The 57,113-nt window shown below is 70.1% G+C and carries 48 protein-coding genes, 4 pseudogenes and 1 riboswitch (2 of these 53 cut by a window edge); of the genes and pseudogenes, 30 read left to right on the top strand and 22 right to left on the bottom strand.

From position 1 onward, the window contains the following. The 6 genes and pseudogenes from ACIQMV_RS21495 to ACIQMV_RS21470 all read left to right on the top strand — a co-directional run. Positions 1-842: pseudogene (locus ACIQMV_RS21495) on the top strand (NADP-dependent malic enzyme); its annotated part reaches 304 nt to the left of the window's first position; the annotation flags it as partial. A gap of 255 nt (positions 843-1,097) precedes the next feature. Then, positions 1,098-2,513 carry an MFS transporter gene (locus tag ACIQMV_RS21490; protein ID WP_402594704.1) on the top strand — a complete coding sequence of 472 codons (1,416 nt, stop codon included), beginning with the start codon at positions 1,098-1,100 and terminating at the stop codon, positions 2,511-2,513. 56 nt (positions 2,514-2,569) lie between these two features. Further along, positions 2,570-3,985 carry a M24 family metallopeptidase gene (locus ACIQMV_RS21485; RefSeq protein WP_402594702.1) on the top strand — a complete coding sequence of 472 codons (1,416 nt, stop codon included), beginning with the start codon at positions 2,570-2,572 and terminating at the stop codon, positions 3,983-3,985. 48 nt (positions 3,986-4,033) lie between these two features. After that, positions 4,034-4,933, top strand: coding sequence for an ABC transporter substrate-binding protein (locus ACIQMV_RS21480; protein ID WP_402594700.1), 900 nt, complete (start codon positions 4,034-4,036; stop codon positions 4,931-4,933). A 362-nt stretch (positions 4,934-5,295) separates the two neighbouring features. Continuing rightward, positions 5,296-6,396: a helix-turn-helix domain-containing protein gene (locus tag ACIQMV_RS21475; protein ID WP_402594698.1), complete on the top strand. Its 1,101-nt coding sequence runs from the start codon at positions 5,296-5,298 to the stop codon at positions 6,394-6,396. A 161-nt stretch (positions 6,397-6,557) separates the two neighbouring features. Then, entirely contained in the window at positions 6,558-9,257 is a 2,700-nt protein-coding gene (locus ACIQMV_RS21470) for a M4 family metallopeptidase (protein ID WP_402594696.1), read from the top strand. Here the strand turns inward: ACIQMV_RS21470 and ACIQMV_RS21465 are convergent. Then, the gene (locus ACIQMV_RS21465) at positions 9,254-10,210 is read right to left on the bottom strand and encodes an EamA family transporter (protein ID WP_402594694.1); all 957 of its coding nucleotides are present in this window, start codon (positions 10,208-10,210) and stop codon (positions 9,254-9,256) included. The two genes, ACIQMV_RS21470 and ACIQMV_RS21465, sit on opposite strands and share 4 nt — an antisense overlap. 40 nt (positions 10,211-10,250) lie before the next feature. On the opposite strand from ACIQMV_RS21465, the gene ACIQMV_RS21460 reads away from it, so the two are divergent. The 4 genes from ACIQMV_RS21460 (at position 10,251) to ACIQMV_RS21445 (ending at position 16,603) form a co-directional block, all read left to right on the top strand. Next, complete coding sequence (locus ACIQMV_RS21460) at positions 10,251-10,778, top strand: MarR family winged helix-turn-helix transcriptional regulator (protein WP_402594692.1); 528 nt, start codon at positions 10,251-10,253, stop codon at positions 10,776-10,778. 154 nt (positions 10,779-10,932) lie between these two features. Then, positions 10,933-11,391, top strand: coding sequence for a DUF6174 domain-containing protein (locus tag ACIQMV_RS21455; protein WP_402594690.1), 459 nt, complete (start codon positions 10,933-10,935; stop codon positions 11,389-11,391). A gap of 674 nt (positions 11,392-12,065) precedes the next feature. Beyond that, on the top strand, positions 12,066-15,521 hold the full coding sequence (locus ACIQMV_RS21450) for a ThuA domain-containing protein (RefSeq protein WP_402594688.1): 3,456 nt from the start codon (positions 12,066-12,068) through the stop codon (positions 15,519-15,521). A gap of 353 nt (positions 15,522-15,874) precedes the next feature. After that, positions 15,875-16,603, top strand: a complete 729-nt coding sequence (locus ACIQMV_RS21445) for a sugar phosphate isomerase/epimerase family protein (RefSeq protein WP_401781370.1) — start codon at positions 15,875-15,877, stop codon at positions 16,601-16,603. Positions 16,604-17,220: 617 nt separating this feature from the next. Here the strand turns inward: ACIQMV_RS21445 and ACIQMV_RS21440 are convergent. Genes ACIQMV_RS21440 through ACIQMV_RS21430 form a run of 3 tightly spaced genes read right to left on the bottom strand, consistent with a single transcriptional unit; the run spans position 17,221 to position 19,980 of the window. Beyond that, the gene (locus tag ACIQMV_RS21440) at positions 17,221-18,063 is read right to left on the bottom strand and encodes an ABC transporter ATP-binding protein (RefSeq protein WP_402594686.1); all 843 of its coding nucleotides are present in this window, start codon (positions 18,061-18,063) and stop codon (positions 17,221-17,223) included. Next, positions 18,060-19,079 carry an ABC transporter substrate-binding protein gene (locus ACIQMV_RS21435; RefSeq protein ID WP_141365065.1) on the bottom strand — a complete coding sequence of 340 codons (1,020 nt, stop codon included), beginning with the start codon at positions 19,077-19,079 and terminating at the stop codon, positions 18,060-18,062. The genes ACIQMV_RS21440 and ACIQMV_RS21435 overlap by 4 nt, the downstream gene beginning before the upstream one ends. A 37-nt stretch (positions 19,080-19,116) precedes the next feature. Beyond that, positions 19,117-19,980: an ABC transporter permease gene (locus tag ACIQMV_RS21430; RefSeq protein ID WP_402594684.1), complete on the bottom strand. Its 864-nt coding sequence runs from the start codon at positions 19,978-19,980 to the stop codon at positions 19,117-19,119. A 270-nt stretch (positions 19,981-20,250) separates the two neighbouring features. Between ACIQMV_RS21430 and ACIQMV_RS21425 the strand changes: the two genes are divergently transcribed. From ACIQMV_RS21425 to ACIQMV_RS21415, 3 genes are all read left to right on the top strand, one after another. Beyond that, positions 20,251-21,291, top strand: a complete 1,041-nt coding sequence (locus ACIQMV_RS21425; RefSeq protein WP_401781302.1) for a LacI family DNA-binding transcriptional regulator — start codon at positions 20,251-20,253, stop codon at positions 21,289-21,291. Between the two features lie 173 nt (positions 21,292-21,464). Further along, positions 21,465-22,637, top strand: a complete 1,173-nt coding sequence (locus ACIQMV_RS21420; RefSeq protein ID WP_402594681.1) for a mandelate racemase/muconate lactonizing enzyme family protein — start codon at positions 21,465-21,467, stop codon at positions 22,635-22,637. Between the two features lie 120 nt (positions 22,638-22,757). Continuing rightward, positions 22,758-22,913 (top strand): hypothetical protein, encoded by a 156-nt coding sequence (locus ACIQMV_RS21415; protein WP_402594680.1) that lies wholly within the window; start codon positions 22,758-22,760, stop codon positions 22,911-22,913. A 190-nt stretch (positions 22,914-23,103) separates the two neighbouring features. Here ACIQMV_RS21415 and ACIQMV_RS21410 read toward each other — a convergent pair whose 3' ends face one another. Further along, a complete protein-coding gene (locus tag ACIQMV_RS21410) occupies positions 23,104-23,775 on the bottom strand; it encodes a response regulator (RefSeq protein ID WP_402594678.1) in 672 nt (223 codons plus the stop codon). After that, on the bottom strand, positions 23,772-25,001 hold the full coding sequence (locus tag ACIQMV_RS21405) for a sensor histidine kinase (protein WP_402594855.1): 1,230 nt from the start codon (positions 24,999-25,001) through the stop codon (positions 23,772-23,774). Before ACIQMV_RS21405 ends, ACIQMV_RS21410 begins: the two co-directional genes overlap by 4 nt. A 180-nt stretch (positions 25,002-25,181) precedes the next feature. Here ACIQMV_RS21405 and ACIQMV_RS21400 point away from each other — a divergent pair, with 180 nt between their 5' ends. Next, on the top strand, positions 25,182-25,805 hold the full coding sequence (locus ACIQMV_RS21400) for a hypothetical protein (protein ID WP_402594677.1): 624 nt from the start codon (positions 25,182-25,184) through the stop codon (positions 25,803-25,805). A gap of 66 nt (positions 25,806-25,871) precedes the next feature. Here the strand turns inward: ACIQMV_RS21400 and ACIQMV_RS21395 are convergent. After that, a pseudogene (locus tag ACIQMV_RS21395) lies at positions 25,872-26,033 on the bottom strand (UTRA domain-containing protein); the annotation flags it as partial. A 235-nt stretch (positions 26,034-26,268) separates the two neighbouring features. After that, positions 26,269-26,520, bottom strand: a pseudogene (locus ACIQMV_RS21390) (MarR family transcriptional regulator); the annotation flags it as partial. Between the two features lie 112 nt (positions 26,521-26,632). On the opposite strand from ACIQMV_RS21390, the gene ACIQMV_RS21385 reads away from it, so the two are divergent. The 7 genes from ACIQMV_RS21385 (at position 26,633) to ACIQMV_RS21355 (ending at position 32,488) form a co-directional block, all read left to right on the top strand. Continuing rightward, on the top strand, positions 26,633-27,886 hold the full coding sequence (locus tag ACIQMV_RS21385; protein WP_402594676.1) for an MFS transporter: 1,254 nt from the start codon (positions 26,633-26,635) through the stop codon (positions 27,884-27,886). A gap of 37 nt (positions 27,887-27,923) precedes the next feature. Continuing rightward, positions 27,924-28,748, top strand: coding sequence for an aldo/keto reductase (locus ACIQMV_RS21380; RefSeq protein ID WP_402594674.1), 825 nt, complete (start codon positions 27,924-27,926; stop codon positions 28,746-28,748). Between the two features lie 106 nt (positions 28,749-28,854). Further along, entirely contained in the window at positions 28,855-29,649 is a 795-nt protein-coding gene (locus ACIQMV_RS21375) for an SDR family NAD(P)-dependent oxidoreductase (protein WP_402594672.1), read from the top strand. Positions 29,650-29,864: 215 nt separating this feature from the next. Further along, positions 29,865-30,272: a YciI family protein gene (locus ACIQMV_RS21370; protein WP_402594671.1), complete on the top strand. Its 408-nt coding sequence runs from the start codon at positions 29,865-29,867 to the stop codon at positions 30,270-30,272. 8 nt (positions 30,273-30,280) lie between these two features. After that, positions 30,281-31,420: an RNA polymerase sigma factor gene (locus tag ACIQMV_RS21365; RefSeq protein ID WP_402594853.1), complete on the top strand. Its 1,140-nt coding sequence runs from the start codon at positions 30,281-30,283 to the stop codon at positions 31,418-31,420. A gap of 160 nt (positions 31,421-31,580) precedes the next feature. Beyond that, positions 31,581-31,976 (top strand): helix-turn-helix transcriptional regulator, encoded by a 396-nt coding sequence (locus tag ACIQMV_RS21360; protein WP_402594851.1) that lies wholly within the window; start codon positions 31,581-31,583, stop codon positions 31,974-31,976. Positions 31,977-32,044: 68 nt separating this feature from the next. Continuing rightward, positions 32,045-32,488, top strand: coding sequence for a VOC family protein (locus ACIQMV_RS21355; protein WP_141365084.1), 444 nt, complete (start codon positions 32,045-32,047; stop codon positions 32,486-32,488). A 154-nt stretch (positions 32,489-32,642) separates the two neighbouring features. On the opposite strand, the gene ACIQMV_RS21350 is transcribed toward ACIQMV_RS21355, so the two are convergent. Continuing rightward, on the bottom strand, positions 32,643-33,197 hold the full coding sequence (locus ACIQMV_RS21350) for a hypothetical protein (RefSeq protein ID WP_402594669.1): 555 nt from the start codon (positions 33,195-33,197) through the stop codon (positions 32,643-32,645). 414 nt (positions 33,198-33,611) lie between these two features. Between ACIQMV_RS21350 and ACIQMV_RS21345 the strand changes: the two genes are divergently transcribed. From ACIQMV_RS21345 to ACIQMV_RS21330, 4 genes are all read left to right on the top strand, one after another. Further along, positions 33,612-34,508, top strand: a complete 897-nt coding sequence (locus ACIQMV_RS21345) for a methylenetetrahydrofolate reductase (RefSeq protein ID WP_402594667.1) — start codon at positions 33,612-33,614, stop codon at positions 34,506-34,508. A gap of 431 nt (positions 34,509-34,939) precedes the next feature. Further along, entirely contained in the window at positions 34,940-35,965 is a 1,026-nt protein-coding gene (locus ACIQMV_RS21340) for a metallophosphoesterase family protein (protein ID WP_402594665.1), read from the top strand. A 198-nt stretch (positions 35,966-36,163) separates the two neighbouring features. Beyond that, complete coding sequence (locus ACIQMV_RS21335) at positions 36,164-36,364, top strand: hypothetical protein (protein ID WP_402594663.1); 201 nt, start codon at positions 36,164-36,166, stop codon at positions 36,362-36,364. A 361-nt stretch (positions 36,365-36,725) separates the two neighbouring features. Then, a complete protein-coding gene (locus tag ACIQMV_RS21330) occupies positions 36,726-37,484 on the top strand; it encodes a sugar phosphate isomerase/epimerase family protein (protein WP_402594662.1) in 759 nt (252 codons plus the stop codon). Between the two features lie 241 nt (positions 37,485-37,725). Here the strand turns inward: ACIQMV_RS21330 and ACIQMV_RS21325 are convergent, their stop codons facing one another. From ACIQMV_RS21325 to ACIQMV_RS21300, 6 genes and pseudogenes are all read right to left on the bottom strand, one after another. Beyond that, the gene (locus tag ACIQMV_RS21325; protein ID WP_402594660.1) at positions 37,726-38,124 is read right to left on the bottom strand and encodes a hypothetical protein; all 399 of its coding nucleotides are present in this window, start codon (positions 38,122-38,124) and stop codon (positions 37,726-37,728) included. Between the two features lie 26 nt (positions 38,125-38,150). Further along, complete coding sequence (gene ettA / locus ACIQMV_RS21320) at positions 38,151-39,818, bottom strand: energy-dependent translational throttle protein EttA (RefSeq protein WP_402594658.1); 1,668 nt, start codon at positions 39,816-39,818, stop codon at positions 38,151-38,153. Positions 39,819-39,857: 39 nt separating this feature from the next. Continuing rightward, positions 39,858-39,921, bottom strand: a riboswitch (Fluoride riboswitch). A gap of 18 nt (positions 39,922-39,939) precedes the next feature. Beyond that, positions 39,940-42,862 (bottom strand): annotated as a pseudogene (gene uvrA / locus ACIQMV_RS21315) (excinuclease ABC subunit UvrA). A 461-nt stretch (positions 42,863-43,323) separates the two neighbouring features. Beyond that, positions 43,324-44,109: a Fe-S cluster assembly ATPase SufC gene (gene sufC, locus ACIQMV_RS21310; RefSeq protein WP_402594656.1), complete on the bottom strand. Its 786-nt coding sequence runs from the start codon at positions 44,107-44,109 to the stop codon at positions 43,324-43,326. A 266-nt stretch (positions 44,110-44,375) separates the two neighbouring features. Continuing rightward, positions 44,376-44,927 (bottom strand): EF-hand domain-containing protein, encoded by a 552-nt coding sequence (locus ACIQMV_RS21305; RefSeq protein WP_141365101.1) that lies wholly within the window; start codon positions 44,925-44,927, stop codon positions 44,376-44,378. Between the two features lie 101 nt (positions 44,928-45,028). Next, on the bottom strand, positions 45,029-45,322 hold the full coding sequence (locus tag ACIQMV_RS21300) for a hypothetical protein (RefSeq protein ID WP_402594653.1): 294 nt from the start codon (positions 45,320-45,322) through the stop codon (positions 45,029-45,031). 369 nt (positions 45,323-45,691) lie between these two features. Between ACIQMV_RS21300 and ACIQMV_RS21295 the strand changes: the two genes are divergently transcribed. After that, entirely contained in the window at positions 45,692-46,180 is a 489-nt protein-coding gene (locus ACIQMV_RS21295) for an inorganic diphosphatase (RefSeq protein ID WP_402594652.1), read from the top strand. 127 nt (positions 46,181-46,307) lie between these two features. Here ACIQMV_RS21295 and ACIQMV_RS21290 read toward each other — a convergent pair whose 3' ends face one another. After that, a complete protein-coding gene (locus tag ACIQMV_RS21290; protein WP_402594650.1) occupies positions 46,308-50,069 on the bottom strand; it encodes a S8 family peptidase in 3,762 nt (1,253 codons plus the stop codon). 210 nt (positions 50,070-50,279) lie between these two features. Here ACIQMV_RS21290 and ACIQMV_RS21285 point away from each other — a divergent pair, with 210 nt between their 5' ends. From ACIQMV_RS21285 to ACIQMV_RS21270, 4 genes are all read left to right on the top strand, one after another. Beyond that, positions 50,280-51,272, top strand: coding sequence for a helix-turn-helix domain-containing protein (locus tag ACIQMV_RS21285; protein WP_402594648.1), 993 nt, complete (start codon positions 50,280-50,282; stop codon positions 51,270-51,272). Between the two features lie 267 nt (positions 51,273-51,539). After that, entirely contained in the window at positions 51,540-51,761 is a 222-nt protein-coding gene (locus ACIQMV_RS21280; protein ID WP_402594646.1) for a hypothetical protein, read from the top strand. A 471-nt stretch (positions 51,762-52,232) separates the two neighbouring features. Continuing rightward, positions 52,233-52,586: a hypothetical protein gene (locus ACIQMV_RS21275; RefSeq protein ID WP_402594644.1), complete on the top strand. Its 354-nt coding sequence runs from the start codon at positions 52,233-52,235 to the stop codon at positions 52,584-52,586. 17 nt (positions 52,587-52,603) lie between these two features. Then, entirely contained in the window at positions 52,604-52,771 is a 168-nt protein-coding gene (locus ACIQMV_RS21270; RefSeq protein WP_401781341.1) for a hypothetical protein, read from the top strand. 233 nt (positions 52,772-53,004) lie between these two features. On the opposite strand, the gene ACIQMV_RS21265 is transcribed toward ACIQMV_RS21270, so the two are convergent. The 6 genes from ACIQMV_RS21265 to ACIQMV_RS21240 all read right to left on the bottom strand — a co-directional run. Next, positions 53,005-54,228 (bottom strand): acyl-CoA dehydrogenase family protein, encoded by a 1,224-nt coding sequence (locus ACIQMV_RS21265; RefSeq protein WP_402594642.1) that lies wholly within the window; start codon positions 54,226-54,228, stop codon positions 53,005-53,007. 6 nt (positions 54,229-54,234) lie between these two features. Continuing rightward, entirely contained in the window at positions 54,235-55,257 is a 1,023-nt protein-coding gene (locus ACIQMV_RS21260; RefSeq protein WP_402594640.1) for a phosphotransferase family protein, read from the bottom strand. A 186-nt stretch (positions 55,258-55,443) separates the two neighbouring features. Beyond that, positions 55,444-56,061 (bottom strand): ATP/GTP-binding protein, encoded by a 618-nt coding sequence (locus tag ACIQMV_RS21255; protein WP_141365117.1) that lies wholly within the window; start codon positions 56,059-56,061, stop codon positions 55,444-55,446. After that, positions 56,048-56,404, bottom strand: a complete 357-nt coding sequence (locus ACIQMV_RS21250) for a DUF742 domain-containing protein (RefSeq protein WP_402594638.1) — start codon at positions 56,402-56,404, stop codon at positions 56,048-56,050. The genes ACIQMV_RS21255 and ACIQMV_RS21250 overlap by 14 nt, the downstream gene beginning before the upstream one ends. Position 56,405: 1 nt before the next feature. Then, positions 56,406-56,834 (bottom strand): roadblock/LC7 domain-containing protein, encoded by a 429-nt coding sequence (locus ACIQMV_RS21245; protein WP_141365120.1) that lies wholly within the window; start codon positions 56,832-56,834, stop codon positions 56,406-56,408. Positions 56,835-56,845: 11 nt separating this feature from the next. Next, positions 56,846-57,113, bottom strand: partial view of a nitrate- and nitrite sensing domain-containing protein gene (locus ACIQMV_RS21240; RefSeq protein WP_402594637.1) — the end only. Its footprint extends 2,219 nt past the window's final position; only the last 268 of its 2,487 coding nucleotides appear in the window; its start codon lies beyond the right edge, outside the window — the gene reads right to left on this strand; the stop codon is at positions 56,846-56,848.

Genomic DNA, 57,113 nt, shown 5'->3' with positions numbered 1-57,113 from the left:
TGGACTGCCGGGAGGTCGACGAGATCGTCGAGACCGTCGCCCGGCTCGCGCCGTCCTTCGGCGGGGTGAACCTGGAGGACATCTCCGCCCCCCGCTGCTTCGAGGTCGAGCGCAGGCTTCAGGAGCGCCTGGACATTCCGATCTTCCACGACGACCAGCACGGCACGGCGGTCGTCACGCTCGCCGCACTCCGCAACGCGGCGAAGCTGACGGGGCGTTCGCTCGGCGAGCTGCGAGCCGTGATCTCCGGTGCGGGCGCGGCAGGAGTCGCCATCGCCAGGATCCTGGTCGAGGCCGGCATCGGCGATGTCGCGGTGTGCGACCGCAAGGGCATCATCGGCCACGACCGCGAGGACCTGACCGACGTCAAGCGCGAGATGGCGGGTCTCACCAACAAGGCGGGACTGTCCGGCCCCCTGGCGAACGCACTCAAGGGCGCCGATGTCTTCATCGGCGTCTCGGGCGGCACCGTGCCCGAGCCCGCGGTCGCGTCGATGGCGAAGGACTGCCTGATCTTCGCCATGGCCAACCCGGACCCGGAGATCCACCCGGCTGTGGCGCACCGGTACGCCGCCGTGGTGGCCACCGGCCGCAGCGACTTCCCGAACCAGATCAACAACGTGCTGGCCTTCCCGGGCATCTTCGCGGGCGCCCTTCAGGTGCGCGCCTCGCGGATCACCGAGGGGATGAAGCTGGCGGCAGCCGAGGCGCTGGCCGCGGTCGTGGCCGACGAACTGAGCGCGGACAAGGTGATCCCGTCGCCGTTCGACGAGCGGGTCGCGCCGGCGGTCACCGCGGCGGTCGCCGAGGCGGCCCGCGCGGAGGGCGTCGCCAGGAGGTAGGCCTCCGGCCCGACGAACCACCACTTCGGCTCCACCCCACCAGCCCCACCACATCGGTTTCACACAAACGCACAGGCAGGACAACTGTCCTGGCGTCCGGACGCTACGGCACCTCAGGGCGGTCACGCCGACCGCGGACCACCCGCCGAAGCCCCTCATCGCGAACACGTCGATCAGAACGCTGCTAGCCCTCATCATCCCGACGCCGTGATCCACACCGCGCCGGGGTTTGGCCCGACCTTCACGGAGCCTCACATGAGCATGGAAAGCTACGACACCACGGCACCCTCGCAGGGGGGCCTCTCCGCGGTGATGGAGCGCATCGGCTGGACCCGCGCCCACTGGGCAGTGGTGATCATGGTCCTCGCCGGGATGTTCTTCGACGCGCTGGAGCAGGACACCACCGGAGCGATCACCGAAGGCCTCAAGGCCAGTTTCGGGATGGACACATCCGATCTGGCGTTCCTGAACACCATCATGATCATCGGCGGTCTCGTCGGCCGGCTCGGCACCGGATACCTTGCCGACCGCAAGGGCCGGCGGTACGCGCTCTCGTTCAACCTGTTGCTGTACACCCTCGGCGGACTCCTCAGCGCCGCGGCGCCGAACCAGTTCCTGCTCGAGGTGTCACGGTTCATCGTGGGGATCGGACTCGGTGGCGAGTTCACCGTCGGCCTGGCGCTCGTGGCCGAGATGGTCTCCACGAAGTACCGGGGCACGGTGGCCGCGTCGCTGAACATCGGCTCCGGCGGCGTGGGCAACTTCGTCGCCTTCGGCCTCTTCCTGGTCGTCCTCGGCCCCCTCAACGACACGCTCGGCGGCACCTCGATGAGCTGGCGCTGGCTCTACGTGCTCCTCGCCGTGCCCGCGCTGCTGGTCGTCTTCATCCGCAGATACATGCCCGAGTCCCCGCGGTTCCTGCTGTCGAAGGGCCGAGTGGACGAGGCCAACGCGGCCCTGACCGTCATGGCCTCGGGCCGGCTGACCCGCACGCCGCAGGGCCCTCCGACGCCGTACCTCACCGAGGCGGACGTCCCGGACGTCGTCGGCGAGTCGGTGCCGCTCAAGTCGTTGCTCTCCAGCACCTCGCTGAAGCGCACCGCCGCGATCGGGGCCGCGTCCTGGATGTCCTTCGGCGGCCAGATCACCCTGCTCGTGCTGATGCCCACGATCCTGGTCTCCCAGGGCTACAGCATCAGCGACAGCCTGGCGTTCACGATGACGATGAACTTCGGCAGCCTGCTCGGTGCCTGTGCCGCGGCCTACTGCGCGCAGCGGCTCGGCCGGCGGACCACGGTCATCGGGGCCGCCGTACTCGGCTGCGCGGCAGCCGTGGCGTTCGCGCTCTTCGCGAAGGGCGTCGCGCTGATCCTGATCCTCGGGGCCACCTTCCAGTTCTTCGCGCTGCTGCTCAACAGCACGCTCGCGGCCTGGTCGCCCGAGGTCTACCCGACCGAGGTCCGCGCACTGGGCACCTCGATCGTCAACGGCATCGGCAACGTCTCCGGCGCGGTGATGCCCCTGATCGCGGTTCCGGTCCTTCACGCCTACGGCATGTCCGGCGTCTTCCTGATGCTCGCCTCGATGTACGTCGTGCTGGCGATCTCGGCCCGGTTCGCACCGGAGACGTACCGGCTGTCGCTGGAGCAGATCAACCGCAGCCAGGTCTGACCCATGTGAGCCCACCGCGCTCGACGCCGCTGGAGCCACAACAAGGAAGGAAAGAGATGAGACAGTACAGCGTCCCGGTCGACTACCGTCGCATGGAGTCGCTCCTGCGCGACTTCGAACCCAGCTTCGAGTTCGAACCGGCCGAGCAGATCACCGAAGGCGAGTACGCCGACCGCATCGAACGGATCCGGCGGGACGCCACTGTCGCCGGATACGACGCGACTCTGGTGCACAGCAGTCTGGTGGGCTGGTACCACACGTCCAACCCGTTCCTGCGCTACATCTGCGACTGGATGCGCGAGGGAGTGCTGGTCATACCGACCGACGCCGACCAGCCGCTCGAACTGCTGTCGTTCTGGACCGAGTCGGCCGTCGTACCGCCGGGTGGCGAACCGCTGCTGGTGGGTGAGATCTGGCAGATCTCACCGTTCGGCCGCGAGAGCGTCAACCGGCCCGGTTCGCCCCTCGGCAAGACGGTGGAGGCCTGCGCCGCGGTCCTCCGCCGTCTCGGAGCCGAGGGCGGCCGGATCGGCACCGTGGGCGACGACACCGCACGGACCTTCTGGACCGCGCTCGGCGAGGCCATGCCGACGACCGGCTTCCAGGACGCGACCGACATCGTGCTCAGGATGCAGCGCGTCCGCTCGGCTGCCGAGATCGCGATCATCAGGTCGGCCGGCCAGCTGATCGACATCGGTTACGAGGCCGCCTGCCACGTCACCCGCCCGGGCGTCACCGACTACGAGGTCTACGCGGCCTTCTCCTACGCGCAGATGGCCAGAGGCGGGGAGACCGGCGACGGCTACCAGATCGGCGTCAACCGGTACGGGACGCACTGCGGAAAGCCCTACGGCCACGTCGTACAGAACGGAGACCTGCTCAACCTCTACATCTCCAACGTCACCTATCTCGGCTACTGCGCCCAGGCCGCCCGGATGATGGTGATCGGCTCCGCCACGGCGAAGCAGGAGGAAGTGCTCGAGATGACGGTCGACGCCGTTCGCCGTGCCGAGCAACTCATCAAGCCGGGCGTCAAGTTCAGCGACCTCCACGACGCGGCGTTCGACGCCTACGTCGAGCGCGGCTACCTGGCCTCCAAGGAGACCAGGACGATGCCGTTCAACTGGGAGGCCATGCCGGACGGTTCCCCCCGGCGCGTGCGGCGCGAATACGTGCCGGACGCGGACTGGGAGGCCCAGGGCCGCCGGCTGATGCACGTCTATCCCGCGGCTCCGGGGCCGCACAACCCGAACCTCGGTCACGCCATCGGGATGCCGAAGCTGCCGCAGTACAACGTGGCGTCCCACAACACCGACCGGATGGAACCGGGGATGGTCTTCGTCCTCCACGCGCAGTGGGTCGACCCGCTCGTCGCTGGCTCCAACCTCGGTGACCTCTACGTCGTGACGAACGATGGCTTCGAGAACCTCACCTGCCGCACCAGTGTCGAACCGTACCGGGTCACCGCGTAGTTCGGCCCGCCACTCCCCGCACACCAACAACCAACACGGAGCGAATCAGTGGAAATCCTGAACGTCAGCGCGACCGCCCACGGCTCCAACTACCTGCCCGAGTACGTCGCCCGCGAGCACGGCATCTTCGCCGACCACGGGCTGAAGGTTCCCTCCCAGCCGCGCAGCCCGTGGGACGGTGTCATGCACGACCTCGCGGACGGCACCGCGGACGTCGCGCTCGGCGGCCTGTGGGTGCCGGCGATGTACGCGGGCAACGGCCGTGACTTCGTGGCGGTCTGCCAGCTGAACGACCGCTTCCCGATGAGCATCGTGACCCGGGAACCGATCGCGGGCTTCGAGCTGTCCTGGTTCACCGGCAAGACCGTTCTCGCGCCGGGGCAGGGAGGCACCGCGCCGGCGGAGTTCACCCGAGGACTGATGCGTGAGGCCGGGCTCGATCCGTGGCGGACGCGCTTCGCGCACGACCTGTCCACGCAGATGCTGCGTGAGCTGTTCCTCGGCGGGCTGGGCGACGCGTTCATCGCCGACCTCGGCACCGCCACCGAACTGGAGCACGCCGGTCAGGGCCACATCGTCTACCGGCACGCGGAGCGCGGCGGGCGGATGCCGAACAGCGTCTACTACGTCCTGCGGGAACGTCTGGAGGAACTCACCCCGAAGCTCATCCCGTTCGTCCGGTCGATCGACCGGGCCATGGGTCTGCTGCGTACCGGGGAAGCCGGCGACCTGGGTTCGCTGTTCAGCAGCGAGTGGCCCGGAGCGGACCCCAAGGTCCTCGCCGAGGTCACCGCGGAACTGGTGGAGAACGGGACCTGGGCCACGGTCCGGGTGGACCGTGACGCCTGCGACCGGTGGACAGGGATCCTGCACGACGCCGGACTGACGTCGGCGCCGGTCGCCTACGAGTCGATCGTGGACACCCGGGCGATGGACGCGGTCGCGTAAGAAGCAGCCGGATCCGGGGGCGGGGGGCTGTGCCGGGCCGGCCGCGGCCGGGACGGCGGACGGCACCGCCGGGTGCGGAACGGACGTTCCGCACCCGGCGGTCGTCGGTGCGTTCTCTGTGTGGTGTCGGCCGTTTCACGGTCCTGCTCCTGTGCGACCCAGCCGGGCGGCGGGCTGCCCGGTCCGGGTGGATACCCTGACCACCGTCAACGACGAAGCAGGACAACAGGGGTGGGGCGGGACACTGTGGTGACGGGCAAGGAACCAGGCAGGGCGTTCGCTGGAATCGCCGGCGGGACGCCGGCCGGAGCGGATCGCCCTGGTGCGGCGAGTTCCGGGAACGCCCCGACAAGGGCCGGGCGGTGAGAACCGACGGCGAACATCCGCCGGGCGGCGCCTTTGCCGGACCGGACCCCACGGACGCGTCCCTGCTCACCCAACTCGGCCTGAGCCCCCGGGAGAGCGCCGTCTACCGGCTCCTTGTCGACCGGCCCGACAGTGATCCCGACGCGCTGGCAGACCTGTCGACGGGGCGGCCCGCCGAGGTGGCGCGCGCCCTCGACATCCTGGTCGAGCGCGGCCTGGCCAACGCCGACCGCACCGACGAGAGCCCCCCGCGCTACCGCGCCGCCTCGCCGGTGCTCGCCCTCGGCCCGCTCCTCGAATCCCGCCGCACCGCCCTGCACCGCGTCGAATCCCTCGTCGCCGACCTCGCCGAGCGGCACCGCTCCGCCCAGGCCCATGCCACGGGCGCGCCCATCGAGGTGCTGTCGGGTGCCGCGGCGATCCGGCGCAGACTCCTGCTGATGCAGGGCCAGGCCGTCGGCGAGGTGTGCACCATGCTGCCGCTGCGACGGGTGCCCGCGGTCCTCACCTTCGAGGACAACCACAACGAGGTCGAGCACGAGATGGCCCGGCGCGGGGTCGTCATGCGCAGCGTCATCGAGCGTGACTGGCTCGAAAGTCCCGAAACCGCTTCCGCGTTGGCCTCCTACGTGGCCGAGGGCCAGCACATCGTCGTCGCCGACAAGGTGCCCGTCAAGCTGATCATCGTCGACAGGCGCATCGCCCTGCTGCCCCTCGACCCGGAGCGCGAGGGCGAACCCGTGGCGCTCGTCGTGCACCGCACCGGGCTGCTCACCGCGCTCGGTTCGCTCTTCGACGAGTACTTCGAGAAGGGCTGGCGGCTGCGCGCCTCCGGCACCGGCACCGGCCCGGAGGGTCCCGGCAAGTCCCCGCTCGACGCCGTCGACCGGCAGATCGTCGCCCTGCTGCACGTCGGCCTCACCGACGCGGCCATCGCCCGCCAGCTCGGCATGGGCCACCGTACCGTCCAACGCCGCCTGCACGCCCTCATGGTGGAGGTCGGCGCCGCCACCCGCTTCCAACTGGGCTGGCACGCCGCCCGGTCCGGCTGGCTGGACGAGACATCCGCGAATCCACCGGAATCCCACCACGGTTGAGGCGCGTTTGCGCCACGGCATATTTGCGTCGGGGCTGATCCCTTGTACGCGGAACGGGCCGTACCGAACCATCGAGCTCACCGAACGCGTGGGACCGTGCACCCCGCGTACAGGTGCGATTTCACGTATCCGTGCAAGATGGAGAGGTTCCCGTGTTCCCCATGAGGACAAGAGGTCTCCGCCGGGCTCTGGCCACCGGAGTGGTCGTCGCGGCCACCGGAGCGTCGCTGCTGGTCACACCGGCCTGGGCCGAGGACGGGGCACCGCAGCCCGCGAACGTCACCGCCGACCGGGTACCGGTGGCGCCGGCCATGACCGAGGGCCTGGACAAGGCCACCCGCAAGGGGACGCCCGCCGAGGCGGCCCGCGCGCACCTCAAGGCCCATCAGGACAAGTACAGGGTCCCGGTCTCCGACCTGCAGACTCTGAAGACCACCAAGGTCGGCAAGCAGTCCACGGTCCGCTTCCGGCAGAAGCACGACGGGGTGCCGGTCTTCGGCGCCGAGTACGCGGTGCAGACCGAGCCGGCCGACGGCGGCCAGAAGGTCCTCTCCGCCACCGGCACGCTGTACACCGGCCTCACCGTCTCCACCACCCCGAAGGTCACCGAGGCCACCGCCAGGCAGCGGATGTTCTCGCTGGACTCGCGCCTGGGCACCGTCCGGGGCGCCAAGACCGCCGAGCACGGCCTCGTCGTCCTGCCCAACTCCCATGGCGGCACGCTGACCTGGCACTTCACCGTGACCGGCGCCCGGGCTGACGGCAGCCCGGTGCGCCAGGAGCTGTATGTCGACGCGAACGTCGGCGGCATCACCCTGTCGTACAACAACATCGACGCGGCCGACGCCGCGCCCGTGACGGCGACGGGCGTGCGCGTGGACGGCAGCGAGGTGCAGCTGAACGCCAACCAGGAGGCGGACGGCTCGTACACCCTGGCCGACTCCACCCGCGACATGTACGCGCGGACCGGCGGCCAGATACGCACCTACGACGCTCAGCGCAAGAACTACACGCTCGTCGCGGGTGGCCCGGTCACCGACGACGTCCCGCTGGTGAAGTCCTCCACCGGCCGCTTCGACGGCGCGAACATCACCTCCGGCGCGGTCGACGCCCACGTCAACGCCGCCAAGGTCTACGAATACCTCAAGAACCAGCTCGGCCGCGACGGCGTCGACGGCAAGGGCGGCAGCATCCACTCGGTCGTCAACGTCGCCAGCAACGGCAAGGACTATGCCAACGCCTTCTGGGACGGCTCCAAGATGGTGTACGGCCACATGAACGGCGTGCCGCTGTCGGTGGGCCTGGACGTGGTCGGCCACGAGATGACGCACGGCGTGACCGAGCACGCCGCCGGACTCGTCTACCTCAACCAGTCGGGCGCCCTCAACGAGGCCATCTCCGACTACTTCGGCAACGCCATGGAGACCGCCGACAAGGGCATCGCCATGAGCGACCCCACGTCCGGCCTCGTCGGCGAGTACCTCTGCAACGGCACCAAGCCGCTCGCGGACTGCGCCCTGCGCGACCTGAACGACGGCCGCAACGCGCAGAAGGACTTCCTGCCCATCACGCTCGACATCGACAACGGGGGAGTGCACTCCAACTCCACCATCGTCGGCGGCGCGCTGTGGGACATCCGCAAGAACATCGACACCAAGCTCGCGGACCAGATCGTCTACCGGGCCGCGGAGAACTACCTCACCCCGCTGTCCGGCTTCAGCGACATGCGCAACGCGGTCACCCTCGCCGCCAAGTCCATGAAGGTCTCCACGGCCGACCTCGCCGCGATCGACAAGGCCTTCGACGCCCACGGCATCGAGCAGGGCTGGGAGCGCAAGGGCGGCACGCACGACGCCACCACCATCGGCGCCAACGTCCTGCCCGCCTACGAGGTCTACGGCGGCGTCGACGAGCAGGCCGCCCAGATCAAGGGCGACGTCTACGCCATCAGCCACGGCGATGCCATCGCCTGGGACCAGGGCGGCGCCGCGTTCGGCATCACCGTGGGCCGCTTCTCCAAGCACCCGCAGCACGAGCTGGCCCAGAAGGACGCCTACCTGCTCGACCCGTCCCTCGACAGCGACCGCGTCGTCTTCACCCGGATCGCCGCCGACGGCGTCGGCATCTACCAGTCCGGCGACAAGGGTCAGGGTGAGATCAAGAAGCTGGTCGACGAGCCGGGCGTGGACGAGACCGAGCCGGTCACCGAGAACGGCGCCCTCGCCTACATCCGCACCACCTCCGACGGCGAGCAGGACGTCATGCTCCGCAAGGCCGACGGCACCACGGTCAACGTGACGCCCGAGCCCGGCACCCAGGCCTCCCACCTCGCTATGAAGAACGGCACCATCGCCTGGGCCGGCGGCGACGGCACCTACCTCTACCTCTACAACATCGCCACCGGTACCACGCAGAACAAGCGGATCGGCGGCTTCCTGTTCAACTACATCTCGGACATCCAGCTCACCTCGGACCGCGTCTTCTACCGTGTGACGAACGGCTTCCTGATCCCGAGCACCACGCTGGGCTCGGCGCCGGTCAACGACGTGACCCAGATGGCGAACCTGCGCTACCCGTCGAGCCTCTACGCCGCCCAGTTCTCCGTGAACGACAACTACCTGGCGTACTCGACGTACAGCATCTGGGGCGCCCTCGGCTCCTGGGACGGCCCCACCAAGGTGAAGGTCGCCAAGACCTCCGATGTGCTGGCCGGCCTGAACGACTTCAGCCGCGTCTCCTGCTCCTCCGGCTCGCAACTGGCCCCGTCCCTCGGTGACGGCCGACGCGTCGTCTGGCTGGACACCACGGCCGCCACGACGGACGTCGTGACCCGCGAGACGTTCGCCAACACCTGCGCCTAGCCTCTGTGGCAGTACGGCGCTGAGGGCGGCCACCGCTGCGAGCGGTGGCCGCCCGCGTCATGCCGATCGTCCGGTCGGGGAGGCGCCTGACCGCTGCCGCGTCGGCCCGCGCGCGTGGGCCGGCCCAGGAGGACTCCGGCCAGGACGAGTACCAGCCCGCACAGTTGCTGGACCGTCAGCACTTCCCCGGCGACCGCAGTGCCGAGCAGTACACCCGTGACGGGGTTGAGCAGTCCGATCAGTCCCACTGTTCCCGCGGGCAGGTGCCGCAACCCGGTGAACCAGGCGGTGAAGGCCAGAGCGGTGGAGACCAGGGCGACGTAGCCGAACGCCAGGAGCGCCGGTGTGTGGAGCGCGGGCGGAGGGCCCTCCGCGACCGCGGCGACCGGCAGCAGGAACAGGCCTCCGGCGGTGAGCTGCCAGGCGGTCGAGGCGAGCACGTCGGCGCTGGCGCTCCACCGCTTGGCCAGGATGTGGCCGAAGGCCGACACGAGCATGGCGGCGGCCGAGGCGAGGATCCCGGGCACGCTCATCCCTCCCACCCCCGTGAGCAGCATGAGACAGACCCCGCCGAGCCCGATCGCGGCGCCGGCCAGGTGTGAGATGCCGGGCCGCTCGGAGACCAGGGCCCAGGCGATGAGCATCATCGCCAGCGGGGACACCGCCATGACGGTCGAGGCGACGCTCGTCGGGAGCAGCTGGGAGGCGGCGTAGACGAGCACGAAGAACACGCTCACGTTGAGCAGCCCGAGCAGGGCGGACCGCCACCACCAGGCGCCGCGTGGCCGCTGCCGGCACAGGGCCAGCAGGGCGAGGCCGGCGGGCAGTGCCCGCAGGGCGGCCCCGAAGAGCGGGCGGTCGGCCGGCAGGAACTCGCGGGTGACGAAGTAGTTGGTACCCCAGGCCACCGGAGCGACCGCGGTCAGTGCCACCCAGCGAAGATTAGTTTCCATGGAAGGCAATATAGCTTCCATGGAAGCTAGTATGGTGTCCATGGACGATCCGCAACCGCTGGACCGCGTGGCCCGCATCCAGGCCGACTGGCGCCGCGAACGGCCCGACGTCGACGTCACCCCGCAAGGAGTGATCGGCCGGCTGCACCGCCTGGCCGGCCGGCTCACCGAGGAGCTCTGTCTCGTCTACGGCCGCTACGGTCTCGGCGAGGGAGAGTTCGACGTCCTGTGCGCACTGCGCCGCGCCGGCGAGCCCTACGAAAGGGCCCCCGGTGAACTCGCCGCGTACACCATGGTCACCACCGGCGCGATCACGAAGAGAGTCGACCGTCTCGAACAGGCCGGACTCGTCACCCGCCGCCGTTCCGGCGACGACCAGCGTGGCCGGATCGTCGCCCTCACCCGCGCCGGGCGCGAGCTGATCGACCGCGCCTTCACCGACCACATGCGCAACGAACGCCGGCTGCTGGATCTGCTGACGCCCACCGAGGCCGAGGCACTCGAAACGCTGCTCACCACCTGGCTCGCCCGCATGGAGGATCCGCGCCCTTCCGGCGACGGCGAATGACCCGCCGCGTCCCGGACGGCCGGTGGTGTCCGCCGGCTCGGGCATCGGAATGTCTCCGGGCGGCCTGGACCGACCGTCGTGCCCGCTCCGGGGCTGGAACCGGATCAACGGTGACACCGTCGAAGGGCCGACTGAGCTACGGGGAGGCCCCTTCATGACGAGAATCCGCACGCACCTGCTCGTCGCGTCCGCTGGGCTTGTCCTCGCCGCGGTCGGCTGCGGGACAGGGTCGGCACCGACCGCCGAAGGGGCTCCCCAGGTAGAGCCGGTCCGATGGTCCGAACCGGACCGGTACTCCTTCCGGCTTCTCTCCGAGTCCGGAGAACGGGGTGACCTCGGGGACTACCGGATCACGGTGGAGAACGGCAAGGTCGTCAAGGCGATCGGCCTCGACGAGTCGGCGCGGCGTACCGTCAAGGACAATCCACACAACGTCCCGACCCTGGGCGGTCTCCTCACCCAGGTCCAGGAGGCGCGCGCAGATCACGCCGAAGTCGCGCACACGGTATTCGCCGCAGACGGCCACCCCACCGAGGTCCACATCGACTGGCGGAAGAACGCCGTCGACGACGAGGCCGACTACTACGTCACTGAATACCGCGAACTCCCCTGACCGTGTGTGACGAGGTCCCGGGGCCCCGCCGTGGGCCTTCGGCCGTTCCTGGTCCGACACGGACCGGGGATTCTCGCCGGGCGAGCTGTTCCCCTCGTCCTCCTGGAGGGTGATCCGGGCTATTGCTCGCGTTTCGGCTCCGCGCCCGGTGGTGGCCCGGGCTTCCGAGAGCCGTCCCTGCGTATCCCGGACGGTGCCTTCCCGGCCATCAGGCTCCCTGAGTGCGAGCCATGGATGACGGGGACGCTGGTCTGTGCGGAGCCGTCCCGGCGGCATGACGCGGTCGGCCTCCGTGACCTCAACGCACAGTGACCCGAGCGCCGATACGCCCCTTGTGAAATGACGCGCCGTTCGGATGCCGGTCCAGGCGGCGCGGTGTCGCCGGGCTCAGTGGCTGGCAGAACGAGTACGCGTCCGCGAGGTCGAGGACGACGAGGGCAGGCGCCTGCCGCGGACCCTCCGCAGGGGTACTGGGGCGGCGATGACCTGGCGGCGGGCACGGATGGTGCCGCTGTCCGCCCTCGCGCACGCTCCCGCCGTCTCTGCTCGCACGCAACACACGTACCGTCCGGCCCCGTTGACCGCCCCGCGAAGGGAACCTACTCTGAGCGGCGCAACTCAGTAAGCGCTTTCCATGTCCCGTAGGCAGTTTTCTCACTCGCACCGGGAGCGCCATGAGTCCACTGGTCCGCAGCACTCGGTCCCCCCTTCCCGTCCTCGCTGTACTCCTCGCCCTCCTTCTCGCCTGGGCCGTGGCCGCGTCGCCACCGGCGCACGCCGACCCGCAGTTCCGGGTCCTGGTCTTCTCCAAGGTGACCAACTTCCGTCACGACTCGATCCCCGCCGGTGTCGAGGCGATCAAGAAGATGGGAGCGGAGAACAACTTCGAGGTCGAGGCGACCGACGACTCGGCTGCCTTCACCGACGCCAACCTCTCCCGCTTCCAGGCGATCGTGTTCAACAACACCAACTCCACGCCGGAGTCCGGCGACCTGCTCGACGCCGACCAGCGCGCCGCTCTCCAGACGTACATCCGCGGCGGTGGCGGCTGGGTCGGCCTGCACTCGGCCTCCGCCAGCGAGCGCGACTGGGACTGGTACGGCGACCTGGTCGGCGCGGTCTTCGACCAGCACCCGGCCGTCCAGACCGGCCGGATCAAGGTGCTCGACCAGGCGCACCCCTCCACCGAGGGACTCCCCGACCTGTGGGAGCGCACCGAGGAGTGGTACAACTGGCGCCTCAACCCCACCGGCAAGGTCCACACGCTCGCGCAGATCAAGCAACGTGACGGCATCACCGGCCTGACCCAGGGCGTCGACCATCCGTGGTCCTGGTGCCAGAACTACGACGGCGGCCGGTCCTGGTTCACCGCCGGCGGCCACGACCCCTCCGCCTTCTCCGAGCCGCTGTTCGTCAAGCACCTCCTCGGCGGCATCGAGTGGGCGGCCGGGGCCAGGCCGGGCGACTGCTCCGCCACCAAGACCGGCAGTTTCCAGCGCAGCCCGCTGGTCACCGACGGCCTGGCGGACCCGTTCGAGCTGGCCGTCGCGCCCGACCGCAGGGTCTTCTTCATCGAGCGCACCGGCAAGCTGAAGGTCGTCGACCAGGAGAACCTGAAGGTCACCACCGCCCTGGACTTCGAGTACACCCCCGAGATGACCAGCCAGTCCGACGGACTGCTCGGCCTCACCCTGGACCGCCACTTCGCCGACAACAACCGGCTGTACCTGCTCTACTCGGACAAGACCGAGAAGCACCTCAACCTCTCCCGCTTCACCGTGTCCGGCTCCACCGTCGACCCGGCGTCCGAGAAGCGGCTGCTGACGATACCGACCTGGCGCGGCGAGGGCCGGGCCAACTCGCACATGGCGGGCTCACTCGCCATGGACACCAAGGGCAACCTGTACGCGGCGACGGGCGACAACACCGACCCGTTCGAGTCCGATGCCTTCGCCCCGATCGACGAGCGCGAGGGCCGCCGCGCCTGGGACGCGCAGGGCACCGCGGGCAACACCAACGACCTGCGTGGCAAGGTCCTGCGGATCCACCCGGAGGACGACGGTACCTACACCGTGCCCGAAGGCAACCTCTTCGCGCCCGGGACGGACAAGACCCGCCCCGAGATCTACGTGATGGGGATGCGCAACCCGTTCCGGATCACGATCGATCCGCACGACGACGCGCTGATGATCGGCGACTACGGTCCGGACGCCAAGGCGGAGGTGCCCGACCGCGGCCCCGAGGGCACGGTCGAGTTCAACCGGGTCACCAAGGCCGGCAACCTCGGCTGGCCGTACTGCATCGGCGACAACATCCCGTTCAACGACTACGACTTCGCGACGAAGACGTCCGGCCCGAAGTTCGACTGCGGCGCGCTCGTGAACGACTCGCCGAACAACACCGGCCTGCGCGAACTGCCGCCCGCCCAGCCGGCGGTGGTGTCGTACGCGTACTCCGCCTCGAAGGACTTCCCCGAGCTCGGCGCGGGCGGCGGCGGCCCGATGGGCGGGCCCGTCTACGCGTACGACAAGGACAACCCGTACAAGGCCAAGTTCCCCGCCTACTTCGACAAGAAGTGGTTCACCTACGAGCTGACGCGTCAGTGGTTCAAGACCTTCTCGTTCCAGCAGCAGGACCAGTCCTTCGAGAACTCCCGCTTCCCGGACGCCGAGAAGGGCGACCTGCTGTCGATCAACTCCGTCTTCGCCGACATGAAGTGGAACCAGCCCTTCGAGGCGGAGTTCGGCCCCGACGGCGCCCTCTACGTGATCGACTTCGGTCTCGGCAGCGGAACCGGGCGCGGCGGCAGCAACGAGGGGTCGGGCATCTACCGCATCGACTACGTCCAGGACGGACGGCTGCCGACCGCGAAGGCGGCGGCCGGCCCGGACAACGGTCCCGCGCCGCTGACGGTGAAGTTCTCCAGCGAGGGGTCGGGCGTGCCGGACGGGAAGCCCGTGACATACGCCTGGGACTTCGACGGGAACGGGACCGTCGACTCGACCGAGGCCAACCCCACGCACACCTACCGCGACAAGGGCGTGTTCACCGCCCGCCTCACGGTCACCGGTCCCGGAGGGCTGGAGGCCGCGGCGGTGAGGGAGATCACCGTCGGCAACACCCGGCCCGAGGTGACGATCCAACAGCCGCCGAACGGAGGGATGTTCGCCTTCGGTGACACCATTCCCTTCCGGGTCAAGGTCAAGGACCCGGAGGACGGCACGATCGACTGCGAGCGTGTGGTCGTGCAGTCCCAGCTCGGCCACGACACGCACCTGCACCCGCTGGACAACTACACCGGGTGCGAGGGCGAGATCGTGACCGACACCGGTGACAGCCACGGCCCGGGCCAGAACCTGTACGCCGGGATCAGCGCGCAGTACGAGGACAAGGGCGCCCCGGGAGCACCGGCCCTCACCGGCTCCGCGGCGCTGACGCTGCGTCCCACGTTCCGCGAGGCGGAGCACTACACCGCCACCGGCGGCGCCAACGGCGGCGCGCAGATCGGGGACCGGGCCGACGCCTCCGGCGGCAAGCGGCTCGTCGAGATCGAGGACGGCGACTGGATCAGCCTCGACCCGGTTCACCTGAAGGGCATCGACTCGGTGACCGTCGGTGCGGCGTCCGGCGGCATCGGCGGTGACGTGGAGTTCCGGGCGGGCTCGCCCACCGGCAAGCTCCTCGGCACGGCCCACATCCCGAGCACCGGTGGCTGGGGCAACCTCGTCTCGCCGACGGTTGATCTGGCCGACCCGGGCGGGACGACGAAGCTGTACGTCGTCTTCCGCAACCCGGAGTGGACGGCCGACAAGGCGGACCTGCTGGCTCTGGACTGGCTGCACTTCAACGGTCCCGGCGTCCAGCGGCGGCCCGCGGGCAGCGTGGCGGTCACGGCCTCGCCGTCGCAGGGCGCCGCGCCGCTGGCCATGTCGCTCAAGGGCACGGCGAGCCTTCAGGCCGGGCGGACCGTGAAGTCCTACCACTGGGACTTCGGTGACGGCAGCAAGACGGCGGACACGGCGACGGTCCAGCACACCTACGCCCGCAAGGGCAGCTACACCGCCCACCTCACCGTCACCGACGACAAGGGACACACGACAACAGGAGCGGTCCGGATCAGCGTGAGCTGACGGTCCGGAGCGTGCGGCCCGTACGGCCCCCGCCGCACAGGCCGGTGGCCGGGCTCGAAGGAGCCCGGCCACCGCGCAAGGCCACACGGCAACCAACCTTCTTCGCTCCCCACCAACCCACCGCTCATCGGAGGCGACAGCACATGGACGGCGCACAACGGCACGCAACGCGCACCATGGGATCGACGTCCGCGCACGCGCCCGGACCCGGCCGGCGGTTGTTCCTCGGCGGCCTGCTCGGCGCCGCGGCGGCAGCGGCGACGGCCGGCACGGCGAGGGCGGCGACCGGCCCCGCCGCGAGCGCCTCGGCCGGGACCGGGCAGACGCGGCGGATCCCGCCGAGCGCGATCGGCATGCACCTGTACACCATGCGCGACCCGCTGGCGCGGGACTTCGAGGGCACCCTCGAGGAGTTGGCGGCCATCGGCTACGCGACCGTCGGAGTGAGCGGCCGCCACGGGCACAGCGCCGCCGACATACGGCGGATGCTGGACGCGACGGGCCTGAAGGCGGTCCTCGAACACGTCGGATACGAAACGGTCACCGGCAGCGGTCTGCCACAGGCCCTGGAGGACATCCGTACGCTCGGCGGGAAGTGGATCGTCGTACCGAGCCTGCCGAACTCCCTGCTCTCCCCGGATGGCTACCGGGAGGCCGCGCGCAAGCTGAACCAGGCGGGGCTGACGGCCCGCGGGGCCGGGCTGAAGGTGCTCTTCCACAATCACGAGCCGGACCACAGGACGGTCAACGGGCAGACGCTGTACGACATCCTGCTCGCGGAGACCGATCCGCACCTCGTCGGCTTCGAACTGGACCTGTACTGGGCGGCGAAGGGCGGTGCCAAGGACCCGGCCGACTACTTCACCGAGAACCGGCACCGCTTCCCTGCCCTGCACGTCAAGGACATGGCCCCGGACGGCGACTTCGCCGACGTCGGCTCCGGCGTCCTGGACTTCCCCCACATGTTCGGCTCGGCGCGACGAGGCGGCGTCAAGCAGTGGCTGGTCGAACACGACAACCCGGCCGACCCCTTCGCCTCGGCCCGCACCAGCTACGAGTACCTGCGGAACGTGCGCTTCTGACCCGCGGCCCGCGACCCCGTGGCCTGTCCGGTCCAACTCCCGGCAGACCACGGGGCGTCGCCGTTCCGGCGGCAGAGGGTTCGCTTCCCCGCCCGGCTGCGAGACGGAGCCCGGCGACGGGCCGGTGTCGCCGCGGCCGGTGCCCGCTCGTCGTACGACCGGCCGGCCGTCCTCACGGCCGAAGAGCCCGTCGGCGCGGGCCGGCGGGACGACGAGCGCGGCCGGGGTGCCACGGCTGGTCTCACCACGGCGTGGATTCCGCGGTGCGCCGGACCTTGGCCCCAGCGGTCCCGAGGGCTGCTCGCCGCGAGAGCCGGGCCGGAACCGAAGCCGGCTCCGGCCCGGGCGGCTCGGTCCACACCTGCGGCGCGTGCGCCGGAACGGATCGGCTCACCCCGCTCGTCGACGACGACCCGGCCGGGGACCGCAAGCCGTCACGCCCGCTCCGGACCGGGCCGCCCGCGCGGCCGCGGGCGGTACACCGCCGACGGCCCGTGCATACGTGCCGCACCGGTCCGGCCTGCCCGTCGCGTCCCCCGTCGCACAAGGGGCGGTGCCTTCGGCAGCCGAGGCCGAAGGCACCGCCGGGTCGTGCCGGGGCGGACGCCCGGCGCCCCTCAGTCGGCCGCCGAGGCCGCGCCCAGCAGGGTTCGGACACGGGCCGCGGCGCGGCGGAACTCCGGGCGGCTCATGGTGTCGGTGTAGTCACGTTCCGGCGGCAGACCGACGTCGATGACCTCGGTGATCGTGCCGGGCCGTGCGCTCATCACCGCCACGCGGTCCGCCAGGTAGGCCGCTTCGGAGATCGAGTGGGTGACCAGCAGGACGGTGGTGCCGGTCTCCCGCCAGATGCGGTTCAGTTCGACGTTCATCTGCTCGCGGGTGAGCGCGTCGAGGGCGCCGAAGGGCTCGTCCATGAGCAGCACCGGTGGCTCGTGCAGCAGCGCTCGGCACAGCGCCACGCGCTGCTGCATGCCGCCGGACAGTTCGTGCGGGTAGGCGTCCTCGAAGCCGGTCAGGCCGGTCATCTCGATGAGCTCGGCGGCACGGGCGCGGGCCCGGTCGGCGGACATCTTCCGCATCTCGGCCTGGAGAAGGATGTTCCGCCGGACCGTGCGCCATTCGAGCAGCGCGGCACGCTGGAAGACGTACCCGATGTCGGGGCGGGGCGCGGTGACGTCCTCGCCGTGCAGCCGGACGGCGCCCGAGGACGGCCGCAGCAGGCCCGCGACGAGCTTGAGCAGGGTCGACTTGCCGCACCCGGACGGTCCGACGATGGCGACGAACTCACCTGGCGCGACGTCGAGCGAGACTTCCCGCAAGGCGGTGACGTCCCTCTTCTTCGTACGGAACCGCACCTGCACCGCGTCGAGTTCGACGGCCGTGGACGACTCGGCGGCGGACGGCTGCCGACCGGCGTCCGCCCGCGGCGTGCGGATGGTCTTCTCTGCCACAGTCATCCCTTCGGGGCCGCGCTGGTGTCCCAGTACTCCGAGACCGGCTTGGCGTTGCGGACCATGCCGACCTGGGCGAAGAGGTCGACGGTCTTCTGCCAGTCCGCCTCGGTGTTGACGCCCGGGGCCCTGCCCTGGGTGGCGTCGGTGTGCAGCAGGGTCAGCGTGGTGGCGAACTGGTCGGACAGAACCTTCTCGGGGGGCAGTTGGCCGGATGCGCCCGCCATCGAGGCGACGGCGGGACCCGGACTCTTCTCCGCCGCGGCCCACGCCTCGCTGGTGGCCTGGGCCATGCGCTTGGCCAGGTCGGGGTCGCTCGTGAGGGTGCGCTGCCCGGCGATCAGGCCGTTGGAGTAGAAGTTGAGCCCATGCTCGGAGAAGCGCAGGTAGGAGACCTTCTTGCCGGCCTTGTTCTGCATGGTGGGGCCCTGGTCGCTGGCGTATCCGAGCAGCGCGTCGGTCTGGCCGGAGATCACCGCGGCGATCTTGCCGGCCGGGTCGGTGTTCTGGATCTTCACGTCGGACTCGGCGATCCCGTTCTTCTCGAGGAAGACCGGGAAGGTCCTGGACAGGGCGTCACCGGCGGTTCCCGCGATCGTCCTGCCCTTGATGTCCGAAGGTTTGTCGATGCCCTTGTCGGCGAAGAACTGCACGGACGCCGGGGTGGTTTGAAGGAACACGCCCAGGCTCTTGACCTTGACTCCCTGGTCCACGCCCGCGAGGACGGCCGGGGTGTCCGCCCAGCCGAAGTCGGTCTGCCCGGCGGCAGTGGCCTGCACGGTCTTCTGCGAGCCCTGTCCGGCCCGGATCTGGAGGTCGATGCCGTGCTTCTCGTAGATCTTCTGCTGCTTGCCGTAGTAGAACGGCGCGTGCTCGCCGTAGGGATACCAGTTCAGCGTGAGCGTGACCTTGTCGAGTTCCTTGCCCGACGCGCTCGTGGTCTTGTCCGAGCCCTCGCCGCCGCAGGCGGTGGCGAACAGCAGCAGCGGGACGAGGACGGTGGGCAGTCTGCGCAGGTGCATGGTTCGGCCCTTCTCGGAGCGGGAGCGGGAAGTTGCCTCAGTACGCGGTGCTGACGGCGTCGCCCCGGCGGCTGGCGTGCCAGGGGAGCAGGAGCTTCTCGGCGATTTCCACGATCACGAAGAGGACGACACCGATCAGCGACATCACCAGGAGTCCGGCGAAGAGCATCGGGGTGTCGAGATTGCCGTTGGCCTGGAGGATCACATAGCCGAGACCTTCGTTGGCACCGACGAACTCGCCGACGACCGCACCGGTGACCGCCAGCGTGACGGCCACCTTCAGACCGGAGAACAGGTGCGGGAACGACGCCGGGAAGCGGATCTTGGCGAAGGTCTGCAGCGCGCTCGCGCCCATGGTCTGGGAGAGCTGGATCATTTCGGGGTCCACCGACTTCAGGCCGGTCACCATGGAGATGACCACCGGGAAGAAGGCGATGAGCACGGCGATGAGGATCTTCGGCGCGATACCGAAGCCCAGCCACACCACGAACAGCGGCGCGATGGCGATCTTCGGGATCACCTGGGCGAACAGCAGGATGGGATACAGCGTCCTCTCGACGGTCGACGAGTAGACCATCGCCACGGCCGCGAGGACGCCGACGCCGACCGCGATCACAAAGCCCAGCAGTGTCTCGTACGTGGTCACCCAGCTGTGGTGCCAGAGGTATCCGCTCTTGGTGGCCATCAGGTCCAGGGTCGCGCCCGGCGACGGCACCAGGTAGGACTCGACCAGGTCGGCGGCCGAGACGGCCCACCAGGCGACGAGGCAGACGAGGAGCAGGGCGAACGGCCGCCATGCCCGCTCCACCGCCTCGCCGAGCCGTTCGGCCGCGCCGCGCTGCGCGCGCTCCTTGACTCCCGCCGGGGGAGCGGGAGTTCGGCGGATGGCGCTCTGGCTCATGAGTGAACTCCTCTGACGTCGGGTTGTGCCGGGAAGGAGTCGCAGGGGGTTGGTGAAACGCCTGGTAGTATCGGAAACCGCTTCCAGAAAGCGCTTTCTGCTATGCTCTGCCACGTTAGGGACAGCGCGTACGAATGGTCAATAGGGCGTCAAGAGGTTTCCGGACCTCGGCGCGCCCGTGGCCCTGTGCGATCTGGGGGTGCCGTGAACCGACCCGTAAGCCGAGACAACGCGCCTGTACCCGAACGGCCCGAACGGGCACGGGCGCACGTGACCCTGGACTCCGTCGCCCGTACCGCCGGGGTCTCCGCGGCCACCGCCTCGCGGGCACTCAACGGCACCGCACGGGTGCGCGAGGACCTGCGCGAACGCGTACTGCTCGCCGCGGAGCACCTCGGCTACATCCCCAACGCCCATGCGCAGGCGCTCGCGAGCGCCCAGAGTTCCGTCGTCGGCGTCATCTGCCACGACGTCGGCGACCCGTACTTCTCCGCCATCGCCAGTGGCGTGATGCGCGCCGCCGCCGCTCGGCACCTCATGGTGATGCTGGCGAGCACCTTCCGCGAACCCGCCCGTGAGGTCGCCTACGTCTCGACGCTGCGCGCCCACCGCGCCCGCGCCATCCTGCTCATCGGCTCCGGCTTCGAGGACGCGGACTGGGAGCGGTCGATGGCCGCGGAACTCGGGCCGTACGTGTCCGGCGGCGGCCGGGTCGCCGTCGTCAGCCGCCACCGCAGCCTGCGGGTGGACACCGTGCTGCCGGAGAACCGGGCCGGGGCGGCGGAACTGGCCAGGGCCCTGATCGGTCTGGGGCACCGGGAGTTCGCGGTGCTGACCGGGCCGCCGTCACTGACGACGGTCGCCGACCGGCTGCGCGGCTTCCGCGACGCGCTGGCCGAGCATTCGATCCGGCTGGCCGCCGACCAGGTGGTCGAGGGCGCGTTCACCCGTGAGGGCGGGTACGCCGCGACCGCCGAACTGCTCGCCCGGGGCCTCAGGGCGAGTTGCGTCTTCGCCGTCACGGACGTGATGGCCGTGGGAGCGTTGGCGGCACTGCGCGAAAGCGGGCTCCGGGTACCGGAGGACCTGTCGCTCGCGGGCTTCGACGACGTACCGATCGTCCGGGACCTCACCCCGCCGCTGACCACGGTCGCGCTGCCGCTCGCACGGATGGGGGAGACCGTCCTGGACCTGGCGCTGCGCGAGCCGCGGGGGCGGCGCTCGCGCGTGGAGCGCATCGCGGGCGAGGTCCTGCTGCGGGGCAGCACAGCCCCCTGGCGGGGTCGCACGGTGCCGCCGGGACGGGGGTGACGTCGCGCGCCCGGACGCCCACCGGCTCCTGGGCCGCCCAACGGCTGCTGGGCCGCCGACCGGCTCCTGGGCCGCGCACGGACTCCCGAGCCGCCCACCGACTGCCCGGTCGCACGTCGGCCCCGGCTCGTAATGGCAAACCACTTCAGTCACTGCAGACGGAAGGACCGCCCATGACACCGCTTCGGCTCCCGCTCGGCGACCTGACCATCGACCGCGTCACCACGTACGCCGTCGCCCTGCCCACCCGGCGCTCCTTCGGAGTCTCCGGCGGCGCGGTGGCCGTGGCCGGCCGGCCCAGCATCCGCGTCCTGGTACGGGTCGACGCCGACGGTGTGCACGGCTGGGGCGAGGCGACGCCGATCCCCGCGTGGACCTACGAGACCGCGGAGTCGATCGTCACGACCGTCGACCGCTACCTCGCGCCGGCGATCCTCGGGCGTCCGGCCTGGGACCTCGGCGGCGTGGACGCCGCGTTCGACCGGGCCGTCAACCGGGGCTTCACCATCGGCGCCCCGCTGGCCAAGGGAGCGGTCGACGTCGCGCTGCACGACCTGCTCGGCCGGGCGGCCGGCGTGCCGCTGGGGAAGCTGTGGGGGCAGCGGCGCCGGGAGACGATCGAGCTGGGCTGGGTCGTCTCCGGCCAGTCGCCGGCGGAGGTCGGCGACAGCGTGGCGGAGGGCGTGGACGAGGGCTACCGGGCGTTCAAGGTGAAGGTGGGGCTGCACGACGAGGAGACGGACGCGGCCGTGGTGGCGGCCGTTCGCGAACACGCCCCGGCCGGAGCCCCGTTGTGGGTGGACGCCAACCAGGCGTACACCGTGCCGGCCGCGCTGCGCATGTCCGCCCGCCTGGCCGGCCTCGGGGTGACCGCCTTCGAACAGCCGCTGCCCGCCAACGACATCGCCGGACTGCGCAGGCTCCGGGACTCCTCACCGATCCCGGTCGCGCTCGACGAGAGCCTGCGCCATCCCACCGACCTGGCGACGTTCGTCCGCCTCGAAGCCGTCGACATCGCCATCGCCAAGGTGCAGCGCAGCGGCGGGCTCACGCTCTCTCGGCGGCTGTGCGCGCTGGCCGAGGACTGCGGCGTGCAGCTCATGGGGTCGGGGCTCACCGACTCGGACGTGGGCCTCGCCGCCTCGCTGCACCTCTTCGCGGCCTACGGGCTCGACACACCCGTTGACCTGAACGGCCGTCAGTTCGTCGAATCGCCCTACGCGGGGCCGACGGTGACGATCGAGAACGGGACGGCGCGCGTACCCGACGGTCCGGGGCTCGGCGTCGAGGTCGACGACACCGCGGTGCGGAAGCTGGCTGTGGACGTCCTCGAACAGAGGCCGTGAGCAGGATCAGGGCGCGGGACCCCTTCGCGGCTTCATCACGGGCGCGGCCGGTGGAGCCGGTCCCGCCCGCGCCGCGTCCAGTACCCGCGCCCCCCGATCGACGACGATCAGGAGCAGGAGTTGGACCTCGAGGACCTGACCCGCGAACAGGTCTTCGACTGGCGGGTGCGGGCCATGAAGGACCCGCAGTGGGTGTTCGGCCACATCGACCGGTACGGCGAGAGCTCAGCCAGGTGCCTGTTCACCAGGCGGCTGGTGTACCAGGTGCAGCACTAGCCGGCCTCGTGCGCCTGGACCTCGGCCACATGTCTTGGGTGCAGGCATGAGCGGCGGCGGGATGTGCGGCGTCGACCTGGCCCGGGCTGCGCTGCCGACCATCCGGATCTGTGGGTGGTGGGACGCGGGACCTCGATGCCGACGGGGTTCGGGCAGAGGGGCGGGATGATGCCGGACAGCCGCGGACTGGTCACCCTTCAGGCCGGTGGCCGGGCTGGACGAGACCGCACTCGTAGGCGAAGACGACGGTCTGGACCCGGTCGCGCAGGCCGAGCTTGGCGAGGATGCGGGTCACGTGGGTCTTGACCGTCGGCTCGCTCAGGAAGAGTGCCGTGCCGATCTCCGCGTTGGAGCGGCCGCGGGCGATGAGACCGAGTACCTCGCGCTCGCGCGGGGTCAGCTTCTCCAGCCCGGTAGGCCGGTCCGAACCGGGGCGCGGACGGCGTACGTACTCCTCGATCATCCGCCGGGTGATCTCCGGGGCCAGTAGCGCCTCGCCCGCGGCGACGGTGCGGACGGCCCCGGCGAGTTCGCGCGGCGGTGCGCTCTTGAGCAGAAAACCGCTCGCCCCGGCGCGCAGCGCCTGGTAGACGTACTCGTCCTCGTCGAAGGTGGTGAGGATGAGTACCCGGGCCTGGCAGCGCCCGCCCCGCAGCAGGCGGCGGGTCGCCTCGATCCCGTCCATGCGCGGCATCCGGATGTCCATGAGTATGACGTCGGGCAGCAGGGTCAGCGCGCTGTCGACCGCCTCCGCGCCGTCGGCCGCCTCGCCGACGACCTCGATGTCCTCCTGACCGCCCAGAATGGAGCGGAAGCCGCCGCGGACCAGGGCCTGGTCGTCCACGAGCAGGACCCGGATCATCGGGGTGCCGCCTGCAGCGGCAGGCTCGCGGTCACGGCGAAGCCGCCGTCGCCGGAGTGCCCGGTCTCCAGGGTGCCGCCGTAGAGGCCGACTCGCTCACGCATTCCCAGCAGTCCGTGGCCGATCCTCTTCGAAGCCGACCCCAGGGATGCGCCCGTGCGTCCGGTGTCCCGCACGCTGACCTGTACGGACTGTTCGTCATAGTGCAGCACCACATGAGCCGTGGTGGGCGCGGCGTGCTTGAGCGCGTTGGTGAGTGCCTCCTGCACGACCCGGTAGACGGTCAGGTCCATGCCAGGCGGCAGAGGGCGGGCCGGACCCTCCATGGTGAGTTCGACCGGCAGGCCGACGCCGGCCATGTGCTCGATGAGCTCGGCCAGGTTCGCGGTGCCCGGCTGCGGCTTGAGCGCGAGCCGCGTCGCTTCCCCGCGCAGCAGGCCGAGCATCCGGCCCAGTTCGCCGACCGCCTGCCGGCCGGTCTCCTGAACCGAGCGCAGCGGCGCGTGCGCCTTGGAGGGATCGCGGTCGAGCAGGTCTTCGGCGGCGCCCGCCTGGACGACCATGACGCTGACGCAGTGGGCGACGATGTCGTGCAGTTCGCGGGCTATGCGGGCGCGCTCCTCGGCGAGCGCGACATGGATCGCCTCTTCGCGCTCGGCCTCCAGCCGCTGGACCCGGGCCTGGTCGTCGGAGTGACTACGGGCCCGGGCGCGCAGCACCCGGCCGGCGACGAAGACGATGGCGATCGGCACCGCGGCGAACGGGATGTTGCTGACGGTGCCGGCGTCCGGGTTGCGCAGCATCACGAGGACGACGGTGGAGACGGTCGCCGCGACGCCGAGCCACGCGGGCACGCGTTCACCGTGCCGGGCCACCGAGTAGGTGGCGAGCAGCAGTGGCAGGAAGTCGCCCCACAGGGTGAACGTCAGCGGGGTGGCCAGCATCGGTCCGGCGATCGCGACCGCGACGACCACGGCCGTGGCGAGCGGGGCCAGCCTTCGCAGCGCCAGCACCAGCGTCGCCACGAGGGTGGACACGACCAGGGGCGGCATGGGGCCGTACCGGGTCGAGTTGTCGAGATCGAAGACGATGTCGAGCAGGGCGAAGCCGGTGATCGCGAGCGCGAGCAGAACGTCGGGCAGCAGCTCCGCCGGCCTGCGCCGCAGACGCGCCAGTGCCTCCGACTCCTCTTGCGCCGGCGACGGGGCGCGCGCCGTCTTCAGCATCACATCCGCAAGCTACCGGCGAGTTGAGCCGGGCGGCGTCATCCGAACGTCGTATTCGTCTTGTGAGAATCGCGACCAGCGAACGACCCGGTGCCGACCGGGGTACGACGACGCCCCGGGTCCGCCGGGCCGACGCTGAACGGCGCGCCGCCGAGTGGCGGCACAACGCAGGAGGAGACCATGACCGTGAACCTCAAGCGCCTGGCCGGCTGGGCGCTCATCGTCGGCACGATCGTCGCGGCGTTCGGCTACCTCGCCGCAAACCTCCTCGCGCCGGGCAGCGGCGACGAGGTCTTCCGCTATCGCCTCTGGCCGCTGTTCGAGGGGATCGCGGTCGGTGGGGACGTCATCATCGCGCTGGGGCTGCCCGTGATCCTGACCTTCGCGGGACGGGCACCGAAGCTGCACGTCGTCGGCTACGCCGGCATCTTCGCCGCGCTGGTGATGCTGAACATCGGCGAGGGAGTCATCGAGGGGTTCGTCAAGCCGTACCTGGTCGACCACGGCGGCATCCCCACCGAGCAGCCCTCCGGTTTCGCCGTCTTCGAGGGCGTCGCGCTGCTGTGCCTGCTCGTCGGCGCGATCTGCCTCGGCATTGCCGTGCTGCGTGCCCGGACGCTGCCGTGGTGGATCGGCGTCGCACTGCTCGTCTCGTGCCTGCTCGGCGCGCTCGGGCTGCCGGGACGGTGGTTCATCCTTCCCGACGACGTGTTCTTTGCCGCGCTGTTCGCCATCGGCGTCCACGCCGTTCGCGGGCGCAGTGAGGTTGCCACGGCGAGTGTGGTCGAGTCGGCCGCGGTCTGACCCGGATCCACAGATGGTGGAGGCTGATCGCCCCTTGCTCCGGTGGGCTTCCCGGGCCCTCGGGGTTCAGGACCGCACGAACAGCCGGAAGTCGAAGGCGTACCGGGACGCGCGGTACAAGTGAGCCCTGTGCTCGACCGCTCGTCCCGTGTCGTCGCATGCCATGCGCTGCATGGTGAGTAGGGCTGCCCCGTCCTCCTCATCGAGGTGGGCGGCTTCCTCGGCTGATTCCGACTGCCCGGACGAATCCGCCCAAAAGGGCTCCGCCGTCCACGAGATGAAGCGCCCCGGCCGCGGCGCCGCCGGGTCGCTGGCCATCGCTGAGGAACTGCGGCACTGCGACGTCCAGACCGGGGCGCGACGCACCATGCCGACGTGCACCTCTTCCGCGGCGCTTCAGCACCGCACCGAGCCGAGAGCGGCGGCTTTCGCAGGGACCCGCTACATCGCAGTCGGCGTCGGGTCATACCGGCTGGACGCCGCCCTGCAATTGCTCGACGGCGTGGACCAGGGGCGCGAGCACGGGCTCGGTGGCCGCCTGGTCGAGGGCCTCGCGCAGGGCGGCGTCGCGGGTGGGGCGGGCCTCCTCCAGCAGACGCAGGCCGTCGTCGGTGACCTCGGTGCAGATGCCGCGGCGGTCGACGGGGCACAGGTGGCGCGAGGGCGCCCCGTGCTCCTCCAGCCGGGTCACCTGCCGCGTGGTGGCGCTCCGGCTCCGACCAGCCACTCACTCTACCTGCGTTTGCCACTAGCCAGCGTGTGCAATTATTGTTTGCGCACGTAAGACGCTTGCGCAATCTGATTTTGTACGTCAAAGGACCCTCGTCATGCCGCTCGCACTGCTGGCCCTGGCCATAGGGGCCTTCGGAATCGGCACCACGGAATTCGTGATCATGGGGCTGCTGCCCCAGGTCGGCGCGGACCTCGGCGTGTCCGTACCGACGGCCGGCTTCCTGGTCACCGGCTATGCCCTCGGCGTCATGATCGGCGCACCGATCATGACCGTCCTCGGCACCAGGATCTCCCGCAAGAACATGCTCATGCTGCTCATGGGCCTGTTCATCCTCGGCAACTTCATCTCCGCCGTCGCCCCGGTCTTCGCCGTCATGCTGATCGGCCGCGTGGTGGCCTCGCTGGCCCATGGCGCCTTCTTCGGCATCGGCTCCGTCGTCGCCGCCGAACTGGTGGCCCCCGAGAGGAAGGCCGGCGCCATCTCCATGATGTTCACCGGCCTGACCGTGGCCAACGTCGTCGGCGTACCCCTGGGCACGTATGTGGGCCAGAACGCCGGCTGGCGCGTGACCTTCCTGCTCGTCGCCGCCCTCGGCGTACTCGGCCTGGCCGGCGTGGCCAAGCTCGTACCCGACCTGCCCAAGCCGGAGGGAACGCGGCTGCGGCACGAGGTCGCCGCCTTCAGGAACACCCAGGTCATCTTGGCCATGGCCATGACGGTCCTCGGCTTCGGAGGCGTGTTCGCCGCGATCACCTACATCGCTCCGATGATGACCGAGGTCGGCGGCTTCGCCGGATCCTCCGTCACCTGGCTGATGGTGGTCTTCGGGCTCGGCATGGTGGCAGGCAACCTGATCGGCGGCCGTTTCGCGGACCGCAAGCTCATGCCCATGCTCTACACCGCGCTGGGCGGCCTGGCACTGGTCCTGCTGCTGTTCACCTTCCTGGCCTCCAGCAAGACGGCGTCCGTCGTGGCCGTCTTCCTCATCGGCGCTCTCGGCTTCGCCACCGTCCCGCCGCTCCAGAAGCGCGTCCTCGACCACGCCCACGGCGCGCCGACGCTGGCCTCGGCGGCCAACATCGGCGCCTTCAACCTGGGCAACGCCCTGTCCGCCTGGGTCGGCGGCCTGGTGATCTCCGCCGGCCTCGGCTACACCGCGCCCAACGCCGTCGGGGCCGTACTGGCCGCCGCCGCTCTGGTCCTGGCCGTCATCTCGCACCGGCTCGAACCGCGGCCCACCCGCATCACCGCGGTTCCCGCCCCGGCGAACCCCGACCTCGCCGCGGCCACGGACCCTACGGCCGCCCACCCCGCCGCTCCCGCAGCCGCGCGAGCCGTCCGCTCCTGATCCCCCCACCCAGCAGTACCGAGGAAAGGAACCCCTCATGACTTCCGTGCCGAACGTGACGCTCAACAACGGTGTGATCATGCCCCAGTTGGGCTTCGGTGTCTTCCAGGTCCCCGACGAGGAGACCACCGCCGCGGTCACCAGCGCCTTGGAGGCCGGCTACCGCAGCATCGACACCGCGGCGGTCTACGGCAACGAGCATGGCGTCGGCAAGGCCATCGCCGCCTCCGGCCTGCCCCGCGAGGAGCTCTTCGTCACGACCAAGCTGTGGAACGAGGACCAGGGCCACGACCGGGCCCTGGCCGCGTTCGACGCCTCCCTGGACAGGCTCGGCCTCGACCACGTCGACCTCTACCTCATCCACTGGCCCACCCCGGCCCGTGACCTGTACGTGGAGACCTACAAGGCGCTGGAGAAGATCCTCGCCGACGGGCGTGCCCGCGCCATCGGCGTCTCGAACTTCCAGATCCCCCACCTGCGGCGGCTCATGGAGCACACCGGCATCACCCCGGCGGTCAACCAGGTGGAGCTGCACCCCGGCCTCCAGCAGACCGCGCTGCGCGCCTTCCACGCCGAGCACGGGATCGCCACCGAGGCCTGGAGCCCCCTGGCCCAGGGCGCGGTCCTCGGGGACGAGGCGATCGTGCGAGTCGCCGAGGCGTATGGCGTAACCCCGGCGCAGGTCGTGCTGCGCTGGCACCTCCAGACCGGCAACATCGTGATCCCCAAGTCCGTCACCCCCGACCGCATCCGGCAGAACCTCGACGTCTTCGGCTTCGAGCTCACCGACACCGACATGGCCGCCCTCACGGACCTCGACCGCGGTCTGCGCACCGGCCCGGACCCCGACACCCTCAACTGACCCCGTACGTCCCCGGGTACCCGTCCGCCGCGGACGGGGACCCGGGGACCCGGGTGGCACCGACACCGCCGCAGCAGCTTCACAGCCTCAACGACGGGAACGCGTCATGCAGATCGATCTCTCCGGCCGCACTGCCCTGGTCACCGGCTCCACCCAGGGCATCGGCCACGCCATCGCCACCGGCCTCGCCCGCGCGGGCGCCCGCGTCGTCGTCAACGGCCGCGGCGAGGAGCGCGTCGCGGCGGCCGTCCGCACCGTACGCGCCGACTCCGGCAGCGACGACGTCACCGGCGCCGCGGGCGACCTGGCGACGGAGCAGGGCGCCGCCGCCGTACTGGAGGCCGTGCTCGCGGTCGACATCCTCGTCAACAACCTCGGCATCTTCGGCTCCGCCGCTCCTCTTGAGATCGACGACGCCGAGTGGCGCCGCTTCTTCGAGGTCAACGTCCTCTCCGCCGTCCGGCTCATCCGCGCCTTCCTGCCCGGCATGAAGGAACGGGGCTGGGGGCGCGTCCTCAACCTCGCCAGCGACGCGGCCGTGGTCATCCCCGCCGAGATGATCCACTACGGCATGACGAAGACCTCGCTGCTCGCCGTCACCCGTGGGTTCGCCAAGGACGCCGCCGGGACCGGCGTCACCGTCAACTCCGTCATCGCCGGACCGACCCACACCGGCGGCGTCGAGCGATTCGTCCGCGAGCTCGTCGGCGACGAGCTGCCCTGGGACGAGGCGCAGCACGAGTTCATGGTCAAGCACCGCGCCCAGTCCCTGCTGCAGCGGCTCATCGAGCCCGAGGAGATCGCCAACATGGTCGTCTACCTCGCCTCGCCCCACGCCTCCGCCACCACCGGAGGTGCCCTGCGGGTCGACGGCGGCTACGTCGACTCCATCCTGCCCTGAGCCCGGCGCCCGGGCGTGATCAAGCCTGTGGCCTCGGTGCCACGTCCGGGGCGAGGACGGGCTCGACGGGTTCCAGCAGCACCGGGAGCTCCACACGGGGCTCGTCCATGAGAACCCGAAAAAGTTCCGACGACGATGTCGAGAACCCGTGACCGGCTCCGTCCCCGGGGTGAATGCGACGACAATGGGTCGCATCAGCACCGAGGAGAACCACCATGGCGAAGTACCTGCTGCTCAAGCACTACCGAGGCGCTCCGGCCGCGGTCAACGACGTGCCGATGGACCAGTGGACGCCGCAGGAGATCTCGGCCCACGTGCAGTACATGAACGACTTCGCGGCCCGACTCGAGAAGACCGGCGAGTTCGTCGACGGTCAGGCGCTCGCCCCCGAGGGGGCGTGGGTCCGGTACGACGGTGAGGGGCGCCCGCCGGTCACCGACGGCCCGTTCGCCGAGACCAAGGACCTCATCGCCGGCTGGATGGTGATCGACGTCGACAGCTACGAGCGCGCCGTCGAGCTGGCCGGAGAACTGTCGGCCGCCCCCGGAGCGGGCGGGAAGCCGATCCACGAGTGGCTCGAGGTGCGCCCGTTCCTGACCGCGCCGCCCACCATCACGGAGTGACCTCACCAGTGAACGAGGCCCTGCTCCGGAGCCTCACGCCGAGCGTGCTCGGGATCCTCGTCCGCCGCGGAGCCGACTTCGCGGCGGCCGAGGACGCCGTGCAGGACGCGCTGGTCGAGGCCGTCCGCGTCTGGCCGGCCGGCCCTCCGAGGGACCCCAAGGGCTGGCTGGTCACCGTGGCCTGGCGCCGCTTCCTCGACGCGACCCGCGCGGACGCCGCCCGCCGCCGACGGGAGGACCTCGTCGACGAGGAGCCGGCACCCGGGCCCGCGCCCGCGGTGGACGACACGCTCCAGCTCTACTTCCTGTGCGCCCACCCGTCGCTGACGCCGTCGTCGGCGGTCGCGCTCACGCTGCGCGCCGTCGGCGGGCTGACCACCCGGCAGATCGCCCAGGCCTACCTGGTGCCCGAGGCGACCATGGCGCAGCGCATCAGCCGCGCCAAGCGCACCGTCTCCCGCGTACGATTCGACCAGCCCGGCGACGTCGCCACCGTGCTGCGCGTCCTCTACCTGGTCTTCAACGAGGGCTACTCCGGCGACGTCGACCTCGCCGCCGAGGCCATCCGGCTCACCCGGCAGCTCGCGACCGCGATCGACCACCCCGAGGTGGCGGGGCTGCTCGCCCTCATGCTGCTCCACCACGCCCGGCGCGCCGGGCGCACCGCGCCCGACGGCAGCCTGGTACCGCTCGCCGAGCAGGACCGCGGCCGGTGGGACACCGAGTCCATCGCCGAGGGCATCGAGATCCTGCAGACGGCCCTCGCTCGCGACCGGCTGGGCGAGTTCCAGGCCCAGGCCGCCATCGCCGCACTCCACGCCGACGCGCCCACCGCCGAGGAGACCGACTGGGTCCAGATCGTCGAGTGGTACGACGAGCTCACGCACCTGACCGACAGTCCGGTCGTCCGGCTCAACCGCGCTGTCGCCGTCGGTGAGGCCGACGGTCCGCGCGCCGGCCTCGCGGCACTCGCGGCGCTGGACGACTCACTGCCCCGCCACGCGGCGGTCGCGGCGTACCTGCACGAACGCGACGGCGACCTGACAACGGCGGCCCGGCTGTACGCCGAGGCGGCCCACAAGGCCCCCAACCTCGCCGAACGCGACCACCTGACACGCCAGGCCGCCCGGCTCAACGCGCGCCGGTGAGCAAGCGCTGCACGCAGTGCCGGTGGTCGACCTGTGAATCAGCCCGTGCGGGGCGGGCATGGGGGGGATGTGTCACCATCGCCGGGTGAGTACCACGCCGGCCTCGACGTCCGACGCCCAGCTTTCGCAGGTGCGGCGGCTCCGTCTGGCCAAGGACGCCATGGACCGTGATTGGGCCGAACCCATCGACCTGGACGCGCTCGCCGCACACGCCGGGTACTCGCGTTACCACTTCGTCCGCGTCTTCCGGGATGTGTACGGGCAGACGCCGGGGCAGTATCTGAGCCGCCGCCGCATCGAGCGCGCGGAGGACCTGCTGCGCACCGCCGACCTGTCGGTCACCGAGATCTGCACGCTGGTGGGCTTCACCAGCCTGGGATCCTTCTCGTCGAGCTTCAAGAAGCACACCGGCCTCACCCCGAGTGAGTACCGTGCCCGGCATATCGGGCGGGGAGCGGCGCTGATTCCCGGGTGTTATGCGCTGCTCTGGCACGGAAGTTTCAAGGGACTAGTGGAGCGCGGCACCGAAGAGCGCAACTTTGGAGAAGCCCCGTGAGGCGGCGGTGACTACGTTGGTTGCGACGCGTGGGTGAGTGGCGCCCCGCCGAGCACAGGGAGTCAACCATGATCAAGGGTTTGTCGATCGCCAACGTCTGGGTCCTCGACCACGACCGGGCCAGGGCGTTCTACACCGAGAAGCTGGGGCTCGAGGTCCGTGTCGACATGACGATGGGCGAGGCCGGGATGCGCTGGCTCACCGTCGGCGCCAAAGACCAGCCGGATCTCGAACTCACGCTGATGGTCCCGGGCCCGCCCGCGCTCGACCCCGAGTCCGCCGAGGAACTGAAGAAGCTGATCGCCAAGGGCGTACTGGGCGCGGGCGTATTCGCCACCGACGACATCCATGCCGACTACCGGGCGATGAAGGCGCGCGGCGTGGAGTTCCTGCAGGAGCCGCAGGAACGGCCGTACGGCACCGAGGCCATCTTCCGTGACGATTCCGGCAACTGGTTCTCCTTCACCCAGCGCCGCGAGCAGCTCGATCTCGACAAGGATTGGGGCTGCTGACACATGAGCCGCAGACCGTGATCTTCAAGTCCGGATTTCGGCTTGCCACGGGGATGGCCAGGAGCGGGCGATAGCACTGATACGGCCGAGGACTCCGCCGACCTCTTGTTCTTGACCCGACACCTCAAGCGGGCCGCTGCGGCCGCCTCTGGTCTCATATCCTCCCCGTGACCACTCGGACGCGGTGGCCCAGCGCCCGTCCGAAGAGGGCGGTGAAGTTCGGGTCAAGGGGCGGCCAGTTGTCGAACTGGAAGCCCAGGTGGGCGAAGGCGAAGTAGTCGCGGGTCCACTCCCAGTCGGGAAGCGGCGCGCGATGGGCGCAAGCCGGGCAGTCGAGGTCGGCGGCCCCCGTGGCGCACCAGGTGTCGATGACCGCGCCGGACCAAGCGGAGGTGGCGCTCTGACAGCGAGGGCAGACCGCGGAAGGGGAATCGCCCTGACCGGCGACGAAGACCGTACGCCCCGTGATGACCCGCAGCTCGTCGCCCGGCTCCTCCTCCAACTCCTTGATCCTGGCACGCCAGTCCCAAGAAACTGGATCGGCGGCCTCCCTCCACCGCGGTCCGGCCAGATGGGCCACACCGCCCCGCCACGGCACCGGGCGGATGAACCCTTCCGCCTCCAGCCAGCTCCTGCCGCGTCGGCTCCACGCGACGGCCTCTTCCGCTGAGGCGTCCAAGTCCACGATGGTCTGTCGGTAGGTGCCCACAGCCTTCCTTCCGGCAGGGTGCGTCGACATCACTGCTGCCAAACGTTAGGTGATCCAACGGTCACCTCTGACGTGATCGGTGCTGGCATCCTGCGGTTTCGCGTTCGGCGCGGCAAAGGAATTAGAGTCCGCCTCGGCAGCCCCACGGAACGTCCGGGCTGCGAATGTCAGCTACGCCCGCATTGCCCCTATGTTGCTTTCTTCTACGTCACATGTCCCGGTCCGGTCGCGACGGTCGCCGAGGGCGGATGAAGTCATCCGCGTGAGCCGCCGTGAGGTGTGGACTTCCGGCGTTGCGGGAGCTTCTGAGTCAGACCTGCACGGAATGCGCCGCACGCACAGGCACACGCAAAGAAGGCAGGGTCGCGCAGCCCCTTCATGTCCACTTCGCCGCACCAACCAACGGAGCATGTGATGACGCCCGCGAGAACCGCGCAGGACCCGGCCTCCCGAACCGCCGGCGGCTTCTTCGCCCGCCCGGCGAAAGCGGCGTTGGCGGACGCGCTGCGGAACGCCTCGTACGAGATCCTGCCGTTCAAAAGCGCGGAGGAGAAGGTACTGGCCCATGTCCCGAAGGACGTGGCACTCACGGTGACGACGACCGAGGCCAAAGGCCTGGGGCCCACGATCGGGCTGGCCGCTCGGCTCAGCGGGCACGGCTACAGCGTCGCCCCACACATAGCGGCGCGCCTGGTGCGTGATGAGGCACACCTCGCCGACATCGTGTCGCGACTGCGGGACTCCGGTGTCGATCGGCTCTTCGTCATCGCCGGCGACGCCCCCGAACCGGCCGGTTCCTTCCCGGACGCACTGAGCCTGCTTGAGGGCCTTCAGCCCGTCGGGCGGACTTTCGCGTCCATCGGGATCGGCGGCTACCCCGAGGGGCACGGCAGAATCAGCGACGAGCTGATCGAGAAGGCGCTCCGGGCCAAGGCGCCTTACGCGAGCCATGTCATCACCCAGTTGTGCTTCGATGCCGACACCACGATCCGTTGGGCACGCATAGCGCAGGCATTCGGGGTCGATCTGCCCGTCCGGGTCGGCATTCCCGGCGCGATCAGCCGCCAGAAGCTGATCCGTGTCTCGGCCGGGCTCGGCCTGGGCCAGTCGGCCCGCTTCCTGAAGAAGCAGCAGAACATGCTCTGGCGCTTCTTCCTGCCCGGGGGCTACAGCCCGAACAAGCTGATCGAGCGGCTGACGCCCGCCTTCGGCATGTCCGGCAACCGCCTGCAGGGCTTCCACGTGTTCACGTTCAACGACCTCGACAGCACCGAGGCCTGGCGGCAGGCCTGGCTGGCCCGTCTGTCCTGACTCGGGTCGCACATCCCACCGGATTCGGCGCGCAGGGCCCTCATGCGGGTCGAGTTCGCCCACGCCGACGGCACGGTCCTCGACCTGGACGCCCTGCGGCGGAGGGCCGGGCTTGTCGCCGACGAATCCGACATGACCTGGCGGCTCACCGACAGCGCGCGCCGGCCGTCGGCCCTCATCATGGTGAGTAAGTTCGCGCACTGCCTGAGCGACCTGTTGTTCCGTAACTCGATCGGTGAACTCGACCTCGACGTCGTGGCCGTGGTGCCCCACCACCCCGACCTCGGCCGGATCCGCGTGACTGGCGGCCACGGGCGAAATGTCGAGGGGCGTTCACCTGCCTGCCCGCTTGATCGCGTATTGATAACGGGTCTAGTCCATCGCGCGGGACTGGTGTCCCGTGTCCCGCGCGACAGCCGAAAGGAAAGACCGTGGAACGCAGATCCCTGCTGGGCGCCACCGCAGGAGCCCTGGTGCTCGGAGGCCTCGCCCAGGTGCCCGCCGAGGCCGCGCCGGCCGTCGGCGGTAACGGTGGCGGTGGCGGGCTTGTCACCACGTTCAACGTCATCAGCGACATTCAGGGCGACCTCGGCGACTTCGCCGAAGCGCTCAAGGACATCAGGGCCACCAACCCGCACTCCTCGGGCATGGCCGTCGCCGGGGACATCACCCCGCGCGGCTACGACTTCGAATACGCCGAGGTGCGGAAGATCCTGGACCAGGGCCCGAAGCCGCGTGAGGTCGCCTGGGCCATCGGCAACCACGAGTTCTACGTCCCCAAGTGGGCCGACCCGGACACCCTCGCCCAGAGCACCTGGCCCAACGGCACCACCGAGGAATCCCTCTTCCGCAGCTTCTACAACTTCGCCAAACGGTCCACGATCTATGCCGAGACGACGTTCGGCGGCATCCCGGTCCTGACCATCGGCACCGAGCGCTACATGAAGTACCACGACAACTCCCTGTGGGACGAGGTGTGGATCAGCGAGGCGCAGTTCCAGTGGCTCGAGGACCGACTGCAGTACTGGTCACGGCGCCGCAAGCCGGTCATGGTGATCACCCACCATCCGCTGCCCAACACCGTCTCCGGTACCCGCAGCAAGATCTACACGAGCGACTACCTCCAGCCCGACCGCCTCCTCGGTCTCCTCGGGCGTTACCGCGATGTGTTCCTCTTCAGCGGTCACACCCACTGGGACCTGACCCTGTCCGACTGGTACGTGCGCCGGATCGTGCCCGGCACCGCCAACCTCGACGGCTTCTCGGTGGTCAACACCGGTGCGGTGCAGACCGGTTTCGCCGACAACGGTCAGGGCGGCGAGGTCACGGTCCCCGGTCACTTCAACCAGGGACTCCAGGTGGACGTGTACCGCGACCGCGTCGTCATCAAGGCACGTGACTTCGCGACCGGCAGCTGGATGAAGCAGATCACCGTCCCGCTTGCCACACGGATCTGACCCCGGACCGGGCAACGCCGCCAGGGCCCGGCGACGTTGCCCGGCCGCGGTTCACACGTGCTCACCGATGACCGAAGCGGTCAGTTCCGACCACGCCTCACTGCTGTCGCCGGCGATACAGGCGAGGACGTCATGTGCCGCGCTCTGGGCTGGAGTGCGGATTTGGCATCGAGGCGACTGGTCCATGACAATTTTCAGATGATCGATCGAGTCAGCTTGGCTGTATCGGCTTTGGGTGCTCTGGTCTGCCTCATGCTCGTCATCGGTGCGTCGCGGGCGTATCTGGCTGGAGATGAGCCGGCATGGTTGGTCGCGCTGGCATGCCTGCTGCAAGTCACCACCGTCTGGCAGTTGGTCCGCGACATCCGCCGCCGCCGACCGCGAAGCGAGGCGGAGTGACGTCTCGTACGGGGCAGTTGGCCCGCTGACCGTCAGTTCCCGAGCAACTGGGCATCAGTGACGGTCAGCTGCGCACGCAGTGAGCCCACGGCGACTTATGAGCGGGCGATGTCAAAGACCTTGTGTAAGCGGTTGATATGTCCCTAGCATCCTCTCAACTTTCGCTGAGAGAGGGACAAAGATGAACTCCGCTCAAGGAAAGTCACACGGTCGCCGTCAATTCCTCCGTGGAGCAGCGGTCTCCGCCGCCGTTCTGGCCGTCGGATCGCAGGCCTGGTCGGCGCAGGCGGCTCCGTCTCCCGGAGCGGGCAGACGAGTTCCGGCAGGCCGTATCGGTCTCCAGCTCTACACCGTGCGCGACATGCTCGCCGTCGATCCCGAGGGCACACTCGAGATGATCGCCGACGCGGGCTACGCCGAGATCGAGCCCGCCTACACCTACGGCGGCCGCACTGCCGAGCAGTTCCGGAGGATCGCCGATGCGAACGGGCTGCGGGTGATCGGCAGTCACCACAATCCCGGCGACTTCCGGGGCGCCCGCGCGCAGCAGACCTTCGACAACGCCGTGGCGCTCGGACAGGAGTACGTCGGCGTCTCCTACATGGACGGTGCGCAGACCGCCCAGGGCTACCGCGCGATGGCGCGGGAGATGAACCAGTGGGGCGAGGCTGCCCGGGCCCGTGGACTGCGCTGGTACGCCCACCTGCACGACAACGAGTTCCACGCGGATCCGCAGACCGGCCAGACTCTCTTCGACGTATGGCTGGAGGAGACCGACCCGGATCTGGTCTGGTTCGAGATGGACCTCTACTGGATCCTGCGGGCAGGCGCGGACCCGGCCCCCTACCTCAGGTCGTACGAGAAGCGGTTCCCGATGCTGCACGTCAAGGACGGCGCACCGTGGAACAACATCGAGACCGACCTGGGAGAGGGCGAGATCGACTTCGCGGGCATCTTCGCCAACCTGCGGCAACTGCCCCATCACCACTACATCATCGAGAGGGACCAGCAGCCCGACCCGGTCCGCACCGCCCACGTGTCCTACGACTACTTCCGCACGATCCGCGTAGGCCCTCCGGGCAACGGCCACGGCCCCGGCGGAGTCGCTCAGAGGTCCTGACAAAGGCTCTCCGTGAGCCGTTCCTGCAGTTCGGCCCGGACGCGGCCGACCTGCAGGAGGACGAGGGAGGCAGCCTCGCCCGTCAGGTGAGCGCGGGAGCGTTCCCGGCCGGCGGTACCCGGAAAGTTGCGGCGGATCCATCCGGCGAGGAGTTCGGTCTGCCCGACGTCCTCGGAGAAGTGGCAGCGGAACCGGGGGTTCGGTGTGAGCCGAGCACGCGGGGAGTCGCGCCCCGCCCTCGTCAGGTGAACCAAGGCGAGGGCACAGTGGCTGTGGCACTGCCGACGAAGGCGCGGCAGTCGGTGACCCGGTGGCGGCGTATGCCGTGGTGGCGGGCCAGCGCGCGGGCGGCTCCGTGCAGGGTGCGGTAGGCGCCGGTCTCGCGGGCGCTGCCCACCGGGACGGCGACCCAGCGGGCAGTATGGCCGCCGTGGTGCCGTCGGGCCCGGCCGAGGAGCCGTCCGTCGCAGGCGACGACCTGGATGACCGGGTGTCCGGGGAACAGCGGGGTACAGGCCAGGCCGTACACCCGGGCCAACCGTTTCACGGCCTGCTCCTCGCAGATGTGCCATTTCGCGTTGAGGACGGTGATCTGGGCCATGCGGACCGCGGCGACCGCCTCGCGATCGAGTTCTGTCATTGCGGGGCTCCAGTCGATCGCGGTCGTCAGCCGCGGACCAGGCGGCGGTGGGTGACCCGGTGCGGCCGGGCCGCCTCCGGACCCAGCCGCTCGAGCTTGTTGGCCTCGTAGTCGGCGAAGTTGCCCTCGAACCAGAACCAGTGGGCGCCGCCCTCCCAGGCGAGGACGTGGGTGGCGATGCGGTCGAGGAACCAGCGGTCGTGCGCGGTGATGAACGCGCACCCCGGGAAGTCGAGCAGGGCGTTCTCCAGTGACGCCAGCGTCTCCACGTCGAGGTCGTTGGTCGGCTCGTCCAGCAGCAGCAGGTTCCCGCCCTGCTTGAGGGTGAGCGCGAGGTTGAGCCGGTTGCGTTCGCCGCCGGACATCACACCCACCGGTTTTTGCTGGTCGGCGCCCTTGAAGCCGAAGGCGGCGACGTAGGCGCGTGAGGGCATGTCGATGCTGCCGACGTGGATGTGGTCCAGGCCGCCCGAGACGGCTTCCCACACCGCCTTGCCGGGGTCCAGTCCAGCGCGGTTCTGGTCGACGTAGGAGATCTGCACCGTGTCGCCGATCCGCAGTGTGCCCCTGTCGGGCCGCTCCTCGCCGACGATCATCCGGAACAGGGTCGTCTTGCCGACGCCGTTGGGGCCGAGCACCCCGACCAGGCCGCCGCGCGGCAGGGAGAACGACAGGTCCTCCATCAGCAGCCGGTCGCCGTAGCCCTTGGCGACGTGGTCGGCCTCCAGGACCAGACTGCCCAGGCGCGGACCGGGCGGGATCTGGATCTGCTCGAAGTCCAGCCTGCGCGTCCTGGCAGCCTCGTTCGCCAGTTCCTCGTAACGCTGCACGCGTGCCTTGGACCTGGCCTGCCGCCCCTTGGCGCCGGAGCGTATCCACGCCAGCTCCTCGGCCAGCCGCTTCTGGCGTCTGGCGTCCTTGCGGCCCTCGACCCGCAGGCGGGCCGCCTTGGCCTGGAGGTAGGTGGAGTAGTTGCCTTCGTAGGGGTAGGCGTGGCCGCGGTCGATCTCCAGAATCCACTGGGCGACGTTGTCCAGGAAGTAGCGGTCGTGGGTGACGGCGACGACCGTGCCGGGGTAGTCCGCGAGGTGCTGTTCCAGCCAGGCCACGGATTCGGCGTCCAGGTGGTTGGTGGGCTCGTCCAGCAGGAGCAGGTCGGGCTGGGACAGCAGCAGCCGGCACAGCGCGACGCGGCGCCGCTCACCGCCGGAGAGTTCGCGCACGGGGGAGTCGGGCGGAGCGCAGCGCAGGGCGTCCATGGCCTGCTCCAGGCGGGAGTCGAGGTCCCAGGCACCGGCGTGGTCCAGGGCTTCCTGAAGGCCGCCGAGTTCGTGCAGAAGCCGCTGCGTCTCGTCGCCCCCGGTCTCGCCGAGGCGGCCGGTGACCTCCTCGTAGCGACGCAGCATGCCGCGGATCTCCGCCACGCCCTGATCGACATTGCCCTGGACGGCGGTGGTGTCGTCGAGCCGTGGTTCCTGCTCCAGGATGCCGACGCTGGTCCCGGGCGCTGGGAACGCCTCACCGTGGGTCGGCCGCTCGAGGCCGGCCATGATCCGCAGAACGGTCGACTTGCCCATGCCGTTCGGCCCGACCACGCCGATCTTGGCGCCGGGGAGGAAGGCGAGGGTGATGTCGTCGAGAATGACCTTGTCACCATGGGCCATGCGGGCCTTGCGCATCGTGTACACGTACATCCCCGATGCCTCCGTGGCCGGGCCGCCGGGCGGCGGCTGGTGTTCCCAGAGGCCATCAGCACGGGACGTGCGGTCGAGGGCGAGCCTCATCGCCCACCTCCATGGTGCGCCGGAGCACCGCCTACTGCCAGACGCCTGCCGTGGCCGATCGCGTCCTGCCCGTCTGCCGCCGTACAGGCTGCCGAGGCGGAAGCACGTGGCGCAGCGCGCGGCCGGTGTGGCTGTGCTCCACGGTGACCACGTGTTCGGGGGTGCCCTCGGTGACGACCCGGCCGCCGGCCATGCCCCCTTCGGGGCCGAGGTCGATGACCCAGTCCGCGGTCTTGATCACGTCCAGGTTGTGTTCGATGACGACGGCCGTGTTGCCCTTGTCGACCAGGTGGCCGAGCACATCGAGGAGCTTGGCGATGTCGTGGACATGCAGGCCGGTGGTGGGCTCGTCGAGGATGTACAGCGTGTGGCCGGTGAACCGCTTGTGCAGTTCGGCGGCGAGCTTGACGCGTTGGGCCTCGCCGCCCGACAGGGTCGGAGCGGGCTGGCCGAGGCGTACGTAGCCGAGGCCCACGTCGACCAGAGTGCGCAGGTGCCGGTGGATCGAGGTACTGGGGTGGAAGAACTCGGCGGCCTGCTCGATCGGCATGTCCAGCACTTCGGCGACGTTCCTGCCCTTGTAGCGCACCTCGAGGGTTTCACGGTTGTAGCGGGTGCCGTGACAGACCTCGCAGGGGACGTACACGTCGGGCAGGAAGTTCATCTCGATACGGAGGGTGCCCTCACCCGCGCACGCCTCGCAGCGGCCGCCCTTGACGTTGAAGGAGAACCGTCCGGCCTGCCAGCCGCGGACCTTCGCCTCGGTGGTGGCGGCGAACAGCTTGCGGATGGGGTCCCACACACCGGTGTAGGTGGCCGGGTTGGAGCGCGGGGTACGGCCGATCGGTGACTGGTCGACGTGGACGACGGCGTCCACCAGATCGGCGCCGAGCAGCCTGCGGTGATGCCCCGGTACGGTCCGGCCGCCGTGCAGGTGACGGGCGAGGGCCGGGTGGAGGATGTCGTTCACGAGCGTGGACTTGCCGGAGCCGGACACGCCGGTGACCGCGATCAGGCAGCCGAGCGGGAAGGATACGTCGATGCCGCACAGGTTGTGCTCCCGGGCACCGACCACCGTCAGCTGCCGGTCGGGCGAGGCCGGGCGGCGTACCGGAGGAACGCGGATCTGCCTGTGCCCGGACAGGTAGGCCCCGGTCAGCGACCGTTCGTCCGCCAGGAGTTGGGGGAGCGGGCCACTGTGCACGACGTGGCCTCCGTGCTCGCCGGCACCGGGGCCGAGGTCGACGATCCAGTCGGCGGCCCGGATCGTGTCCTCGTCGTGCTCGACGACGATCAACGTGTTGTCCAGGTCGCGCAGTCTCAGCAGGGTGTCCAGCAGGCGCTGGTGGTCGCGTGCGTGGAGCCCGATGGTCGGCTCGTCCAGCACGTACAGCATCCCGGTCAGGCCGGAGCCGATCTGTGTGGCCAGCCGGGTGCGCTGCGCCTCCCCGCCCGACAGGGTGGCCGCGGCCCGGTCCAGCGCCAGGTAGTCCAGGCCGACGGAGAGCAGGAAGCCCAATCGCGCCTGAAGCTCCTTCAGGACCCGGCCGACGATCAGGCGCCGGCGACGGTCCAGCACGAGTCCGGCCAGGAAGTCCGCGCAGTCCCGTACGGACAGGGCCGCCACCTGGGCGATGGACCGCTCGCCCAGCTCGCGGTGTTCGAGGGTGACCGCGAGGATCTCCGGCTTGAGCCGGGTGCCCTGGCAGGCGGGACAGGGGGCCTCCCGCAGGTAGCCCTCGTACCGCCTGCGGCCGTAGGCCGAGTCCGAGTCGGCCTCGGCGACGTGGCGTTCCAGGAACGGGATCACACCTTCGTACCGCGTCCAGTAGCTGCGCTCCCGGCCGAACCGGTTGTGGTAGCTGATGTGGACCGGCTCGTCCGTGCCGTACAGCACCACCGTGCGCTGCCCGGCCGACAGCCTTCGCCATGGTGTGTCCAGCGGCAGGTCGCAGGCGACGGCCACGGACTCCAGCAGCCGTTGGAAGTATTCGGTCTGCCGGCCCGCCCACGGCGCGATCGCCCCGTCGGCCAGGGACAGCGTGTCGTCCGGCACCACCAGGTCCTGGTCGACCTCGGTGCGTACGCCCAGTCCGGTGCAGCGCGGGCAGGCCCCGTAGGGCGAGTTGAAGGAGAACGTCCGCGGCTCCAGCTCCGTCACCGTCAGCGAATGACCGTTGGGACAGGCCAGATACTCGCTGAAGATCCGTTCCCGGACCGCCGACTCCTCCGGCTCGTCGAGGAACTCGACGATCACCTGCCCCTCGGCCAGCCGCAGGCCGGTTGCCACCGAATCGGTGAGGCGGCGTGCGACGCCCGGCTTGACGGCCAGCCGGTCGACCACGCACTCGATGCGGTGCCGGCGCTGCTTCGTCAGGGCCGGCGTCTCGGTGAGCCGGTGCACCGCTCCGTCGACCCGCACCCGTGAGAAGCCCTGGCCGCGCAGGTTGCTGAACAGTTCGTTGTACTCGCCCTTGCGGCCGCGTACCAAAGGGGCGAGGATCTGGAAGCGGGTGCCGACGGGCAGGGGCGAGGATCTGGTCGACGATCTGCTGCGGGGTCCGCCGGTCGACGCGCGCGCCGCAGGTAGGGCAGTGCGGGACGCCCGCACGGGCGTACAACAACCGCAGGTGGTCGTAAACCTCGGTGATCGTACCTACCGTGGAGCGCGGGTTGCGGGTGGTGGTCTTCTGGTCGATCGACACCGCGGGGGACAGGCCTTCGATGAAGTCCACGTCCGGCCGGTCGAGTTGGCCGAGGAACTGGCGCGCGTACGCGGACAGGGACTCGACGTAGCGCCGCTGCCCCTCCGCGAAGATCGTGTCGAAGGCCAGGCTGGACTTGCCGGAGCCGGACAGGCCGGTGAAGACGATCAGGCTGTCGCGGGGCAGGTCGAGATCGATGTTGCGCAGGTTGTGCTCCCGCGCCCCGTGGACCACCAGCCGGTCGGGCATTTCCGCCTCCTTGTGCCGATCGCCTCGCCCCGGTGGGTTACCGAGGAGACGCCGCGCACGGCGTGGACCTCGCGGACGTCGGTGCGCGGCGTCTGCCGGCCAGAGGCCCGAGCAGGGCGACCGGGGCGCCCCCGGCGGTTGGCCGGGGCAGGGCGGAGTGGCGGACGATGCGCGGGCCGTTGATCACAACGACGGGTCCGTCCGGCGGCTCGGCGGGCGGCGAAGTGCCCCTGCTTCGGGTGGTGGGTGCGGTCATTCCACGCCTCCCCACCTGTCGGCAGGGACCGTCGGCGGCGACGTGGCCGCGGTTGGCGGTGGGCCCCACCACCGTCCGTCTCCTGTTCACCGTACGAGCGGTCTTCGCAGACTTCCAGTAGAGGGCCGGCACGGCCCAGCGCCGGGACCGCCGATGCCGTGCGCTGGGTCGCCGGGGTTGCCCCCTACCGGGGCCACCGCTGCGGTCACACGGCTGGATGGGCCGTTCCGTCTCGCGCCGTGCCCTTCACGTATGCCTCATAGCCTTCGTCCTCCAGCCGGTCGGCGAGTTCGGGGCCTCCGGAGTCGGCGATGCGACCGTCGGCGAAGACGTGGACGTGGTCGGGGCGGACGTAGCGCAGGATGCGCGTGTAGTGCGTGATCAGCAGGGTGGCGACCTGTCCCGTGACGCGGACGCGGTTGACGCCCTCGGCGACGACGCGCAGCGCGTCGACGTCCAGACCGGAGTCGGTCTCGTCCAGGATCGCGATCTTCGGCTTGAGCAGTTCGAGCTGGAGGATCTCGTGGCGCTTCTTCTCCCCTCCGGAGAAGCCCTCGTTGACGTTGCGCTCGGCGAAGGCGGGATCGATCTGGAGGCGTTCCATCGCCTCGCGCACCTCCTTGAGCCAGGCGCGCAGCCTGGGGGCCTCGCCGCGGACGGCGGTGGCGGCGGAGCGCAGGAAGTTGGACATGGATACGCCGGGGACCTCCACGGGGTACTGCATCGCGAGGAAGATCCCGGCCCGCGCCCGCTCGTCGACCTTCATCGCCAGGACGTCCTCGCCGTCCAGGGTGACGCTGCCGGAGGTGACCAGATATTTCGGGTGCCCGGCGAGCGCGTAGGCGAGGGTGGTCTTGCCGGAGCCGTTGGGGCCCATGATGGCGTGGGTCTCGCCCTGCCGTACGGCCAGGTCGACACCATGCAGGATCTCGCGAGGCCCTGCGTCGGTGTGGACCGAACAGTGCAGGTCGCGGATGTCGAGGGTGGCCATGGGCACCTCACCTGCCTCACCTTGTTCACAACCTGGAATGGCATGGGCGGCGCGCAGCCCGCTCATCCACCGTGGCGCAGCCGCGGCTGTCCGGCTACAGCGCGGGTGGCCGCGTGCCACACGCAGGTGATGCCCGCGGAGGGTCGTGCCTACGACGACTCGACGGGAGGATGCGCGCATGGCGACGGCCGCCCGCCGGGACCGGACTCCAGGGGCGGCCGTGGGAGGCTCCGGGGCGGTGACTGACCGCCCGGAAGCCGGGTGGGTCAGACGTGCCCGAAGAACATGCTGCCGGGTGCGTCCGGGTCGTTCGAGAGGAAGTGCTCACGCACCGCGCGGATGAATTCGTAGCGCGAGATCGCACCGTCCCCGTCGACGTCCAGCTTGGTGAAGCTGTCCATCGCGTCGGGCGCGTCGCTCTTCCAGACGTCCCTCAGGAAGCGGGCGAACTCGTCCTTGCTGATCTCGTTGTCGCCGTTGACGTCGATGACGTCGAAGATCGCATGGCCGCCGCCCTCGGTCACGTTGAGGCGGCTGGTGTCGATGACCGCGAGACGGTTGGCCGTGACGAACTGCTCCTTCGTGAGCCGGTCCCCGTCCACACCCGCGTGACGCAGCAGCTCCAGCCAGTAGATCTGGCAGAAGATCTGGAGTGCCCTGGCCCGGCGGTCGTCCTTGTCGAGCCGGTAGGCCTGGATGTAGCGGTCCGCGAGTTTCTGGTAGTCCGACCAGTCGAGATAGCCGTCGTGGTTCGCGTCGATGCTGTCGAATTGACGCTCCAGCTTGGTGGTGATGATGTCCTGCACCGTCGTGGTCATGGGCCGAACCCTTTCCGTGATCTTGTCTCGCGGCCTCCTCAGCATGAGGCAGGCCTCCTGAAGGAACGCGGAACCACGCAGGTCACCACCCGATTTGGTGATCATCCGCGGATGCTGGTCAGGGCGCCGACAAGGTCGTGCCGGGCTTCTCGGAGCCGGCCGGCCGGTTCCCCGTCGCGGGCCCGGGCCTGCTCCAGCGCGCTTTGGCGGCACTGGTTTCCGGCGGTGAGTTCGTCGACGCGGGCGCCGAGGCCGGCGGCACCGGACCGGTCGAGTGGTCGGCCCGAGCTGCGCCGGACGGCGTACGTCAGCGGGGCTGGGCTTGCGGACGGTCTTCCGGTCAGCACGGCGGTCACCAGCCCGATGGCGTAGTGGTTCGCGCCCTGCGCATGCATCGGCTCTTCTTCCCGGCACACCGCGGCGGCAGGGGTAGCAACCGGGTCGGCCATCGGTCCGGAGCCAGGGCTCCCGGGGTCGTGGCTGTCGGCCTCCGACACATCGCCCTGCGTGTGCACTGGCCCACCGACGTCGTCGGCGGACGGAGGGTCGGGTACGGCCGGCTGACCGCCCCGCAGGTGGTGCGCACGGCAAGTCGCGCGGCCCTGTGGTCCACGATTCCTCAGGCGGTCCAAGGACAGTTCCTTTGACGGGATCCAGGCCCGCGTCCCACCATGGTGGAAGGCGATGAGGCTCGCCTTCGATCGCGGACGTGCACCGCTGATGGCCTCTGCCCGGTACCTGATCCGCAAGGACTGGAGGTCGCCATGATGGAGGTCACCGTGCAGGTGGAAGCGACCGTGGGCTCCCGCGTCGCACCAGACCACGAGCCGGGGCCGGCAGCCGGGCCGTCGGCCCACCCTGTGCTCGACGGGTTTCCGGTCGGAGAGGGGTTCGTCGGCGACAGCCTGACCCCGAACGGGGAACCGGCCGACGTGCTGGTCCTGATGGAGGAACCGGCGCTGCCGGGCACCGTACGGGCCCGGCCGGTCGCCCTGCTCCACGCCAGCGTGGACGGACAGCCCGTCGACGAAGTCGTCTGCGTGACAGCCCGCGACCCGCGCTTCGAGGAGATCACGGACCTGCCGGGACTGCAGGCCTGGCACTGCGACGACGCAGCTTTGGAGGCCTTGCTGCGACGGCTGGGACATGGCCGCGCCTGGCAGGTCGTCCGCTGCGAGGGAGCAGCCGGCGCCGAGGAGTTCCTGTCGGACGCCCACCACACCTACGAGCGTCTGACCGGCTGCATCGACTGAACCGCATCGGCTGGGCGCGACCCGCTCCCCCCGATGGCGTCGCCGAGGCCGACGAGGAAAAGGGCCCGCCGGACGGACTCCCCCCACGGGAAAGCCGCCCGGCGGACCGGTCAGGATGTGATCGTGATCAGCGCACGGCGTACGCGTCGGTCACGGTCTGGATGACGGAGTTGCCGTTGGAGTCCGTCAGTTCGGTCTTCAGCGTGACCGGCTTGCCGGCCGCGCCCGCGTGGTTCACGGTCGCGGTCCAGCGGTCACCGCTCTGCGAGGTGGTGCCCTCGGTCCAGGTCGCACCACCGTCGTACGAGTACGAGACCTTGGCGGCTACCAACTCGCCGGGTGTGTAGCCCGCGTGACCGGTGACGCTCAGGCCGATCGTTTGACCGTCCTTCGCCGGAAGGGTCTTGAGCCCGTCCGTGTCCAGGTCGTAGCCCGGGAAAAGCAGCGGAACGCCCTGGGAGTAGGCGTTCTCGTCCCGGTGCGAGCGGAACTTCCAGACCGTCTCGGTGTGGGTGGACCGCTTCCACACGGCGGCGGGCTGCCCGAACTTCATGGTCTCCATGGTGAGTTCGTACGCGGCGTCCTCGGCCGGGACGGTGAAGACCCCGGACGGCCAACCGGTCTCGCCGATCACCTTGCCGCCGCTGGTGAGCTTCATGCCGCCGATGTCCCCGAAGGAGCCCTGGATGCCCATGTGCTCGGTGTCGCCCCAGAAGGCGGGTGCCACGCCGATCAGGTTGTCCTGCCGTTCGGCGGCCAGCTGGAGCTTCCCGTCGGCGTCGCGCGGGGCGGCGGGGGCCGGGATGCCCCGGTACCAGTTCTCCGCCCGCTTCGAGCCGGCGGTGTACGTGCGCGCCTGGTCGGCCATGAGCTCGCCCCAGGGGAAGCTGGAGGAGAGGTAGCGGGTCCAAGCGGTGTCGCCCGCCGAGTAGTACTCGGTGCGCTTGCCGGGGACGGCGACGGAGTCGGTGGCGGCGGAGAACACCCCGCCGTACGGCCGTCCCATGATCATCGTGTCCATGTAGTCCGCCGCGGCGCCCATCGCCTCGTAGGTCGCGGTGACCGTGCCGAGCTTCTTGTCCCGGACCTGGTAGGTGCGGTCCGAGGTGACCGGGCCGGTCTCGGGGAAGGCGAGGTTGTAGACGAACGGGCTGACGGCGGTGGCCTTCCAGCGCAGCGTCACCGGGCCCTTGGCCAGGGCGGCCTTCAGCTGAGCGGCCTCGTCCGCCTCGATGCCGAGCGAGGGCACCGGCGCCTGGCCGAAGCCGATCGACGGCTGCCAGGGGCCCGCGGCGCGGCGGTGGGCGATGACCGCCTTCGCGCCCGCGGCCTTCGCGTCACGTGCCAGGTTGTACAGGTAGCCGTCGTCGCCGGCCTCGACCAGCACGATCTTCCCGGCGACGCCCGCGGCCCTCAGCTCATCGGGGGTGCCGGTGCCCGCGTCGACCAGCGCGGCCTCGCCCGTTCCGTCGAGGTTGACGGAACCGGTGCTCGCCACCCTCGGGTGCAGTTCGGCACCGCCGACGACCGACAACTGCTCGATCTGCGGGGCGTACGCGCGCCAGAGGCTGGCGAACTCGAAGTCGCCGTCGCGCGCCTTGCCCTGCACGTCCGCCAGGTAGGTCCGGACGCTCCGGTTGCCGGTGATGGAGCCGGAGTGCAGCCAGGTCCCGTCCCAGGTACGGCCGAAGGACAGGGTCGTGGAGCGGCTCTCGGAGGCGCGGTCCGCGGTCTCCACCTGGAGCCGGTGCGCCTTGCGGGCGTCGAGCACCAGGGTGGTGTCCTTGGCGACGTCGACCTGGGGCCGGGCGAGGTAGCCGACGGACTCGGTCATGCTGCCCGTGGCGTCCGCGGCGTCCTGCGTGATGACGAAGCCGGAGACGAAGTACGCGCCGGGGCGGACCTGGTAGACCTGCTCGGCCGCACCGTCGTTGTAGCGGCGCTCACCGCTGGAGGCATCGGTGCCGATGACGTCCAGCGAGGAGGAGCCCGTGGCGGGCTTGCCGGCGCGGTCGATCAGCTTGACGCGCAGGGTGACGGTCTCCGGCTCGACGTACAGGGAGAACGGGGTGGAGACCTTCACACCGTCCGGGCCGGTGGCGAGTACGCGCCCGGTGACGTCGCCGTACTGGGCGGCCTTCAGGTTCGCGGCCGGGTCGATGCGCAGCGGGACCTTCACGGTGGCCCCGGCCGGGACGGTGACGGTGTTCGCGTCGAGCGCGGCGACGGGGGAGCGGACCTCGGAGCCGTCGTTGCCGGTGACGCCCTGGACCTTCAGCGACAGCTTCACCGGCTTGGTACCGGAGTTGGTGTAGGGGAGGTCGACGGTGGTGCGGTCGCCCTTGTTCTGCGGCCATGCGAAGGTGCCGGCCTGGACGGCGGGAGCGCCCACGACGGTGGTGTCGATGGCGGCCTTCACGTCGAGACGGCCGGCGCCGGTCTCGCGCACATCGCCGGGGATGTCGCTCTTCGCGGACGACACCAGAGCGGTCTTGACCTGCTGCGCGGTCCAGTCCGGGTGACGCTGCTTCACGAGGGCGGCGGCTCCCGCCACATGCGGGGTGGCCATCGACGTACCGGACATCGACTGGTAGGCGTAGAGGCCCCGGCCGCCCGCGGCCGCGGCGGAGATACCGACGCCGGGGGCGGCGATCTCCGGCTTGAGGGTGTGCGCGCCGACCACGGGCCCGAGGCTGGAGAACCAGGCGGTGGAGTCGTCGCGGTCGACGGCGCCGACGGTCAGCACGCTCGGGGCGCAGCCGGGCGAGGAGACGGTGTTGAGGGTCGGGCCCGAATTGCCTGCCGCGACGACGAACAGCGTGTCCTTGCTCCGGGCGAGTTTCTCGGCGGCGACGCTCATCGGGTCGGTGCAGTCGGTCGGCTCCGGGCTGCCGAGGCTCATGGAGACGACGTCGGCCTTCTGGTCGACGGCCCACTGCATTCCGGCGATGATCCAGGATTCGGCGCCGTAGCCACTGTCGTTGAGGACCTTGCCGTTGAGCAGATCGGCGTCGGGGGCGACACCCTTCTTCTTGCCGTCGCTCGCGGCACCGGAGCCGCCGACGGTGGAGATGGTGTGGGTGCCGTGGCCCTGCCGGTCGTCGGTGCTGCTGGAGTCGGTGAAGTTCTCCGAGGCGGTGATCCGGCCCTTGAGGTCGGGGTGTTCCGCGTCGGCGCCCGTGTCGAGGACGGCGACCTTGGTGCCCTTGCCCGTGTATCCGGCGGCCCAGGCGAGATCGGCGCCGATCTGCTTGGTGGACCGGTCGAGGGTGGCCTGGACCTTGCGGTCGAGCCAGATCTTCTTCAGACCGGAGGCGGAACGGGAACGGGTGTTGGTGATGTCCGCCCAGAAGTCGGCGGTCTTCGCCTTGTCCGTCTTCAGCGCGACGCCGTCGATGGCGTCCAGTTCGGGGCCGCGCTTCGCGCCGCGCGGCGTGGCGGGCGCGGTGCGGCCCGCGGCGTCGCCGTAGACGGCGATCAGCGGCAGCGCGGTGGTGTGCGCGTCGTCGTAGCCCTGCCGGATGAGTCCCGTGACATTGAAGAGTTCCTCATCGACCTTGCCCGCGGCCAGCACCCGAGCGGCGGTGTCGGGGTAGACGTAGAGGTCCTTGCCGGACTGCCGGGTCTGCAGGAGGGGCACGGAGCCGTCCTCGCGGGGCAGTGCGGTGACCGACGCGGCCCCCGAACCGTCCGTGCGCACCAGGACCTTGTCGCCGGTGACCAGGGTGACGGTGACCGGTGTGCCTGCCTTGGCAGCGGTCGTGCTGCCGGTCAGTGGTCTCTTCGCGGTCGGGTCGTCCTGCGGCGCAGCCGCGGACGGTGCGATCGCGGTGACGGCCAGGACGGCGGCGGTGGCCGCCCCCAGCGCCGTGCGCGATATCGGATGCATCGCTCTCCCTAAGTAAAACCGGTTAACTCTGAACCAACAGCGGCATTCCGGAAGTTGTCGGTACCGCCGTGGCGCCACATTGGCAGAGCGACGGGTGATGCAGGGATGATGACCACGGCGGGTTTACGCCGTGGCCGCTTTTCGCCGCGGCCGGAAGTCCGAGGACACCGACGACGTGCGGAGTCAGGACTTCCGGGAGGGGAGCGAGGGATGCTGGGAGCCATAGGTCTCGACGAGATACAGGAGTCGGTGTACCGCGCCCTCGTGGCGGTGGGCGCCGCGGAGGTCTCCGACCTCGCCCACCGGCTGGCGCTCCCCGAGCCGGACACCGAACGGGCCCTGCGCCGGCTGGAACAGACCGGTCTGGCCGCCCAGTCCTCGTCCCGCGTCGACCGTTGGGTGGCGGCGCTGCCCGCGGTGGCGCTGGGAGCCCTGCTGACCCAGCAACGCCATGAACTGGAGCAGGCCGAACTGGCGGCGGCGATGCTCGCCGAGGAGTACCGGGCGGAGGCGACCGATTCCGCCGTGCACGACCTGGTCGAGGTGGTGACGGGTGCGAGCGCGGTGGCACACCGCTTCTTCCAGTTGCAACTGGGGGCGACGAGCGAGGTGTGCGCCCTGGTCACCGGGAAGCCGGTCGCGGTGAGCGGTATGGAGAACGAGGCCGAGGAGCGGGCCGCCACGCGCGGGGTGTCGTACCGGGTGGTGGTGGAGCGCGAGGTGCTCTCACTGCCGTCCGGGATCATGGAGTTGTCGGCGGCCCTGAGCCGTGACGAGCACTGCCGGGTCGTCGACCGGGTGCCCACCAAGCTGGTCGTCGCCGACGGGGCCCTGGCGATGGTGCCTCTGACCGGCCGGGGCGCGGAGCCCGCGGCCCTGGTCGTCCACGCCTCCGGACTGCTGGAGTCCCTGATGGGTCTGTTCGAGGCGGTGTGGCGGGAGGCGATGCCGATCCGGCTCGGCGGGAGCGGCCGGCCGGAGGAGGAGGAGTCCAACGGGCCGGACGCCATGGACCTGGAGGTCCTGTCGCTGCTGCTGGCCGGGTTGACGGACGCGAGCGTGGCGAAGCAACTGGACCTGGGTCTGCGGACCGTGCAGCGGCGGGTGAAGGGCCTGATGGAACTGACCGGAGTGTCGACCCGGCTCCAACTGGGCTGGCACGCGTACGAACGGGGCTGGGTGGCCCGGGAGCCCCAACTCTGACCCGCGGCCGCCCGGGAAGCCACGCGGCTGCGGCTGGGCGCGGGCCGTGGCTCGGGTGCTGCTTTCTGATCACGTGTAGTCGCCCAGTACCTGTGGCGCGCTTGGTCGGCGGCACGGCAGTCAGGCGCGTTCAAACAGCGCGATCGAAATGATCCACATATGATGATGCGCGCCGAGGCCCGGCGAAACAGACGCCGAACTCCTCAAGGTCCACCGGTGAGGCCTGACAGGACCTCAAGACCCACGAGCAGCACCGGAGGAACCGCGATGACCGGCTCTCGACTGGCCAAAGCACTTGTGGCCGTCCTCTCCTTCACCACCCTGGCGCTGCTCGTCCTCTATGCGGTGGGGTTGACGGCCGCGGACTCCACTCTGGGAAGCACGGCCCGGTCAGCCGTCGGCGGGCTCCTCGCCGCCGCAACCCTGGGCCTGCTCAGATACCTGACCGGACTTGCTCGTGCCGACCGTCGGAGCAGTGACGGCAGTTGAACTGACGGAGCTTGCGGCAGGCCGCGTGGCCGAATGGCCGGCCGGAACTGCCGATGCTTGGCTGCCGACGGGAACACCCCTCCCGAGCCCTGCCGCTCCACAAGTTGACCAGACCCTCGATCTCGGTTGAAGAAGCCGTCTGCGATGACCCGGTCGGGTCCCGGCCCGAACACCGGACGCGGACGAGCCCGGCTCCCGGGACGCCAGAGCGTCAGCGTGCCGCCGCACCCGGGGTAGCCCCGTACCCGATCGTGCCGGTGCTTCTGCCGTGCCATCCTCAAATGTTCCGCCGCGCCTGAACATTTGGGTAAGTGCCGGAAAGGCGGCCATAGATGTGGCATCGCGATCGAGGTGTAACGCGACCGCGTCGGCAAGACGCAGAAGAAAAGAGAAGCGGGCGACACCCCGGACTGAATTTCAATGCTCCGGGCGACCGCGCCAACACAATACCTCCCCAGATCGGAATTTCTTGTGAGCAACACAGATCCGGCTTCCGGATACCCCGCGTACCACCGGCCCACAGGCCCGGACGGCTCCGTGCGCCGTCAGGCGGCTGGACGGCGCGCGGCGCTGACGGTCTGCACGATCGCCGACACCGCGGCAGGTCTGCTGGCCCTGTGGATCCTGTTGTTCCTGCTCGACGCGAACCAGGCGAATGTATTCGTCAAGTTCGTGCAGGGAACGGCGGACTGGCTGGCCTGGTGGTCGCAAGATATCTTCACCATGGACACGGAGAGCCTACGCGTCGTCCTTAATTATGGTCTTCCCGCAGTGATGTATTTGCTGATCGGACACGGAATCGCAGCCCGGCTCAACCGGGCCTGAAAGCGCAGGGATCGACTGTGACCCCCAGTCCCACTGAACAGATCCAATTGCTGATCTACGACGATCTGATACGCGAACGTGGTGACGTCGTCGCCGAGGCTCAACTGGCAGCAGAACACACGCAGCATCAGGCGATGGAACTGCTCGGCAGACAGGACGCGCCCTCTTCGACCTATCACCGGTAGTTGATTCTGGGCAGGTCACCAGGTCACCAGGTCACCAGGTCAGGAGGTGCGGCCGGCGGCGTCCTGGGGTTCCCGGAACGCCCCTGGGTCGCCCCGCTCTGATGCGGTCACGGACCGGCGACACAAGCGAAACCGCCTGACAAGCGACTCCTGGCGCTGGGGGCAGCGCCAGGAGTCGCGTTCTGCGCGCGGTGGTCAGGGTGAGGAGGAGTCGCCGGTGCTCACCTCACGGGTCACAGGTACTTCTTCAACTCCCGCCGTGCCAGCGACCGCTGGTGGACCTCGTCCGGCCCGTCGGCGATCATCAGCGTGCGCGCGCCCGCGTACAGCTCGGCGAGCGGGAGGTCCTGGCTGAAACCGCCCGCGCCGTGCAGCTGGATCGCCCGGTCGAGGATGCCGACCACGGCGCGGGGTGTGGCGATCTTGATGGCCTGGATCTCGGTGTGCGCCCCCTTGTTACCGACGGTGTCCATCAGCCAGGCCGTCTTCAGCACCAGCAGCCGCAGCTGCTCGACGGTGACCCGCGCGTCCGCGATCCAGTTGTGGACCACGCCCTGCTGGGCCAGTGCCTTGCCGAAGGCGGTGCGGGAGACGGCTCGCCGGCACATCAGCTCGATCGCCCGCTCGGCCATGCCGATGAGCCGCATGCAGTGGTGGATGCGCCCCGGTCCGAGCCGGGCCTGGGCGATGGCGAAGCCGCTTCCCTCCTCGCCGATCAGGTGGGAGGCGGGCACGCGCGCGTGGTCGAACACCACCTCGGCGTGGCCGCCGTGGGAGTGGTCCTCGTACCCGAAGACCCGCATCGCGCGCCGGACGGTGACGCCGGGCGTGTCGCGCGGCACGAGGACCATGGACTGCTGGCGGCGGATGTCCGGGCCGTCCGGGTCGGTCTTGCCCATCACGATGAAGATCTTGCAGTCCGGATTCATCGCGCCGGAGATGTACCACTTGCGCCCCGTGATGACGTACTCGTCCGAACCGTCGGAGGCGCGCTCGATGCGCGTGGTGACGTTGGTGGCGTCCGAGGAGGCCACCTCCGGCTCGGTCATCGCGAACGCCGAACGGATCTCGCCCGCGAGCAACGGCCGCAGCCACTGTTTCTTCTGCCACTCGTCGCCGAACTGCGCGAGCACCTCCATGTTGCCCGTGTCGGGCGCCGCGCAGTTCAGCACGGTGGGTGCCAGGTGCGGGGAGCGGCCGGTGATCTCGGCGAGCGGGGCGTACTGGAGGTTGGTCAGCCCGGCGCCGTACTCGGCGTCCGGCAGGAAGAGGTTCCACAGGCCCTGCCTGCGCGCCTCCGCCTTCAGCTCCTCCACCACCGCCGGGGTGTCCCACGGGGAGGACAGCGCGGCCCGCTGCTCCTCGGCCACCGCTTCGGCCGGGTACACGTACTCGTCCATGAAGGCCAGGAGCTTGGCACGCAGCTCCTCGGTGCGCGCGTCGAACGCGAAGTCCATGTCCGGTCAGCCTTTCTGAAGAGTCGTCAGTCCGTGGTCGAGGAAGACGGGGACGAGGTCGCCGATGCGGTCGAAGCCCCGCCCGACCGTCTGGCCGAGCGTGTACCGGTAGTGGATGCCCTCCAGGATCACGGCGAGCTTGAACCAGGCGAACGCCGTGTACCAGGACACGGCCGAAACGTCCCGCCCCGAGCGCGCGGCGTACCGCTCGACCAGCTCCGCCGCGGACGGGTGCCCCGGGGCCTCGGCGGTGGTGGACACCGGCGAGTCGGGCATGCCCAGCGGCGTGCTGTACATCACCAGCAGGCCCAGGTCGGTCAGCGGGTCGCCGAGCGTGGACATCTCCCAGTCGAGGACCGCCGTGATCCGGTCGTCCGGTCCGAGCAGCACGTTGTCGAGGCGGTAGTCGCCGTGCACGACGGCCGGGGCTGGGGAGACGGGCAGCGCGCGCCCGAGCGCCGCGTGCAGCTCGTCGACGCCGGCCAGTTCGCGGTTGCGGGAGGCCGCCAGCTGCTTGCCCCAGCGTCGCAGCTGCCGCTCCAGGAAGCCCTCGGGGCGGCCGAAGCCCTCGAGGCCCACTTCGGCCGGATTCACGGCGTGCAGCTCGACGAGGGTGTCCACCAGCGACAGCACCGCGTTCCGAGTGCGCTCCTCGCCCAGCGGGGCGAGCTGGTCCGCGGTGCGGTACGGGGTGCCCTCGACGAACTCCATCACGTAGAACGGCGCGCCGAGCACGTCCTCGTCCTCGCACAGCAGCACCGGGCGCGGCACCGGCACCTCCGTCGGGTGCAGGGCGCTGATCACCCGGTGCTCGCGACCCATGTCGTGCGCGGTGGCCAGGACATGGCCCAGCGGGGGGCGCCGCACGACCCACCGCGAGGCGCCGTCCGAGACCGTGTACGTGAGGTTCGACCGTCCGCCCTCGATCAGCCGGCCGGTCAGCGGGCCCCGCACCAGACCTGACCGCTCCCGGTCGAGCAGTCCGCGCAGCCGGTCGAGATCGAGTCCGGGCGGGTGGTCGGGGCTCATCATTGCTCCTGGGAGACGAGACGACAGCACGTGACCGACCATCATGCCGACTGGTCGGTATGTCGTCCAGTGCCTGTATGCCAAAGTGACCCGTGTCTCGGTCGTCGGTCCAAGGAGGACTCCGGAAGACCAGGCGGCGTTACGTGGTCGTAGCCGTGGTCGCCCGCCACTCCGCCTCGCCGGACCTCAGCCGCCCCGGAGTGGACGAGGCCGGGCCTCGTCCGCCTCGGTGGCCGAGGCGATCAACTGGTCGACCAGGGCGATCAGAACGTCCCGGCACGACTCGCGGTCACGCGCGTCGCACAGCAGTACCTGGGCGTGTGCGGGCAGCGCCAGGGACTCCCGGATCTCGTCCGGCGGGTAGGGGTGCCGTCCATGGAAGCCGTTGACACCGACGACGAAGGGGATGCCCCGGTTCTCGAAGAAGTCGATGGCGGCGAAGCTGGTCTCCGGCCGGCGGACGTCGATCAGGACGACGGCGCCGAGCGCGCCCACGGCCAGGTCGTTCCACATGAACCAGAACCGCTGCTGACCGGGTGTGCCGAAGAGGTACAGCACGAGATCCGAGCTGACCGTGATCCGGCCGAAGTCCAGGGCCACGGTGGTGGCTTGCTTGTGCTCGATGCCGTGGAGGTCGTCGACGTCCAGGCCCGCGGCGGTCAGGGGTTCCTCGGTGCGCAGCGGGGCGATCTCGCTGACCGACCCGACCATGGTGGTCTTGCCGACCCCGAAACCCCCGGCGATCAGGATCTTCGCTGTGTCGGGGGCTGAAGACGACCGAGCGGTGGTGTCAGAGCCGGCCAAGGCCGTCCCTCACTTTCTGCAGAAGGTCCAGGTCCGGGGTGCGGGAGACCGGGGACGGCCGGTTGACGGTGATCCGTCCGGCCTCCAGCAGATCGCAGAGCATGATCACCACCACGCTCACCGGAAGATCGAGATGGGCGGCGAGCTCCGCCACGGTGATCGGCTCCGCGCACCGCTTCAGGATCCGTGCGTGTTCGGGCTGGAGCCGGACGGCCCGCTCGGGCTGCGGATCCACTGCCGTCACCATCGTGATGAGGGTGAAGCCGGCGCGGCTGGGACGGGTCCGTCCACCGGTCAGGGTGAACGGCCGAACGAGCCGGCCCGCCGCGTCGCCTCCGTTCACCTCACTCGCCGTTGCCGGACGCGTCGGCACCCGGACGCGGGGGCGCACTCAGGTGCTCGCCGATCTTCTTCACCAGCATGTTCATCTGGTACGCCACCACACCGACGTCGGCGCCGGGGCCGGTGAGAACGACGAGATGGGCGCCCGGTCCGGCCGAGGTGAGAATCAGATAGGTGTGGGCCAGTTCGATGAGCGCCTGCCGCACCGGGCCGCCGCCGAAGTCCATGCTGACGCCCTTGCTGAGGCTCATCAGGCCGGACGCGGTCGCCGCCAGCCGCTCGGCGTCGTCACGCGGGAATCCGGTGGACTTGCTGACGACCAGTCCGTCCTCGGAGAGCACGACGGCGTGGTTGACGTCGGCGACCCGTTCCACGAGACCGGTCAGCAGCTGGTCGAGCTGCGTGTGCGTGGCGGGGGTGGGGCGTGTCATATGGCTGTCCTTCATGTGCGGTCGGCGGGCGAAGTCGAGGGTGGATGTCCCCCCGGCTCGAACACGGTCGAGGCCTTGGGGGTGGCGGTGCCTGCGGCGGGAACGCGCGCATCGGAGCCGTCCGGTCCGGAGCCGTCCGGTGTGGCGCCGTCCGTTGCGGCGGCCTCCTTCGGGTCGTCGGCCCTTTCCTGGGTGTCGTCGTGGGTGTCGTCGTGCCGGGCCTCGCGTGTGCCGCGCTGGAAGCCGGCCAGTGAGGAGGCGGCGCGTTCGGCGGTGAAG

The sequence above is a fragment of the Streptomyces sp. NPDC091412 genome (assembly GCF_044756885.1).
Taxonomy (GTDB): Bacteria; Actinomycetota; Actinomycetes; order Streptomycetales; family Streptomycetaceae; genus Streptomyces.
The sequence above is the reverse complement of the archived record's forward strand: the minus strand, read 5'-3'. Positions and strand labels throughout refer to the sequence as shown.

Bases quoted from the DNA above. Each gene is read 5' to 3' on its own strand.
- ACIQMV_RS21445 (WP_401781370.1), top strand. From the start codon at position 15,875: ATGCACCTGTACACCATGCGCGACCCGCTGGCGCGGGACTTCGAGGGC.
- ACIQMV_RS21450 (WP_402594688.1), top strand. From the start codon at position 12,066: ATGAGTCCACTGGTCCGCAGCACTCGGTCCCCCCTTCCCGTCCTCGCT.
- ACIQMV_RS21455 (WP_402594690.1), top strand. From the start codon at position 10,933: ATGACGAGAATCCGCACGCACCTGCTCGTCGCGTCCGCTGGGCTTGTC.
- ACIQMV_RS21410 (WP_402594678.1), bottom strand. From the start codon at position 23,775: ATGATCCGGGTCCTGCTCGTGGACGACCAGGCCCTGGTCCGCGGCGGC.
- ACIQMV_RS21355 (WP_141365084.1), top strand. From the start codon at position 32,045: ATGATCAAGGGTTTGTCGATCGCCAACGTCTGGGTCCTCGACCACGAC.
- ACIQMV_RS21290 (WP_402594650.1), bottom strand. From the start codon at position 50,069: ATGCATCCGATATCGCGCACGGCGCTGGGGGCGGCCACCGCCGCCGTC.
- ACIQMV_RS21380 (WP_402594674.1), top strand. From the start codon at position 27,924: ATGACTTCCGTGCCGAACGTGACGCTCAACAACGGTGTGATCATGCCC.
- ACIQMV_RS21360 (WP_402594851.1), top strand. From the start codon at position 31,581: ATGGACCGTGATTGGGCCGAACCCATCGACCTGGACGCGCTCGCCGCA.
- ACIQMV_RS21470 (WP_402594696.1), top strand. From the start codon at position 6,558: ATGAGGACAAGAGGTCTCCGCCGGGCTCTGGCCACCGGAGTGGTCGTC.
- ACIQMV_RS21245 (WP_141365120.1), bottom strand. From the start codon at position 56,834: ATGACACGCCCCACCCCCGCCACGCACACGCAGCTCGACCAGCTGCTG.
- ACIQMV_RS21440 (WP_402594686.1), bottom strand. From the start codon at position 18,063: ATGACTGTGGCAGAGAAGACCATCCGCACGCCGCGGGCGGACGCCGGT.
- ACIQMV_RS21460 (WP_402594692.1), top strand. From the start codon at position 10,251: ATGGACGATCCGCAACCGCTGGACCGCGTGGCCCGCATCCAGGCCGAC.
- ACIQMV_RS21285 (WP_402594648.1), top strand. From the start codon at position 50,280: ATGCTGGGAGCCATAGGTCTCGACGAGATACAGGAGTCGGTGTACCGC.
- ACIQMV_RS21400 (WP_402594677.1), top strand. From the start codon at position 25,182: ATGACCGTGAACCTCAAGCGCCTGGCCGGCTGGGCGCTCATCGTCGGC.
- ACIQMV_RS21305 (WP_141365101.1), bottom strand. From the start codon at position 44,927: ATGACCACGACGGTGCAGGACATCATCACCACCAAGCTGGAGCGTCAA.
- ACIQMV_RS21490 (WP_402594704.1), top strand. From the start codon at position 1,098: ATGAGCATGGAAAGCTACGACACCACGGCACCCTCGCAGGGGGGCCTC.
- ACIQMV_RS21430 (WP_402594684.1), bottom strand. From the start codon at position 19,980: ATGAGCCAGAGCGCCATCCGCCGAACTCCCGCTCCCCCGGCGGGAGTC.
- ACIQMV_RS21265 (WP_402594642.1), bottom strand. From the start codon at position 54,228: ATGGACTTCGCGTTCGACGCGCGCACCGAGGAGCTGCGTGCCAAGCTC.
- ACIQMV_RS21375 (WP_402594672.1), top strand. From the start codon at position 28,855: ATGCAGATCGATCTCTCCGGCCGCACTGCCCTGGTCACCGGCTCCACC.
- ettA (WP_402594658.1), bottom strand. From the start codon at position 39,818: ATGTACGTGTACACGATGCGCAAGGCCCGCATGGCCCATGGTGACAAG.
- ACIQMV_RS21435 (WP_141365065.1), bottom strand. From the start codon at position 19,079: ATGCACCTGCGCAGACTGCCCACCGTCCTCGTCCCGCTGCTGCTGTTC.
- ACIQMV_RS21335 (WP_402594663.1), top strand. From the start codon at position 36,164: ATGATCGATCGAGTCAGCTTGGCTGTATCGGCTTTGGGTGCTCTGGTC.
- ACIQMV_RS21280 (WP_402594646.1), top strand. From the start codon at position 51,540: ATGACCGGCTCTCGACTGGCCAAAGCACTTGTGGCCGTCCTCTCCTTC.
- ACIQMV_RS21330 (WP_402594662.1), top strand. From the start codon at position 36,726: ATGCTCGCCGTCGATCCCGAGGGCACACTCGAGATGATCGCCGACGCG.
- ACIQMV_RS21465 (WP_402594694.1), bottom strand. From the start codon at position 10,210: ATGGAAACTAATCTTCGCTGGGTGGCACTGACCGCGGTCGCTCCGGTG.
- ACIQMV_RS21260 (WP_402594640.1), bottom strand. From the start codon at position 55,257: ATGAGCCCCGACCACCCGCCCGGACTCGATCTCGACCGGCTGCGCGGA.
- ACIQMV_RS21300 (WP_402594653.1), bottom strand. From the start codon at position 45,322: ATGCATGCGCAGGGCGCGAACCACTACGCCATCGGGCTGGTGACCGCC.
- sufC (WP_402594656.1), bottom strand. From the start codon at position 44,109: ATGGCCACCCTCGACATCCGCGACCTGCACTGTTCGGTCCACACCGAC.
- ACIQMV_RS21405 (WP_402594855.1), bottom strand. From the start codon at position 25,001: ATGCTGAAGACGGCGCGCGCCCCGTCGCCGGCGCAAGAGGAGTCGGAG.
- ACIQMV_RS21370 (WP_402594671.1), top strand. From the start codon at position 29,865: ATGGCGAAGTACCTGCTGCTCAAGCACTACCGAGGCGCTCCGGCCGCG.
- ACIQMV_RS21325 (WP_402594660.1), bottom strand. From the start codon at position 38,124: ATGACAGAACTCGATCGCGAGGCGGTCGCCGCGGTCCGCATGGCCCAG.
- ACIQMV_RS21295 (WP_402594652.1), top strand. From the start codon at position 45,692: ATGATGGAGGTCACCGTGCAGGTGGAAGCGACCGTGGGCTCCCGCGTC.
- ACIQMV_RS21485 (WP_402594702.1), top strand. From the start codon at position 2,570: ATGAGACAGTACAGCGTCCCGGTCGACTACCGTCGCATGGAGTCGCTC.
- ACIQMV_RS21420 (WP_402594681.1), top strand. From the start codon at position 21,465: ATGACACCGCTTCGGCTCCCGCTCGGCGACCTGACCATCGACCGCGTC.
- ACIQMV_RS21385 (WP_402594676.1), top strand. From the start codon at position 26,633: ATGCCGCTCGCACTGCTGGCCCTGGCCATAGGGGCCTTCGGAATCGGC.
- ACIQMV_RS21345 (WP_402594667.1), top strand. From the start codon at position 33,612: ATGACGCCCGCGAGAACCGCGCAGGACCCGGCCTCCCGAACCGCCGGC.